General features: G+C 70.4%; 44 protein-coding genes (2 of these 44 cut by a window edge). 22 read left to right on the top strand and 22 right to left on the bottom strand.

Features of this window, described 5'->3' with window-relative positions; genetic code table 11:
• The 4 genes from ACFYOY_RS02105 to ACFYOY_RS02090 all read right to left on the bottom strand — a co-directional run.
• On the bottom strand, window positions 1-1,302 hold the 5' end (the start) of the coding sequence (locus tag ACFYOY_RS02105; protein ID WP_351880079.1) for a multifunctional oxoglutarate decarboxylase/oxoglutarate dehydrogenase thiamine pyrophosphate-binding subunit/dihydrolipoyllysine-residue succinyltransferase subunit. It extends 2,535 nt beyond the left edge of the window; only the first 1,302 of its 3,837 coding nucleotides appear in the window; it begins with the start codon at window positions 1,300-1,302; its stop codon lies beyond the left edge, outside the window.
• Between the two features lie 247 nt (window positions 1,303-1,549).
• Window positions 1,550-2,713: an ATP-binding protein gene (locus ACFYOY_RS02100; protein ID WP_351880990.1), complete on the bottom strand. Its 1,164-nt coding sequence runs from the start codon at window positions 2,711-2,713 to the stop codon at window positions 1,550-1,552.
• 140 nt (window positions 2,714-2,853) lie between these two features.
• The gene (locus tag ACFYOY_RS02095; RefSeq protein ID WP_014054863.1) at window positions 2,854-3,594 is read right to left on the bottom strand and encodes a response regulator transcription factor; all 741 of its coding nucleotides are present in this window, start codon (window positions 3,592-3,594) and stop codon (window positions 2,854-2,856) included.
• Window positions 3,595-3,698: 104 nt separating this feature from the next.
• Window positions 3,699-4,442 (bottom strand): spermidine synthase, encoded by a 744-nt coding sequence (locus ACFYOY_RS02090; protein WP_388584251.1) that lies wholly within the window; start codon window positions 4,440-4,442, stop codon window positions 3,699-3,701.
• 614 nt (window positions 4,443-5,056) lie between these two features.
• Here ACFYOY_RS02090 and ACFYOY_RS02085 point away from each other — a divergent pair.
• From ACFYOY_RS02085 to ACFYOY_RS02070, 4 genes are all read left to right on the top strand, one after another.
• Entirely contained in the window at window positions 5,057-5,719 is a 663-nt protein-coding gene (locus ACFYOY_RS02085) for a rhomboid-like protein (protein ID WP_351880085.1), read from the top strand.
• A 56-nt stretch (window positions 5,720-5,775) separates the two neighbouring features.
• Window positions 5,776-8,193: an endopeptidase La gene (lon, locus tag ACFYOY_RS02080; RefSeq protein WP_351880088.1), complete on the top strand. Its 2,418-nt coding sequence runs from the start codon at window positions 5,776-5,778 to the stop codon at window positions 8,191-8,193.
• A gap of 263 nt (window positions 8,194-8,456) precedes the next feature.
• Window positions 8,457-9,062, top strand: a complete 606-nt coding sequence (locus tag ACFYOY_RS02075; protein ID WP_351880091.1) for a short chain dehydrogenase — start codon at window positions 8,457-8,459, stop codon at window positions 9,060-9,062.
• 105 nt (window positions 9,063-9,167) lie between these two features.
• Window positions 9,168-9,722, top strand: coding sequence for an NAD(P)H-dependent oxidoreductase (locus ACFYOY_RS02070; protein ID WP_351880094.1), 555 nt, complete (start codon window positions 9,168-9,170; stop codon window positions 9,720-9,722).
• A 107-nt stretch (window positions 9,723-9,829) separates the two neighbouring features.
• Here the strand turns inward: ACFYOY_RS02070 and ACFYOY_RS02065 are convergent, their stop codons facing one another.
• Both ACFYOY_RS02065 and ACFYOY_RS02060 read right to left on the bottom strand, forming a co-directional pair.
• A complete protein-coding gene (locus ACFYOY_RS02065; RefSeq protein ID WP_351880097.1) occupies window positions 9,830-10,408 on the bottom strand; it encodes a TetR/AcrR family transcriptional regulator in 579 nt (192 codons plus the stop codon).
• Window positions 10,409-10,522: 114 nt separating this feature from the next.
• Entirely contained in the window at window positions 10,523-11,371 is an 849-nt protein-coding gene (locus ACFYOY_RS02060; protein ID WP_351880100.1) for a lysozyme, read from the bottom strand.
• Between the two features lie 207 nt (window positions 11,372-11,578).
• Between ACFYOY_RS02060 and ACFYOY_RS02055 the strand changes: the two genes are divergently transcribed.
• Entirely contained in the window at window positions 11,579-12,187 is a 609-nt protein-coding gene (locus tag ACFYOY_RS02055) for a MarR family winged helix-turn-helix transcriptional regulator (protein WP_388584245.1), read from the top strand.
• A gap of 185 nt (window positions 12,188-12,372) precedes the next feature.
• On the opposite strand, the gene ACFYOY_RS02050 is transcribed toward ACFYOY_RS02055, so the two are convergent.
• Window positions 12,373-13,143, bottom strand: coding sequence for a hypothetical protein (locus tag ACFYOY_RS02050; RefSeq protein ID WP_351880103.1), 771 nt, complete (start codon window positions 13,141-13,143; stop codon window positions 12,373-12,375).
• Between the two features lie 389 nt (window positions 13,144-13,532).
• On the opposite strand from ACFYOY_RS02050, the gene ACFYOY_RS02045 reads away from it, so the two are divergent.
• From ACFYOY_RS02045 to ACFYOY_RS02025, 5 genes are all read left to right on the top strand, one after another.
• A complete protein-coding gene (locus ACFYOY_RS02045) occupies window positions 13,533-16,739 on the top strand; it encodes a nitrate- and nitrite sensing domain-containing protein (protein ID WP_388584241.1) in 3,207 nt (1,068 codons plus the stop codon).
• Window positions 16,736-17,221, top strand: coding sequence for a roadblock/LC7 domain-containing protein (locus ACFYOY_RS02040; protein WP_351880109.1), 486 nt, complete (start codon window positions 16,736-16,738; stop codon window positions 17,219-17,221). Before ACFYOY_RS02045 ends, ACFYOY_RS02040 begins: the two co-directional genes overlap by 4 nt.
• Entirely contained in the window at window positions 17,218-17,610 is a 393-nt protein-coding gene (locus ACFYOY_RS02035) for a DUF742 domain-containing protein (RefSeq protein ID WP_093464640.1), read from the top strand. The genes ACFYOY_RS02040 and ACFYOY_RS02035 overlap by 4 nt, the downstream gene beginning before the upstream one ends.
• A 34-nt stretch (window positions 17,611-17,644) precedes the next feature.
• A complete protein-coding gene (locus ACFYOY_RS02030; protein WP_228054154.1) occupies window positions 17,645-18,256 on the top strand; it encodes an ATP/GTP-binding protein in 612 nt (203 codons plus the stop codon).
• Between the two features lie 77 nt (window positions 18,257-18,333).
• Window positions 18,334-19,722: a styrene monooxygenase/indole monooxygenase family protein gene (locus tag ACFYOY_RS02025; protein WP_351880113.1), complete on the top strand. Its 1,389-nt coding sequence runs from the start codon at window positions 18,334-18,336 to the stop codon at window positions 19,720-19,722.
• A 21-nt stretch (window positions 19,723-19,743) separates the two neighbouring features.
• On the opposite strand, the gene ACFYOY_RS02020 is transcribed toward ACFYOY_RS02025, so the two are convergent.
• From ACFYOY_RS02020 to ACFYOY_RS02005, 4 genes are all read right to left on the bottom strand, one after another.
• Window positions 19,744-20,964, bottom strand: coding sequence for an NlpC/P60 family protein (locus ACFYOY_RS02020; RefSeq protein WP_351880116.1), 1,221 nt, complete (start codon window positions 20,962-20,964; stop codon window positions 19,744-19,746).
• Window positions 20,965-21,091: 127 nt separating this feature from the next.
• Complete coding sequence (locus ACFYOY_RS02015; RefSeq protein ID WP_014054881.1) at window positions 21,092-21,358, bottom strand: hypothetical protein; 267 nt, start codon at window positions 21,356-21,358, stop codon at window positions 21,092-21,094.
• 77 nt (window positions 21,359-21,435) lie between these two features.
• The gene (locus ACFYOY_RS02010) at window positions 21,436-22,263 is read right to left on the bottom strand and encodes a TetR family transcriptional regulator (RefSeq protein ID WP_351880120.1); all 828 of its coding nucleotides are present in this window, start codon (window positions 22,261-22,263) and stop codon (window positions 21,436-21,438) included.
• A gap of 312 nt (window positions 22,264-22,575) precedes the next feature.
• Entirely contained in the window at window positions 22,576-23,505 is a 930-nt protein-coding gene (locus ACFYOY_RS02005; RefSeq protein ID WP_237510856.1) for a diiron oxygenase, read from the bottom strand.
• Between the two features lie 191 nt (window positions 23,506-23,696).
• Between ACFYOY_RS02005 and ACFYOY_RS02000 the strand changes: the two genes are divergently transcribed.
• Both ACFYOY_RS02000 and ACFYOY_RS01995 read left to right on the top strand, forming a co-directional pair.
• Entirely contained in the window at window positions 23,697-24,812 is a 1,116-nt protein-coding gene (locus ACFYOY_RS02000) for a ferritin-like domain-containing protein (RefSeq protein ID WP_351880123.1), read from the top strand.
• 267 nt (window positions 24,813-25,079) lie between these two features.
• Window positions 25,080-25,592, top strand: coding sequence for a GNAT family N-acetyltransferase (locus ACFYOY_RS01995; RefSeq protein ID WP_351880126.1), 513 nt, complete (start codon window positions 25,080-25,082; stop codon window positions 25,590-25,592).
• A 279-nt stretch (window positions 25,593-25,871) separates the two neighbouring features.
• Here the strand turns inward: ACFYOY_RS01995 and ACFYOY_RS01990 are convergent, their stop codons facing one another.
• On the bottom strand, window positions 25,872-26,762 hold the full coding sequence (locus tag ACFYOY_RS01990) for a LysR family transcriptional regulator (protein ID WP_351880129.1): 891 nt from the start codon (window positions 26,760-26,762) through the stop codon (window positions 25,872-25,874).
• Window positions 26,763-26,946: 184 nt separating this feature from the next.
• Between ACFYOY_RS01990 and ACFYOY_RS01985 the strand changes: the two genes are divergently transcribed.
• On the top strand, window positions 26,947-28,233 hold the full coding sequence (locus ACFYOY_RS01985; RefSeq protein ID WP_351880132.1) for an MFS transporter: 1,287 nt from the start codon (window positions 26,947-26,949) through the stop codon (window positions 28,231-28,233).
• Window positions 28,234-28,275: 42 nt separating this feature from the next.
• Window positions 28,276-28,512 (top strand): hypothetical protein, encoded by a 237-nt coding sequence (locus ACFYOY_RS01980; protein ID WP_014054887.1) that lies wholly within the window; start codon window positions 28,276-28,278, stop codon window positions 28,510-28,512.
• Between the two features lie 154 nt (window positions 28,513-28,666).
• On the opposite strand, the gene ACFYOY_RS01975 is transcribed toward ACFYOY_RS01980, so the two are convergent.
• Window positions 28,667-31,138, bottom strand: a complete 2,472-nt coding sequence (locus ACFYOY_RS01975) for an MFS transporter (protein ID WP_351880135.1) — start codon at window positions 31,136-31,138, stop codon at window positions 28,667-28,669.
• A 128-nt stretch (window positions 31,139-31,266) separates the two neighbouring features.
• On the opposite strand from ACFYOY_RS01975, the gene ACFYOY_RS01970 reads away from it, so the two are divergent.
• The 4 genes from ACFYOY_RS01970 to ACFYOY_RS01955 all read left to right on the top strand — a co-directional run bounded on the left by ACFYOY_RS01970 (window position 31,267) and on the right by ACFYOY_RS01955 (window position 38,210).
• The gene (locus ACFYOY_RS01970; RefSeq protein WP_351880138.1) at window positions 31,267-31,833 is read left to right on the top strand and encodes a MarR family transcriptional regulator; all 567 of its coding nucleotides are present in this window, start codon (window positions 31,267-31,269) and stop codon (window positions 31,831-31,833) included.
• Between the two features lie 265 nt (window positions 31,834-32,098).
• Window positions 32,099-32,494 carry a DUF427 domain-containing protein gene (locus tag ACFYOY_RS01965; protein ID WP_208905704.1) on the top strand — a complete coding sequence of 132 codons (396 nt, stop codon included), beginning with the start codon at window positions 32,099-32,101 and terminating at the stop codon, window positions 32,492-32,494.
• Window positions 32,495-32,614: 120 nt separating this feature from the next.
• A complete protein-coding gene (locus tag ACFYOY_RS01960; RefSeq protein WP_388584230.1) occupies window positions 32,615-33,100 on the top strand; it encodes a hypothetical protein in 486 nt (161 codons plus the stop codon).
• A gap of 184 nt (window positions 33,101-33,284) precedes the next feature.
• Window positions 33,285-38,210: a DUF3320 domain-containing protein gene (locus tag ACFYOY_RS01955; protein WP_388584227.1), complete on the top strand. Its 4,926-nt coding sequence runs from the start codon at window positions 33,285-33,287 to the stop codon at window positions 38,208-38,210.
• Between the two features lie 132 nt (window positions 38,211-38,342).
• Here the strand turns inward: ACFYOY_RS01955 and ACFYOY_RS01950 are convergent, their stop codons facing one another.
• Window positions 38,343-38,480, bottom strand: a complete 138-nt coding sequence (locus ACFYOY_RS01950; RefSeq protein ID WP_388584224.1) for a hypothetical protein — start codon at window positions 38,478-38,480, stop codon at window positions 38,343-38,345.
• A 178-nt stretch (window positions 38,481-38,658) separates the two neighbouring features.
• Here ACFYOY_RS01950 and ACFYOY_RS01945 point away from each other — a divergent pair, with 178 nt between their 5' ends.
• Window positions 38,659-39,699 carry a beta family protein gene (locus tag ACFYOY_RS01945; RefSeq protein WP_388584222.1) on the top strand — a complete coding sequence of 347 codons (1,041 nt, stop codon included), beginning with the start codon at window positions 38,659-38,661 and terminating at the stop codon, window positions 39,697-39,699.
• Window positions 39,700-39,708: 9 nt separating this feature from the next.
• Here the strand turns inward: ACFYOY_RS01945 and ACFYOY_RS01940 are convergent, their stop codons facing one another.
• The 3 genes from ACFYOY_RS01940 to brxD form a co-directional block, all read right to left on the bottom strand.
• Window positions 39,709-41,001, bottom strand: a complete 1,293-nt coding sequence (locus tag ACFYOY_RS01940; RefSeq protein ID WP_388584219.1) for a hypothetical protein — start codon at window positions 40,999-41,001, stop codon at window positions 39,709-39,711.
• A gap of 139 nt (window positions 41,002-41,140) precedes the next feature.
• Complete coding sequence (locus ACFYOY_RS01935; protein ID WP_388584216.1) at window positions 41,141-43,282, bottom strand: DEAD/DEAH box helicase; 2,142 nt, start codon at window positions 43,280-43,282, stop codon at window positions 41,141-41,143.
• Window positions 43,279-44,616 carry a BREX system ATP-binding protein BrxD gene (brxD, locus tag ACFYOY_RS01930; protein WP_388584213.1) on the bottom strand — a complete coding sequence of 446 codons (1,338 nt, stop codon included), beginning with the start codon at window positions 44,614-44,616 and terminating at the stop codon, window positions 43,279-43,281. The genes ACFYOY_RS01935 and brxD overlap by 4 nt, the downstream gene beginning before the upstream one ends.
• A 122-nt stretch (window positions 44,617-44,738) precedes the next feature.
• Between brxD and ACFYOY_RS01925 the strand changes: the two genes are divergently transcribed.
• The gene (locus tag ACFYOY_RS01925; RefSeq protein WP_388584210.1) at window positions 44,739-46,547 is read left to right on the top strand and encodes a DUF262 domain-containing protein; all 1,809 of its coding nucleotides are present in this window, start codon (window positions 44,739-44,741) and stop codon (window positions 46,545-46,547) included.
• A gap of 8 nt (window positions 46,548-46,555) precedes the next feature.
• Complete coding sequence (locus tag ACFYOY_RS01920; RefSeq protein ID WP_388584207.1) at window positions 46,556-47,590, top strand: CBS domain-containing protein; 1,035 nt, start codon at window positions 46,556-46,558, stop codon at window positions 47,588-47,590.
• Between the two features lie 59 nt (window positions 47,591-47,649).
• Here ACFYOY_RS01920 and pglZ read toward each other — a convergent pair whose 3' ends face one another.
• The 4 genes from pglZ to ACFYOY_RS01900 all read right to left on the bottom strand — a co-directional run bounded on the left by pglZ (window position 47,650) and on the right by ACFYOY_RS01900 (window position 55,947).
• A complete protein-coding gene (pglZ, locus tag ACFYOY_RS01915; RefSeq protein WP_388584205.1) occupies window positions 47,650-50,583 on the bottom strand; it encodes a BREX-2 system phosphatase PglZ in 2,934 nt (977 codons plus the stop codon).
• Between the two features lie 19 nt (window positions 50,584-50,602).
• The gene (locus ACFYOY_RS01910) at window positions 50,603-54,568 is read right to left on the bottom strand and encodes a phage resistance protein (protein ID WP_388584202.1); all 3,966 of its coding nucleotides are present in this window, start codon (window positions 54,566-54,568) and stop codon (window positions 50,603-50,605) included.
• Window positions 54,569-54,874: 306 nt separating this feature from the next.
• Window positions 54,875-55,078, bottom strand: coding sequence for a DUF397 domain-containing protein (locus ACFYOY_RS01905; protein ID WP_388584199.1), 204 nt, complete (start codon window positions 55,076-55,078; stop codon window positions 54,875-54,877).
• Window positions 55,075-55,947, bottom strand: a complete 873-nt coding sequence (locus tag ACFYOY_RS01900) for a helix-turn-helix domain-containing protein (RefSeq protein WP_388584197.1) — start codon at window positions 55,945-55,947, stop codon at window positions 55,075-55,077. The genes ACFYOY_RS01905 and ACFYOY_RS01900 overlap by 4 nt, the downstream gene beginning before the upstream one ends.
• Before the next feature lie 186 nt (window positions 55,948-56,133).
• Here ACFYOY_RS01900 and ACFYOY_RS01895 point away from each other — a divergent pair, with 186 nt between their 5' ends.
• Window positions 56,134-56,799 (top strand): ATP-binding protein, encoded by a 666-nt coding sequence (locus tag ACFYOY_RS01895; protein ID WP_388584194.1) that lies wholly within the window; start codon window positions 56,134-56,136, stop codon window positions 56,797-56,799.
• A 3-nt stretch (window positions 56,800-56,802) separates the two neighbouring features.
• Here ACFYOY_RS01895 and pglX read toward each other — a convergent pair whose 3' ends face one another.
• Window positions 56,803-57,671, bottom strand: the final stretch of a protein-coding gene (gene pglX, locus ACFYOY_RS01890) for a BREX-2 system adenine-specific DNA-methyltransferase PglX (RefSeq protein WP_388584576.1). The gene runs 2,776 nt beyond the window's last position; 869 of the gene's 3,645 nt are visible here — the last part of the coding sequence; its start codon lies beyond the right edge, outside the window; it ends in the stop codon at window positions 56,803-56,805.

Raw genomic sequence — 57,671 nt, 5'->3', positions numbered from 1 at the left:
GAAGACCCGCGCCGCCTTGGTGACGTCGTCGTCGTGGCTGACGTCGATGTCCTTGAGCCAGCGGACCGGCTCGTAGGGGATGCGCAGCGCCTTGAAGATCTCGTCGAAGAAGTCGTTCTCGCCGAGCAGCAGCTGGTTCATGATCCGCAGGAACTCGCCGGAGGCGGCGCCCTGGATCACCCGGTGGTCATAGGTGCTGGTCAGCGTCATGACCTTGGAGATGCCCAGCTTGTTCAGGGTGTCCTGGGAGGTGCCCTGGAACTCGGCCGGGTACTCCATGGCGCCGACGCCGACGATCAGGCCCTGTCCGGGCATCAGCCGCGGCACCGAGTGGACGGTGCCGATGCCGCCGGGGTTGGTCAGGGAGGCCGTGACGCCGGTGAAGTCGTCCATCGTCAGCTTGCCCGAGCGGGCGCGGCGGACGATGTCCTCGTACGCCTGCCAGAACTCGAAGAAGTTGAGCGTCTCGGCCTTCTTGATCGCGGCCACGACGAGCTGACGGTCACCGTTGGGCTTGACCAGGTCGATGGCGAGACCGAGGTTGATGTGCTCGGGCTTGACCAGGGTCGGCTTGCCGTCCTTCTCGACGAACGAGTGGTTCATCGAGGGCATCGCCTTCAGCGCCTGCACCATGGCGTAGCCGATCAGGTGCGTGAAGGACACCTTGCCGCCGCGGGCGCGCTTGAGGTGGTTGTTGATGACGATGCGGTTGTCGAACAGCAGCTTGACCGGGACCGCGCGGACCGAGGTGGCCGTCGGCAGCTCCAGCGACGCGTTCATGTTCTTCGCCACGGCGGCGGAGGGGCCGCGCAGCGTGACCAGCTCGGGGCCGACGGAGGGCGCGGCGGGCTCCTTCTTGGAGACCGTCGGCTCGGCCGGGGTCGGCTTGACCGGAGCGGGCTTGGCCGGGGCCGCCGGAGCGGCCTTCTCGGCGGGGGCCGCGGGCTGCGCCGGTGCGGGCTTCGGGGCGGCCGGGGCCGCCGCGGCGGGCTTGGCCTCGGCGGGCTTCGCGGCCGGGACGGCGGGCTTGGCCTCCGCCGGCTTGGCCGGAGCCGCCGGGGCGGCGCTCGCGGCTACTCCCTGTGGTGGCGTGGCCACCGCGGAGCCGGTGTCCTGACCCGGCTTGTAGTCGGCGAAGAAGTCCCACCAGGCTCGGTCGACCGAGTTCGGGTCCTGGAGGTACTGCTGGTAGATCTCGTCGACGAGCCACTCATTGGGGCCGAAGGCAGCGGCAGGGTTACTTCCCTGCCCGTCCTGTTCATCGGTCGAGACGCTCGAGGTGTTGGGGGACTGTGGCGACACGGCGGCAACCGCCCTCTTCCGCTTCCTAAGGTGGTGGACAGCGGAAATAAAGGCTACGCCCCTTGGACCCTTACGTGCAGGCCGCACTGGTCATCGTCGCGCAAGTCACATTGATTGGCGGGTTTCAGCGCATGACTCACCGGGAAACACCCGGGGTTTCGTGTGTTTCCTCACGCGGGGCAGCGCAAACGTGCACCCCTGCCGCTCGTATGTGCGCGACAGGAGCGACTTTACTTCAACTTTGATCTCAGGGGGTGGCCGGTTTGGGTTCCGGGGCCGGTCCGGGGAGGCTGACCTGGATCCGGCAGCCGCGCGGGGACTCCGCCACGCCTATCCGCCCGCCGTGCAGGTCCACCGCCCAGCGCGCGATCGCCAGCCCCAGACCGGTGCCGCCGTCGCTGGCCGGGCCCGGGCGGCGCCGGCCCCCGGCCACCGCACTGTCGGGGGAGAGCCCGCCCCGGTTGAACCGCTCGAAGACCCGGTGCCGCTCCGCCTCCGGGATGCCGGGGCCCTCGTCCAGCACCTCCAGCTCCAGGCTCTCCGGGCCGTCACCGCGCCGCGCGCGCACGGTCACCCGGCCGTGCGCCGGGCTGTGCTTGACCGCGTTGTCGATGAGGTTCGCCATCACCTGGTGCAGCCGCTCGGCGTCCGCGTGGGCGGTCAGCTCGGGCGGGGAGACGTCCAGGTTGAGGTGGACGTCCGTACGGGTGTGCGCGCCCGATTGGGACTCCGCGCCCTTGGCCATGCTGGCCTCCTTGAGGATTCCGGCCAGATACGGCCAGACCTCGAACCGCCGCGAGTGCAGCGGCACCACCCCGTTGTCGAGGCGGGAGAGATCGAGCAGCTGATCCACCAGGCGGCCCAGGCGCTGGGTCTGCCGCAGCGCGACCCGCATGGTCTCCGGATCGGCCTCCGAGACCCCGTCCACCACGTTCTCCAGCACGGCGCGCAGGGCCGCGATGGGGGTGCGCAGCTCATGCGAGACGTTGGCGACCAGCTCCTTGCGGTGGGTGTCCACCGCCTCCAGGTCGGCCGCCATCCGGTTGAACGCGGTCGCCAGGTCGCCGAACTCGTCCCGGCGCTCCGCCGCCTCCACCCGCCGGGTGTAGTCGCCGTTCGCCATCGCCCGGGTGACCTCGGTCATCTCGTCCAGCGGGGCGGTCAGCCCGTGTGCCACGAACTGGGTGATCAGCAGCGAGGCGATGATCGAGAAGATGGTGATCACGCGCAGTTCGGTATCGGAGTGGACCGCCGCGAAGACCAGCCACGTGGTGATGATCACCGAGCCGATGACCAGCGCCCCCAGCGCCGCCTTGACCGAGCGGTACGGGTCGAAGGGCCGCAGCGCCTCCCAGATCCGGGCCCAGGTGGCGCGGGACAACGCCCGCCGGCCCCTGGGGTCGACGTACATCCGGCAGACCTTGGGAACCCGGGCCCCGGGGATCCGCCAGACCTTGGGAACCCGGGCCCCGGGGATCCGCCAGACCTTGGGAACCCGGGCCCCGGGGATCCGCCAGACCTTGGGAATCCTGCGCGCCCAGCGGCCCTTCCTCATGCCGCCGGGGTCTCCAGGGCGTAGCCGACGCCGTGCACCGTACGAATCCGCTCCGCGCCGATCTTCCGGCGCAGCGCCTTGATGTGGCTGTCCACGGTGCGGGTGCCCGAGGCGTCCGCCCAGTCCCACACCTCGGCCAGCAGCTGCTCACGCGAGAGCACCGCACGCGGGGTGTTGGCCAGACAGACCAGCAGATCGAACTCGGTCGGGGTGAGATGCACATCCGAGCCGCGCACCCGCACCCGGCGCTGGGCGTGGTCGATCTCCAGCTCGCCCAGGCGCAGGATCCCGCTGCGCGGGGTGTGCGCGGCCAGTGCCGCCCGCTCCACCCGCCGCAGCAGCACATGCACTCGCGCGGCCAGTTCGCGCATGGAGAACGGCTTGGTCATGTAGTCGTCGGCGCCGACTCCGAGCCCCACCAGCATGTCGGTCTCGTCGTCGCGCGCGGTCAGCATCAGCACGGGCACCGGACGGCGGGCCTGCACCCGGCGGCAGACCTCCAGACCGTCGAAGCCCGGCAGCATCACGTCGAGGACCAGCAGATCGGGCTGCCATGCCTCGGCCGTGTCGACCGCCGCCGGACCGTCTCCCGCCGTCTGGACCTGGAACCCCTCGGCACGCAGCCGGGCCGCGATGGCGTCCACTATGGTCGGATCGTCCTCGACGACGAGGACCCGACGCTGTGCGCCAGGGGTGGTCGTGGCGGTCCCGTTGTGACCGTTGTGAGTCTGCTCCATACGCCCGCCCCTGCGTCTTCCGGTGAAACCCGCGGCTCGCGCCTGGTCATCGCTCAGCCGCGTTTGGTAGGCAAGCAAGCGTAAAGCCAGCGTACGCGGCTTTGCTACGCGCCCCGAACGGCGAGATGCACGACGTCGGGAACACCCCGGGCAACGGTGACCTCTTCCGTACGCACCTGCGTGAACCCGGCATTCCGGAGAGATTCCTCGAACGCGGGTGACGGCTGCGCCGACCATACGGCCAGCACTCCACCCGGCGCGAGGCGCGCCGCGCAGGCGGCGAGCCCGGCGGGGGAGTAGAGGCCGTCGTTGTCCTCGGTGACGGTCCAGTCGGGGCCGTTGTCGATGTCCAGGCACAGCGCGTCAAAGGTCTGCGGGGTCTGCGGGTGGGTCCGCAGCCAGGCGACCAGATCGGCGTGGACGACCTCGGCGCGCGGATCGGCCAGGGCCCCGGCGGTCACGGCCGCCAGGGGTCCTTCGCGGTGCCAGTCGATCACCGCCGCCTCCCGCTCGACCACTGCGATCCGCCCCCACCGAGGCTCCGCCACCGCCTCGACCAGCGAAAACCCCACGCCGAGCCCGCCGATGAGCAGCGCGGGGGAGGGCCGGTCGGCGGGCAGCGCGCCGAGGGCGGCGCGGATGAGCAGCCGCTCGGAGCGGCCGTCGGAGGTGTCCATGAGGAAGCACCCATTGGCGATGATCTCGAAGACGGCGTCGCCCGACAGCCCCCCGCCGCCGCGCCGCCGCAGCACCACTTCGCCGTACGGACCCTCCCGGCGGTCGACGGTCACCGGCCGGTCGTCGTCGGTGGGGTGGAGGTCGTACGGCGGCTGCGGTTGCGGCTGCATGGGGTGGGGTCCTCCCGGGGTGGTCCTGGTGCCGCCATCCTCGCGCCGGCCTCGCCCGCCGGTCCAACCGATTCCACCGGCGGTCCGGCGGAGCGACGTCGCCCGCGTCACAGCCGACGCCGCGGTGACATGACTCACGGCCCCCGGGTTGTTGTTCCCGTCGTCGCGGATATGCGGAGAGCAGCGGGAGTGAGGAAGGGGCGCGGGCGTTGACGACATCGATACGCGGGACGACGGACGCGGAGCCCGGAGACGCGGACGCCTCCGGGGCGGCCTCTACAGCGTCGGTGGGGGCATCGGCGGGTGCCCCGGCGCGCCGTCCAGCCGTCCCGGGCGCGCGGGCGACGGACGGCGGCGACACGGGTGGGCCGGGGCCGGCTGCCGCCGCTCGGCCGTGTGTCGGCGCGGCCGGTCGGCGGCGGGCGGCAGGGCGTACCGGGCCGGCCGCCGTCGGGGCCAGTACGCCGCAGGGGCCGGCAGCCGGGGAGGGACGCGAGCGCCTTACGGCCGCCGGGGCGGGTCACGGGCGCCTTACGGCTGCCGCGGCCGGTCACGGGCGCCTTACGGCTGCCGTAAAGGCGCGCCTCAACGAACTGCCGCGCACGCTCATCCGCGTGCCGTTCACCCTCGGCTACACGCTCGTCCTGCTCGGCACCGGGCTCTACGCCCGCCTCGGCGACCCCGGCACCGTGCACGATCTGCTCGCGGACTCCAGTACCGATGTGTCCCACCTCTCGCAGCGGCCGCTGCTGACGCTGCTGGTCAGCGCGTTGTGGGCGGTGGGCGGGGTCACCTCGCCCTATCTGGTCGCCTTCCCGCTGGTGCTCGGTGTGCTGGAGTGGCGGGTCGGCGGGGTGCGGACCGCCGCGGTGTTCCTGCTCGGCCATGTGCTGGCGACGCTGCTCACCGAGCTCCCGGTGGCCGCCTCCGTCGCCGTCGGGCATCTCCCGGACAGCTCGCTGCGCCGCCTCGACTACGGGGTCAGCTACGGCCTGATCGCCTGCGCCGCCGTGCTCGCCGGGCTACTGGTGCCCCGGCTGCGCTGGGCGCTGCTCGGCGGGATCGGCCTCGCGCTCGCCGCCGGGAGCCTCGTCGACTTCGATCCGCTCACCGAGTGGGGCCATGGGCTCGCCCTGCTGATCGGCGTCGTCTGCTGGCCGTATGTCCGACGAAACGCCAGGCGGCGGCCGTCGGCGAAGGGCGGCGACGCCGCCGAGGGCGGCTTCGCTCACAGCGAACGAGCGTCCGGGAACACCCGAGACCCCTCCGTGCATTGAGTGGACATTGATTATTTGAGTCCTGCCGACTCAAGTTGCCTGCCGAAGGGGAGATCATGGCTTCGCTGTCCACACCGCTCACCCTGCCCGTACTGCCTCTCGACGACGAGGTCGTGCTGCCCGGCATGGTGGTGCCGCTGGACCTTTCCGATACCGAGGTACGCGCCGCGGTGGAGGCCGCCCAGGCCGCCGCACGCTCCAGTGGGAGCGGAAGCGGTAAGCCGAAGGTGCTGCTGGTGCCGCGCGTCGACGGCACGTACGCGGGCATCGGCACGCTCGGCACCATCGAGCAGGTGGGCCGGCTCTCCGACGGCGACCCCGGCGCGCTGATCCGCGGTGTGCGCCGCGTCCGCATCGGGGCCGGGACCACCGGACCCGGGGCGGCGCTGTGGGTGGAGGGGACCACGGTCGAGGAGATCGTGCCCGACCCGCTGCCCGGTGCCGTCACCGAACTGATCAAGGAATACAAGGCGCTGGCCACCAGCTGGCTGCGTAAGCGCGGCGCCTGGCAGGTCGTGGACCGGGTGGAGCAGATCGACGATGTCGCGCAGCTCGCCGACAACTCCGGCTACTCGCCCTTCCTGAGCGTGGCCCAGCGCGTCGAACTGCTGGAGACCACCGATCCGGTGGCCCGGCTGAAGCTGGCCGTCACCTGGCTGAGCGACCACCTCGCCGAGCAGGACGTCGCCGAGTCGATCGCCAAGGACGTCCAGGAGGGCGTCGACAAGCAGCAGCGCGAATTCCTGCTGCGGCGCCAGCTCGAAGCCGTCCGCAAGGAGCTCGCCGAGCTGAACGGCGACCCTGAGGACGAGTCCGGCGACTACCGGGCCCGGGTCGAGTCCGCCGATCTGCCGGAGAAGGTGCGCGAGGCGGCCCTCAAGGAGGTCGACAAGCTGGAGCGGTCCAGCGACCAGAGCCCCGAGGGCAGCTGGATCCGCACCTGGCTGGACACCGTCCTGGAGCTGCCCTGGAACGAGCGCACCGAGGACGCGTACGACATCCAGGGAGCCAAGGCCGTGCTCGACGCCGACCACGCGGGCCTGGACGACGTCAAGGAGCGGATCACCGAATACCTGGCGGTGCGCAAGCGCCGCGCCGACCGGGGCCTGGGCGTCGTCGGCGGCCGCCGCGGCGGCGCGGTGCTCGCCCTGGTGGGCCCGCCCGGTGTCGGCAAGACCAGCCTGGGCGAGAGCGTCGCCCGCGCGATGGGGCGGAAGTTCGTCCGGGTCGCGCTCGGCGGCGTCCGCGACGAGGCGGAGATCCGCGGCCACCGGCGCACCTACGTGGGCGCGTTGCCCGGCCGGGTCGTCCGGGCCATCAAGGAGGCGGGCTCCATGAACCCCGTCGTCCTCCTCGACGAGATCGACAAGGTGGGCTCCGACTTCCGCGGCGACCCGGCCGCGGCCCTGCTGGAGGTCCTGGACCCGGCCCAGAACCACACCTTCCGGGACCACTACCTGGAGGTCGAACTCGACCTGAGCGACGTGGTCTTCCTCGCCACCGCCAACGTCCTGGAGGCCATCCCGGAGGCGCTCCTGGACCGTATGGAGCTGGTGCGCCTGGACGGCTACACCGAGGACGAGAAGGTCACCATCGCCCGTGACCACCTGCTGCCCCGGCAGCTGGAGCGGGCCGGCCTGGAACCGGGCGAGGTCACGGTGGCGGACGAGGCGCTGCGCAAGCTGGCGGGCGAGTACACCCGCGAGGCGGGCGTACGGACCCTGGAGCGCTCCATCGCCCGGCTGCTGCGCAAGGTGGCGGCCCAGCACGAGCTCGGCGAGCGCGAACTCCCCTTCACCGTCGACGTGGCGGAGCTGCGCCCGCTGATCGGCCGGCCGCACCACACCCCCGAGTCCGCCCAGGACCCGGCCGAGCGCCGCACCGCCGTCCCCGGTGTGGCGACCGGGCTCGCGGTCACGGGCGCGGGCGGTGACGTGCTGTTCGTGGAGGCGTCGCTGGCCGACCCGGAGACGGGCGGCGCGGGGCTGAACCTCACCGGTCAGCTCGGCGACGTCATGAAGGAGTCCGCCCAGATCGCGCTCTCCTTCCTGCGCTCCCGCGGCGCGGAACTGGAGCTGCCGGTCGGCGACCTGAAGGAGCGCGGCGTCCACCTCCACGTCCCGGCGGGCGCGGTCCCCAAGGACGGGCCGAGCGCGGGCATCACGATGACGACCGCCCTGGCCTCGCTGCTCTCCGGCCGCCAGGTGCGCCCGGACGTGGCGATGACGGGCGAGGTGTCCCTGACCGGGCGGGTGCTGCCCATCGGCGGCGTCAAGCAGAAGCTGCTGGCGGCGCACCGGGCCGGGGTGACCACCGTGATCATCCCCAAGCGCAATGAACCCGACCTGGACGACGTCCCCGCCGAGGTCCTGGACAAGCTCGACGTCCACCCGGTCTCGGATGTCCGCCGGGTCCTGGAGCTGGCCCTCGAACCCGCCCGGACGGCCGCCCCCGAGGTTCCGGCAGCGGCGTGACGGACGCTGCCGGTGGCGCCGTGGCCCGGGATCCCGTGTCGAACGGGATTCCGGGCCACGCGTGACCTGTCGGCCGTGCCTATCGAAGGACGGCGACTACCTCACGACGCTGACGGTGCCCTTCGGCGCCAACTCGACCTGACGAACACCGTCGTCGGGGTGACGCTCGAGACCGACGAGTTCCCCCGCGACTGACCCGACCCCCGCTGCCTGGTTCCCACAGGGCCAGGCGGCGTGCCCCGCGCTCCGGCACGCTGAGCCGCATGAAGGTCATCGTGATCGGAGCGACAGGAACCATCGGGCGTGCCGTGGCGGACGCCCTCGAAGGTCGGCACGAGGTCGTACGGGCCTCCCGCACCGGCGCCACCGGCGCCGTGCGCGTCGATATGGCCGACCCCGCCACCCTCGACCACCTCTTCGCGACCGTCCAGGACATCGACGCCGTCGTCTGCTGCGCCGCCTCCGGCGCGCTCACCCCGCTCGGCGGGGACGCCTCGGACGAGGAGTTCACCACCGGTCTGGACGCCAAGCTGCTGGGCCAGGTCGCCCTCGTGCGCCGGGCCCTCCACCACCTCCGCGACGGCGGGTCCATCACCCTCACCAGTGGGGTCTTCGAGAAGCCCACCCCCGGCGGGGCCTTCGGCGCGCTGGTGAACGCGGGGCTCGACGCCTTCGTCCGGGCCGCCGCGATCGAGCTGGAGCGCGGGCTGCGGGTGAACGCGATCTGCCCGGGATGGGTGCGGGAGACCCTGGAGAAGCTGGGCATGGACCCCGCCGAGGGGACCCCGGTGGAGACCGTGGCCCAGGCGTATGCGCAGGTCGTCGAGGGGATGGCGCAGGGGCAGGTGATCGTGCCCGGCCGCGGCTGACCCGGGTCCGGGCCGGATCGCTGGCAGCCAGACAGGTCTGTCTGGTAGCTTCGTCGATGAAGCAGACAGACCTGTCTGTTCGAGCTCGTCCTTCCGGAGGGATCCGTGCCCCGCACCCTGCTCGTCCTCGCCCACCCCAACCTCGCCGCGTCCCGCGTCAACGCCGCGCTCGCCGAGGCGGCCCGGCCGGTGGACGGGGTCACCTTCCATGACCTCTACGCCACCTATCCCGATCTGCGGATCGATGTCGAGCGTGAGCAGCGGCTGCTGCTGGAGCACGACCGGATCGTGCTGCAGTTCCCCTTCTACTGGTATTCGGCGCCGCCGCTGCTGAAGAAGTGGCTGGACGAGGTGTTCCTGCGCGGCTTCGCCTATGGCACCGGCGGCACCTCGCTGCACGGCAAGTCGCTGCTCCTGGCCACCTCGACGGGCTCCGCCGAGGAGCAGTACCGGCCGGACGGGTTCCACCGCTTCGCCGTCGTCGAGCTGCTCAAGCCCTTCGACGCCACCGCCCACATCACCGGGATGCGCTACGAGGAGCCGCTCATCGTGCACGGCACCCATACGCTCGACGACGCCCAGCTCGCCGCGTACCAGGACCGCTATCGCGAGCTGCTGGCCTCCGGCGTGATACGGGAGCACGAGCTGACCGCCGTCTGAGCCACGCGTCACGCCTGCCGCGCGTCACGGCGAAGGGCCCGGCCGCACCCATGAGGTGCGGCCGGGCCCTTCGCGTACGTACGAGAGCCGCACGCTGTGTACGAGGGCTACACCCGCGCCGGGCACGCCTCCGCGACCAGCGCCCGCGCCGCGTCCTGGGCCGCCTCCGCGAACTCCGGCCTCGGCTCCAGCGCGGCCGCGGCCATCGTCCCGTCCACGAGCACGGAGATCTGCAGGCCGAGCCGCTCGAAGTCGGCGGCCCCGGCCTCCTGGGCCAGCTCGGTCAGCCAGGCCCGTATGGCGCGCTTGTGCTCGGCCGTCGCGGCGTGCGGGGCGGTGCCCGGCTCGGTCTCGCCCGCGGTCCTGGTGAACGCGCAGCCGCGGAATCCGTTCCGCTCGGTCGCCGCGATCAGCGCGTCGAAGACTCCGACGAGACGGTCCCGGGGATCGGTGCCGGCCGCCTCGGCGGCCTGCCGCAGCGCCCCCCGCCAGTGCTGGTCCGACCTGTGGAGATAGGCCAGGACCAGATCGTCCTTGGTGCGGAAGTGGGAGTAGAGCGTCGCCTTCGCCACGCCCGACTCGGCGATGATCCGGTCCACGCCGACGCCGCGCACCCCATGGGCGTTGAACAGCGCGGTCGCGGTGGACAGGATCCGCTCATGGGCGGAGGGGCGGGCACTGCTCATGATCATGCTCCTTGACTTGGCCGTAGGACGACCGACGCCCTCCAGCGTACAGACAGACCTGTCCGTACACCGGAGGGCGGACGCGCCGGATGTGGGGGGTGAGGAGGCGCGGGCTCAGCCGTTGGCGAGCGCCTGCAGCCGGTCCATGGCGCCGTTGAACTTGTTGTGGTCGCCGACCGTCGGGCCGGAAGAGGTGTACTGCCAGATGGTGTGGAAGCCCCAGCCCGCCGGAAGCTCGCCGACGGACGAGCCGTAGCGCGGAATCCACAGGGGGTTGACACCGCCGAAGGCGGCGGAGTTGCCCGTGCAGCTCTTCCACCAGCTGGTGGAGGTGTAAATCACCGGGTCGCGGCCGGTGCGCGCCCTGTAGGTGCTGTTGAAGGACTTGATCCAGTCGACCATCGCGCTGGCGCTCAGCCCGTAGCAGGTCGCGCCGTAGGGGTTGTACTCCATGTCGAGCGCGCCCGGCAGCGTCTTGCCGTCCTTGGACCAGCCGCCCCCGTGGTCCACGAAGTAGTTGGCCTGTGCGGCGCCGCTCGAGTTGTTCGGCAGGGCGAAGTGGTACGCGCCACGGATCATGCCGACGTTGAACGAGCCGTTGTACTGCTGGGCGAAGTTCGGGTTGGTGTAGCTGGTGCCCTCGGTCGCCTTGACGTAGGCGAACCGGACCCCGCTGCTCCACAGCGTCGCCCAGTTGACATTGCCCTGGTGGCTGCTGACGTCCACGCCCTCGACGGTGGCGAGCAGCCCCGTGGGCGCCTCGCCGGCCGTGGATCCGCCCTCGTGCTTGAGTATCTGTGAACCCGCCCAGTCGTCCTCGGGGTGGGGGATGGCTTTATCGCCCTGACCCTGGGCGGCGAACGCCGCACCGGGCAGTGCGATGGTCATGGCGAGGAGAGCGGCGAGAATTCCGATCAGCGCGCTGAGGGCGCGTCGGACCGAACCAGGTCTGTGCACGAGCATGGCGTTGCCTCCGAAGCCTCGGTGGGGGGAGAGGGACGTCCGATTGGTATGACCATGTCAGGAGCGACGCTACGGGCGTAGATAGGCCGACGGAAGGGGGAGGGTGTGATGCCGTTGGTCTAATCCTGCGAAATACTGGTGGAGCTGCGGTAACAACCGCGCGTGGTAGAAACTTTCACGAAGTGAAAACCCGGAGAGGGCTCTGACGTGCACAACAACGGGGCATTGCCACCCGAGCAGGGTGCGGGTGGCACCGTGGACGGCATTGGTGTGGACCATGCATTCCTGGCTCTGGAGCGCGAATTGGCGGTTTTCCTCCGCAGAGCCCGTGCCGCTTCGGGGGAATTGGCCCGGGAGGTCCACCCGGAGCTCGAATCCGCCGCCTATGGGCTGCTGATGCGGCTGGAGGACGCGGGCCCGCAGCGCGCCACCGACCTCGCGGGCTTCGTCGGCGTCGGAAAGGCCACGATGAGCCGTCAGCTCCGCGCCCTGGAGGGGCTCGGCCTGGTGACGCGGACGCCCGATCCGGCGGACGGCCGGGCCTTCCTGGTGGAGTTGACCGAGGAGGGCCGCAGCCGCTTCCGTGCCGTACGGGTCGCCCGGCGGGCGCGGTACGCCCGCCGCCTCGCCGCGTGGGAGCGCAACGAGGTCGCCGAACTCGCCAGACTGCTGCACCGGTTGAACGCGGAGCAGGAGGCCGAGGACCCCGGTCAGGCGGCGCGTGCGGAGCAGGAGGCCGGGGATCCCGGTCCAGCGACGCGGGCGGCGCAGGAGGCCGGGGATCCCGGTCCAGCGACGCGGGCGGCGCAGGAGTAAGGCGCTCATACACGCCAGGATCGGCGACCCCCGCGCATCCGGCGACGCGGACGTGGCAACCGCGCTACTCCGCCCCGGAGACAGGGCAATCGCGCTGCCGCGTTCCGTAGGCAGGGCAATCGTGCTACCCGCCCCGGAGGCGGGGCAGCCGCGGTACCCCGCCCCGGAAGGGGACGCCCCGCCGGTCAGGGCTCCACGAAGACCACGGCCGCGTCGTCGTGGGTCTTGCCCCGCGGAAACGCCGTACGGTCCGGATCGGCGTGCTCGGCCGCCCGCACCCGGTCGATCAGCGCCTGCGGGCCCTCCTTGCGCAGCAGCGCGAAGCACTCGGCCCAGTCGCCCTCGCCGAACCGCTCCACCCAGCGCGTCGCCCCGTCGGTGAGCGCCGCCAGCGCCCGTACCTCGCCGCGCGGGAACTCCCCGGTGACCGCCTTGTCGGAGACCGCGGGGTCGGCGGCGGCGGTGAAGAAGCCGCCCTCCGCGTTGCGCAGCGGGGCGAGCCGCCGGCCCTCGGCCCGCAGCCGGTCGATGCGGTCGTCCAGTACCGGAGTCACTCCGCCGTGGGCCGACTCGATGAGCAACGCCGAGTCGGAGAGCACCAGATACTCGATCCGCTCGGCGTCCCAGCGCGCCGCGACCACGGTTGCCTGTGGGGTGAGAAGGTGAGAAAGGTCACACGTTGAACTATGAGACGCGGCGGTTCGGGCGATCGCCTCGGAGAGGCACTGTGTCAGGGGCATATCCCGTCGCGAACCGGACAGTTCGAGCAGCGATCCGCCGAGCCGCGCGGTGAACCAGCTCACGCTGTGTACGCATCCGTCGTCGCCCGCGGGCGGAGTCACCCCGTCCAGGACCACCAGCGCACCGCCGCTCCCCGAGGCCGGAAGGGCTACCGATGCGTAGTCCTCGTTGGGATATTGCTGATCGCCGGGGGCGGTCGCGAGTTCGATGCGCATTCCATCAGTCTGCCGGACCGCCGTTGATCAACGCCGCCGTGGTGAGCTGGGCGGGCGTTGGTCCGTACCAAATCCCTCGCCGGTTTCTCGGCTGCCTGATTGGGGAGGGATTGACACTTCTGGGAAGCTGCGGGTGGGCATCTTGTCAGGGCGGTGAGGTCTTTACCAATCCGCGTAAGGTGGCGGGAGGGTATGGCCGCGCGTCAAAGTTGGTGGTCAACTACCCAATGCGGTTCACTCGTTCGGGTGGCCGGGTGGGTGATGCATGCCCGCCCCAGACCCGTCCTGAAAGGGTCGGAATCCCTACCAGAGGTGGGGAAACACAATTGTTGATCCGTCGTCACCTCTGGTCCACAGAGCGGTCGGGCGAGAATGGATTGTGAGCACCGGTGCGGAAGAAGCGGCTTCGGGGCACCACGCGCGATGCGGTAAGCGAGCCACGCCAGGACGAGGCGACGCCGCGACGGCACACCGCACGCGTCCGTCGTCGGCTGACCACGTCGGTCGCCCTCGTCTCCGTCGCCGTCCTCGGGGCCGGGACTCCCGCCGTCCTGCTCGCCCTCGATGACACCACCGACGCCCAGCGCCTCGTCGACCTCGCGGAGACCAACCGCGGCGCGGTGACCCTCGCCCACGCCCTCGCCGACGAGCGCGACGCCATGACGCGGTACGTCGCCGACGGGCGCACCACCGCCTCCGGCCGCGGGGTCTCCGAGGAGACGCGGGCCCGGGTCGACCGCCGCGTCCGCGAGGTGCGCACACAGGTCCCGGCGTCGGTCCGGCGGCTCCTCGATGCCCTGCCCGAGGTGCGGCAGCAGGCGCTGACCGGCAAGGGCTCGGCCCTCGACGTCTTCACCTCGTACACCCGGACCGTCCAGGCGCTGAACGGAATCACCGACACCCTCGCCCGTCGGCTCCCAGCCGACGCCGAGTCCGGCGCCACCGCCGCGCTGGCCCCGCTCGGCCGCGCGGTGGAGGAGGCGTCCGCCACCCGCGGGCTGCTGCTGGCCGCGCTCGACGCGGGCGGCGGCCAGCCCACGCTGGTCTCCGCCGCCCAGCGGACCAACCTCCGCGAGCAGTCCGCGCTGGCCGACTTCGAGCAGCTCGCCCCGGCCACCATGCGCGACGCCTACGACCGCACCGTCAACGGCACCGAGGTCACCGACGCCGAGCGCTATATCGCCCGGCTCACCGACCAGAACCGCCTCGCGGGCAATGACTTCTTCCTCAGCGAGGACCGCGTCGAGGCCGGCCTGGACACCCGGATCGACCGGATGCGCGGCGCGCAGTCCTCGCTGGCCTCCTCCGAGGCCGCCCAGCTCGCGCGGTTGCGGGACGACGAGGTCACCGACCTCGAGCTGCGCATCGGCATCGTCGGCGCCGCCCTGCTGGTCGCCCTCGGCGCCGGGGTGCACAGCGCCCGCTCGATGACCCGGCCGCTGGCCGCGCTGCGGCTCGGCGCCCGGCGGGTCGCGGCCGATCCGGCGGCCGAGGAGCCGGTCGCGTTCAAGGGCCGCGACGACGAGTACGCGGACGCCGTACGGGCCGTCAACGAACTGCACGCCAAGGCCGCGCGGGCGTACGAGCGGGTCGCCGAGCTGGAGACCGAGCGCACCCGGCTCGTCGGCGAGCGGCAGCGGATGGCCGATGAGCGGGACGGGCTGCGCGCCGAGCGGGACGCGGTCGCCACCCGGCTGGAGGGGCTGCGGGCCCGGGTCCACGGCAGCTTCGTGGGCCTCGCGCTGCGCTCGCTGGGCCTGATCGAGCGCCAGCTCGCGATCATCGAGTCCCTGGAGGAGCGGGAGCAGGACCCCGACCGCCTCGAGACGCTCTTCCAGCTCGACCACCTGGCCACCGGGATACGCCGCTACGGCGAGAACCTCCTGGTCATCGCGGGCTCCGAACAGAAGGCCACTCACCCGGGGCCGGTACCGCTGCTGGATGTGCTGCGCGCCTCGATCAGCGAGGTCGAGCGGTACGACCGGGTGCAGATCCAGGCGCTGCCGCCACATGCCCAGGTCGCCGGGTTCGCCGCGGACAGCGTCAGCCACCTGATCGCCGAGCTCCTGGAGAACGCGACATCGTTTTCTCCGCCGGACGCGGCGGTCCAGATCTCCGGCTGGCTCCTGGAATCCGGCGAGGTCATGCTCTCCGTCCAGGACGAGGGCATCGGCATGACGCCCGAGCGCTTCCTGGAGCTGAACACCCGGCTCGCCGACCCGGTGCCGGAGTACTGCCAGGGCCCCCAGCCGGAGGACCCGCTGGGCCTCGGGCTGTACGTGGTGACCCGGCTCGCCGCGCGCCACGGCATCCGGGTGCAGCTGCGCGAGCAGCAGCCGGGCGGGGTGGCCGCCGTGGTCGTCCTCCCGACGAAGATCCTCCCGGCCGGTCCGCCCGGCGCCGGGCTGCCGCCCGCCCCGCCGGGGAGCCTGGGCGCGACGTTCGGCGGCACCGGACCGTCGTCCTTCCCGGGCTTCCCGGGAACCGAGGCCGAGGCGAACTCCAACACGCTTCCCGGGCAGACCCGTTCGGTCTCCCGGGACCAGGAGGGTGTGCCGAGCGCGAGCGCCGCGGCGGGGGTCGGTGCCGAGCCGTCGGCCGAGCCGGTCGCGTCGCCCGCGAAGCCGGATCCGGTGCCCCAGGCCGCCGAGCCGGAGCCCGAGCCCGCGCTCGACCCGGAGCCCACGCCCATCGAGGCGGCCTCGGACCCGGATCCGTCCGCCTCCTGGACCGTCCCCGCCGAGCAGTGGGGACAGAGCGCGGACACGGGCCGTGACTACCCCATGGAGCCCACGCCGCCGCGCGGCCATCCGAGCTCGGGGAACGGCGGTGCGCTGCCCTCCCTGCCCAAGCGCGTCCCCAAGTCGGCCCGGACCGACGGACAGGACGGCGCACGGCACGGAGCGGACGCCCCGGCCCCGGAACCCCAGGCACCCCGGACCGCCCCGGCCGCCCAGGTCGAGGAGTCGGAGGTGCCGGCCGTGGAGCGGACGATGGAGCTGACCCTCCATCGCATGAGCCGCGAGAGCCATGAGGACCACGACGACCGCGACCGCGAGGGCCTCGGCGACCGCGAGGGTCGTGACGGCCGCGAGGGCCGTGAGGACGGCGCGGACCGCGCCGACGGCGTCGACCACGAGGACGTCGACCGGCGGTTCGGCAGCCACGGCATCCGCCCGGTCGGCGCGGACGCCTGGGGCCCGGCGGTCGGCGGCCCGGCGGCGGGCGGTGAGTCGGCAGCGGTCGGCGGCCCGGCGGCGGCCGGTGAGCCGTCCCCCGTCGATCCGTACGCCATCGGCCCCGACCAGCACGCCCGCCCGGAGGACCAGGCGGCGCGCACCGACAAGGGACTTCCCAAACGCACACCGCGGAACGTGGCGCTCCGGGAGCCCGATCCACGGGAGCGGACCGGCTCGGTGAACGCGGAGGAGCTGCGGCGTCGGCTCGGTGGCTTCCAGCGCGGCGCCCGCGACGGACGCCGGGACGCCGCCGCCGAGGTCGCCGCCCGTGGCGAGCCCGCGCGGCGGCAACGGGGAACAGCAGGACAAACGGGGGCGCAGAACGAGGGTGGCACGGTTGAGGAGGCACGCGGGTGAATGCGCCCAGTAGTACGTACGGGTTGAGTCGCGAGGCCCGTAATCTGCACTGGTTGCTGTCGAACCTGGTCGAGGAGGTGCCGGGCGTCCGCTCGGTTGTGGTCGTCTCGACCGACGGGTTGATGCTGCTCTCCTCCGACACACGGCACCATGCCGCGTCGTCCGATCCGGCAGCACAGGACGGCCCCAAGGGTTCCAGTGCGGATCTCGCGACGATTGTCTCGGGGGTCGGCAGCCTCACGCTCGGCGCGGCGAAGCTGATGGACGGCGGCAGCGTCAAGCAGACGATGGTGGCGATGGACGAGGGCAGTCTGTTCGTCATGTCGATCAGCGACGGTTCGCTGCTCGGGGTGCATGCCACCCCCGACTGCGATATGACCGTCGTCGCCTATCACATGGCACTGTTCGTGGGCCGGGCCGGGCATGTGCTCACCCCCGAACTCCGCAATGAACTACGCAGGTCGCTGGAGCACACACAGTGACGGCCGCCGGGTCCAGCCGGCCCGCCCGTAAACCCGCTCGCGTACGTCCGTACTCGCTCACCGGCGGTCGCACCCGCTCCGGCCATGTGCTGCTGGTGGAGACCTTCGTGGCGTCGCTGGAGTCTCCGGACGGACGGCTCGACCTGGCCCCCAGTGGGTTGAACGCCCGGATGATGCCGGAGATCCGGGCGATCATCGAACTGTGCGACAGGATGCGCTCCGTCGCGGAGGTCTCCGCGATGCTCAAGATCCCACTCGGGGTGGTGCGCGTCCTGCTCAGCGACCTGGCCGACCAGGGAAAGATCCGCGTCTACGGCACCGGGCGGGGTCCCGGCCAGCCGGACCGCGCGTTGCTCGAAAGGGTGCTCAGTGGACTTCGCAGGCTCTGAGACGATCACGGCGACTCCGCCGGCGACGTCGGAGATACCCGGGGCCGGGATACCCGGGGCCGAGGAGGTGCTCCAGAGGTGGCAGACGGACCGCTCCCGCGCGCCGATCGCCACCAAGATCGTGATAGCGGGAGGGTTCGGGGTCGGCAAAACGACCTTCGTCGGAGCGGTTTCGGAGATCACTCCGCTGCAGACCGAAGCGCTGATGACGCAGGCCAGCGAGAGCGTGGACGACCTCGAGGCGACGCCCGAGAAGCTGACCACCACCGTCGCCATGGACTTCGGCCGGATCACGCTGGAGAACGATCTGGTCCTGTATCTCTTCGGCACCCCCGGCCAGCAGCGCTTCTGGTTCATGTGGGACGACCTGATGCGCGGGGCCATCGGCGCGGTGGTGATGGTCGACACCCGGCGCCTGGACGAGAGCTTCCCGGCGCTGGACTACTTCGAGAGCCTCGGTCTGCCGTATGTGGTGGCGGTCAACCACTTCGAGGGGACCCCGCTCTACGAGCCGGAGGACGTGCGGGACGCGCTCTCCGTGGCGTCCACGGTGCCGGTGGTGATGATGGACGCCCGGCGCCGGATCGCGGTCGTGGACGCGCTGCTGGCGCTGGTGAGACACGCCGTTGACGCCTCACCCGAGTGACGTAACCTCAGCTCCGCCCGCGGGATGGAATGCTCCATTCCCTTTACCGGCCCGAGCTTGAGGGAGAGTCGACAGCCATGCGGAAGATACTCATCGTGGGTGCCGGTCAGTCCGGCCTCCAACTCGCTCTCGGCCTGCAGTCCAAGGGCTACGAGATCACGCTGATGTCCAACCGGACGTCCGATGAGATCCGCGGCGGACGGGTGATGTCCACCCAGTGCATGTTCCACACCGCGCTGGGCCACGAGCGCGATCTGGAGCTCAACTTCTGGGAGGAGCGGGCGCCGCGGGTCGAGGGCCTCGGGATCTCCGTCGCCGGGCCGCCGGCTGCCGAGGGCCAGGCCCACCCGCGGGTCGTCGACTGGGTCGGCCGGCTGGACGGCCACGCCCAGTCCGTCGACCAGCGGATCAAGATGGCCGGCTGGATGGAGACGTTCGAGCAGCGCGGTGGCCAGGTGGTCATCCACGGCGCCGCCGTCTCCGACCTGGACGTCCTCGACAGGAAGTACGACCTGGCGCTGGTGGCCGCGGGCAAGGGCGAACTGGTCTCGCTCTTCGGCCGGGACGCCGCCCGCTCCCCGTACGACACCCCACGGCGCGCCCTCGCGGTGGCCTATGTGCACGGGCTCGGCCCGCGCCCCGAGCACCCCGGCCTCGAGGCGGTGCGGTGCAACCTCGTCCCCGGTGTCGGCGAGCTCTTCGTGATGCCCGCCCTCACCACCACCGGCCGCGCCGACATCCTCTTCTGGGAGGGCGTCCCGGGCGGTCCGGTCGACGCCTTCCAGGGCATCACCGACCCCTCGGAGCATCTGGCGCGCGTCCTGGAGCTGATGGAGCGGTTCACGCCCTGGGAGTACGCGCGCGCCACCAAGGTCGAGCTGACGGACGCGGGCGGCACGCTCTCCGGGGGGTACGCCCCGACCGTGCGCAACCCGATCGGGCGGCTGCCGGGCGGCGGGCTGGTCCTGGGCGTCGCCGATGTCGTGGTCGCCAATGACCCGATCACCGGGCAGGGCGCCAACTCCGCGGCCAAATGCGCGGCGGCCTATCTGGAGAGCATCGTCGAGCACGGCGACCGGCCGTTCGACGAGGAGTGGATGCGGACGACCTTCGACCGCTACTGGGAGACCGCGCGGCACGTCACCAAGTGGACCAACGCCATGCTGGGCCCGCCGCCGGAGCACATCGTGGACCTCCTCGGGGCGGGGGCCGCCTTCCCCGCCGTCGCCCACCGCATCGCCAACGGCTTCGACGACCCCTCCGACTTCGAGAACTTCTTCTACGAGCCGGGGAAGACGGCCGCCTATCTGGACGAGGTCAGGAAAGAGGCCGAGGCCGCGGAGGCAGAAGCCGAAGCCGAGATCCGCGAAGAAGCCGAGGTCTGCGACGAAGCCGAGGCCTGCGAGGAGGCCGGGGCCGACGACCGGGCCGGGGCCGAGGCGGGGGCCATTCGGTACGTGGGCTGACACCGGCCGTCGCCGCGCCGCTCAGCGCTTGGCCACGGTGGCCGGACCCGGGCGCACCGCGCCGTGCAGCGGATTGGAGGCGAGCGGGGAGAGCTTCACCCGCTGGCCGGTGCGTGGCGCCTGGACGACCTGGCCGTTGCCCGCGTACATCGCCACATGGCTCGCGCCCTTGTAGTAGATCACCAGATCGCCGGGGCGCAGCTTGTTGAGCGCCACCCGCGGCAGCTGGCGCCACTGCTCCTGGCTGGTGCGTGGAATGAGCCGCCCGGCATGCGCCCAGGCGGAGGAGGTCAGTCCCGAGCAGTCGAAGGAGTTCGGCCCCTCGGCGCCCCAGACGTACGGCTTGCCGATCTGATTCAGCGCGTACGAGAGCGCCCGCTTTCCGGCCTCCGCGGTCGCCATTCCGGGGCGGCCGGGGGCCGGGCGGGGGCGGGGCGCGGTGACGGTGGCGACCGGGGAGGGGGTGCCCGCCGGGGTGGCCCGTCCGCGCCCGGGAGCCGGGGTGGTGCGGGTGCCGCCGCCTGTGGTGGGGGCGGGCGGCGAGGCGCCGTTCGCGGGGCCGAGCGCCCCGGAGTCGAGCAGTTTGCGCTGCGCCTTCGCGGTCTCCTCGCGCTCGCGCTGCGCCACCTGGGCGATCTGGCGGGCGCTCAGCGCGGCGAGCAGCTTCTCGATGGAGCGCAGCTGTTTCTCCACCTTGTCCCGCTGTTTCTTCCGCTTCGCCGCCAGGGACAGCTGTTTGTCCAGCGCGGTCCGCGCCCGGGTGGCGATGGTGTCGGCGCGCCGCTCGCCCCTGGTCAGCCGCTGCATCAGGGCGGCCTCGCGGCCGGCCGCCCGCTCCAGCTCACGCGCCTCGTCGGCGGCGCTCTCCGGATGGGGGGTGAGCAGGGTCAGCAGAAAGGCGTAGGAGGAGAGCGTGCTGTGGCCCTGGTACTGCTGACGGGCCAGCCGCCCCGCGTCGTCATGGCTGTCGGCGAGCTTCGTACGGGCGTGCACGAGCTCGGCCGTGAGCTCTCTGGTTCTGGTGCGCTGCTTGCGCAGCTTCTCCTCGGTCGCGTTGTACGTCTCCGTCGCCTCCTCGGCCTTCCGGTACAGCGTCTTGAGCTGCGTCAGCAGCTCGGACACGGACCGGTCGGCGGGGCGGGAAGGGGCGGCCGACGCCGTGGCCGCCGGAACGGCCGGCACCAGCGCGGCGGTCGCCGTGATCGCCGCCGCGCAGACCGAGCCCACGATCCGTCCTGACACGTGATCACCTCCGGCTCACTGACGCCTCCGTTCGGCGTCCAGCTCAGCAGGATCGTGGCATGACGTTCGTATCTTCAGGAGAATTGTGGGCGAGTCGGGCGAATATGGTCACCCGTCCGGCGGGCCGTCAGCTCGGCTTGGACCACGGCCACTTCAGCCCGCCACCTGGCTTTCCCTCCGGGTCGTACTCATAGGCCCAGCCCCGGACCAGGCCCAGCCGCTTGGAGGTGGCGGCCGGAACCCTGCGGTAGACATGCACCGTCGGCGGTGCGCCCGCCTCGTTCTCCACCGGCACCTCGTAGGTCTTCGGCGGCTGGCCGGTGAGGCCGACCAGCACCGGCAGCACCCGGCCGTCCAGCGGCCCGCCCACAAAGGGCGTCTCCTCGCTTCTCACCGCACCAGTCTCACAGCATCGTCCGCGCCCCGGCCCTCACCGGCCGCGCCCATCAGGGCAGTCACCGATCGCACCCGTCACAGCAGATGGGACGCCTCGCCCAGTGCCGGCACAACACGGCGCGCCAGCCGCCCGACCAGGCCGTCGGCGGGCTCCATGATGAGCGCGGCCCGCATCACCCGGGCCGCCTGCGGATCGGTGGTCGCGGTGGCGGTCAGCATCGCCACGAACTGGTCCACCAGCCAGTCGCGCAGCTCCTCCACCGGCGGCTGCTTCTCCTCGTCCAGCCAGATCAACGAGGCCGCCTCGACGGCCGCGATCCAGGTGCGCACCATCATCCGCAGCCGCGCACCAGGCTCCTTGACCGCCAGATGGAGCAGAATCTCCTCGGCCGCCGCCCGCCGCACCTCGTCCACGATCGCGTTCGTCCGCGAGGTCTCGACCACGCTGCCGCTCTGCAACAGCGCGCTGAACCCCGCGTCGTGCTCGTCCACGAAGGCCAGATAGCGGTCCAGCACCCGGCTCAGCCGGCCGCTGAGCGGACCGCTTCTGGGCTCCTCGAAGCACCGTTCCAGCTCATCGGCGGCGCTGCGCAGTGCCGCCTCGTACAACTGCTGCTTACCGCCCGGGAAGTAGCGGTAGACCAGCGGACGGGAGGCACCGGCGGCCAGGGCCACATCGTCCAGCGACACGTCCTCGGGCGCGCGATGGGCGAAGAGGCCGAGCGCGGCGGTGAGGAGTTCGGCCCGCCGCGCCTCGACGCTCAGCCTGCGGTAGCTCCCCCGCCGGGCGGCCGGCGGGCGGGCGGTGGCCGGGGATTCCGCCGCCGGGCGCACGGCGGCGCTCGCCTCCGCCGGGGGTGTCGCCTCCGGGGGCGCCGAAGCGGTGCCGCTGCCTGTCGTCATGCCTGGCAGCGTAACCGGCCAGGGTGACGAAGCGGATGCCCCCTTCGGTTCCGGCCCGGATGGGTCCTCGGGTCCGGCCCTAACGCGCCCTTGGGCCCGGCGGCCCGATGCCCCTTGGCCCGGCGGCCCGATGCCCCTTGGCCTGGCGGCCCGATGCCCCTTGGCCCCCGCCCTACGGGGTGTCCCGCCGCGTGGCAGGGGTTTCGCCCCTGGACGCCGGGGTCTGGGACGAAAGCCCCCACGCGGCGGAGCCGCATATCGACGCTGCGCGGGGAAGGGGCGGGGAGGGGAACAGCACGCCGCAGGCGGCCCCTAGGCCAGCAGCCCCGAGCTCTTCCACAGTCGGCGGCCCACACCCCGCATCACCCCGACGTCGTCGAGGAATTCGGTCAGCTTGCTTGCGCCGCTGCGCATCACCTCACGGCGATGGGCGCTGGCCCGCACTTGAGCGACGGCCGCGCGCCGGTCGAGCCCCACGTCCGAATAGACCTTGGGGTTGATGAACGCCTGCGAGAAGATCCGGGAGAACTCGCCCGATCCGATCCGGGTCAGCTCCGCCTCCCAGCGCGGCGCCCGCAGCATCTGGCGGCGCAGTTCCTCGCGTGCGTACCGCACATGGCGCGCCTCCTCGACGACATGGATCCGGGTCACCCCGCGCACCAGCGGCTGCACGCGCTCGTCGGGGAAGGTCAGCCGCTGCATCCAGTCCAGGATCTCCTCGCCGAGGAGGGTCGCGGTGAACGAACCGGGCGTGGTGGAGATCGCCTTGAAGATCCGGCCCAGGTTGTGGTGGAGCCGGGTGACCGGATAGGCCGGGGTGCCGCTCTTGGTGATCAGCCGCGCGAACATCTTGGAGTGGCGGCACTCATCGGCGATCTCGGTGAGCGCGTACCGCACATGGGCGCTGGTCGCGGGCTTGTCGTAGATGTGCCGGGTCATCAGCTGGATGAGGATGATCTCGAACCATATGCCCAGGGAGGCGAGCGCCGCCGCCTCGTGCCGGGCCAGCAGTTGCCGCTGCTCCTCGGACATCCGCCGCCACATGGGCGTGTCGTAGAGCGAGACCAGCTCCGGTGGCCAGAACCACTTGCCGGGCTCGAACGGCGCGTCCCAGTCGAGTTCGGTGTCGGGGTCGAAGGAGTGCTTGGCGGAGGACTCGAGCAGTCGCTCCGCGACCCGTTCGCGGTCCTTGATCAGCCCGAGCGCGTCCCGGAGCGCGGGCGGTTCGGTCGTGGTGGTCATCGCTGAGGGCACCTCACTGGTGGCTCGGACAAACGCCGGTGGGTTGGGTTACCGGCGGATACCTCTTATGAGACTCTGTGTCAGCAAGGGCGTCAATCCCTTGGAGAGGTCTTATTGACCGGCGAGTAACGGTCATGTGAGCCTGCCGAGTACGCATCCGTTCACGGGGGAGCGAGGCGAAGGAGGCGTCGGTGTCGACGCAAGAGCTCTACGCGATGGATCCCGGGGACCCCCTGTGGCAGGTGCCCGCCGGTGGCGCCGCCCGATTCAACTGGGAGTACGACGACCACCGGGCCCGGCTGCTCGCCCTTTACCAAAAGGGCAAGGACAAGCAGTGGGACGCGGTCAAGCGCATCGACTGGGGCCTGGAGGTGGATCCGTACGACCCCCTGGGCACCCCCGATGAGTCGCTCGCCCTCTACGGCACCCGCCACTGGGACCGGATGGCCGAGCGGGACAAGGGCGAGCTGCGGCATCACGTCGCCGCCTGGCAGTTCAGCCAGTTCCTCCACGGCGAACAGGGCGCGATGGTGTGCGCGGCCCGGATCGTCGAGGCCGCGCCCGACCTCGACGCGAAGTTCTACTCCGCGACCCAGACGATGGACGAGGCGCGCCACGCCGAGCTCTACAGCCGCTTCCTGCACGACAAGCTCGGCACGTTCTACCCCATCAACACCGATCTGCGGACCCTCCTCGGCGACACCCTCCGCGACTCCCGCTGGGACATGGCCTATCTGGGCATGCAGGTGCTCATCGAGGGCCTGGCGCTCGCCGCGTTCGGCCTCATCCGCGACACCACCGACAAGCCGCTGCCCCAGCAGATCCTCGCCTACGTCATGCAGGACGAGGCCCGCCATGTCGCCTTCGGCCGGATGGCCCTGCGCGACTACTACCGGCAGCTGAGCGACGCGGAGCTGCGGGAGCGCGAGGAGTTCGTCATCGAGGGCTGCTACCTGATGCGCGACCGGCTGCGCGGGGTGGAGGTCCTGGAGAACTTCGGCATCCCGAAGGCCGAGGCCGAGGAGTACTGCGAGCAGTCGCCGTTCCTGCATATGTTCCGCAAGCTGCTGTTCAGCCGGATCGTGCCCTGTGTGAAGGACATCGGGCTGTGGGGCGAGCGGCTCCAGCGGGCGTATGTCGACATGGGCGTGCTGGAGCTGGGCGACAGCAACCTCGACCTGCTGATGAGCCAGGACGAGGAACTCGCCGAGCGGCTGGACCAACGGCGCTTCGCGGCGGAGGAGGCGGCGCGCACGGGCGAGGTCGAGGAGGCGATCGCCGAGGGCGCGGCCGAGGCCGGGGCATGAGGTTACGTGGGGCCGTGTGAGGCGGGATGCCAGGTGGGACCTCGCTGGGCCGTGTGAGACTCGTGGCCCCCTCAACCTCCCGTCGAACCAGCGTTCTTGGTAGGTTCTTGATCATCGCCAGCGGAGAAGGCCGAGGTCATTGGGGTGACCTCGGTCCGGTGGCGTTCATATGCCTTCATATGAAGGAACGAAGGAACGGCCGAAGGGTGCTCTCCACGGCGGTGGGGGGCACACCTTTGTTCCGGCGTTCCGGAGGATGATGGTGGGGTGCGGATTCGAACGAGCACCAGTGCAGAACTCCCCGTCCTCCAGGACATAGAGCGCGCCGCCGGACTCTGCTTCCGGGACATCGGGATGGACGAAGTCGCCGATGACGAGCCCCTGAGCCTGGAGGAGCTGAGCCGCTACCAGCGGGCCGGACGGGCCTGGGTCGCGGTGGACGACGCCGAGCGGGCGATGGCGTATCTGATCACCGACCCCGTCGACGGAAACGTCCATATCGAGCAGATCTCGGTCCACCCCGACAGCGCCCGCCGTGGTGTGGGACGGGCCCTGATCGACCACATCGCGGTGCGGGCCGCCGACGACGGCGTCCCCGCGCTCACCCTGACCACCTTCGTCGACGTGGCCTGGAACGCCCCGTACTACGCCGCACGGTGCGGCTTCCGGACCCTGACCGAGGCCGAGCTGACCCCTGGCCTCCGGGAGATCCGGCGCTGCGAGGCGGGCCATGGGCTGGCCCGCTGGCCACGGGTGTGCATGCGCAGGGATGTGGGGTAGCGGCCTCGCTGAAGTCCGGTGCGGTTCGGGTGCGCCCCGAAGGGGCGCGGGGCTGTGTCGATGTGCGGCTCCGCCGCGGCCGTGTCGTTATGCGGCTCCGCCGCGTGGGCGACCGGCCACGACGCAGCCGCGGATGAACGACCGCACCTCGCGGCACTTCCCGCGGGGCGCTCAGCCGATACGCGGACATGGCGCGGGCCGGGGCCCGGCACAGGGAGGACCCCGGAGGACCACGGCGCCCCGCAGGGGGGACGGCCCCAAGGTGGCTGAGGCCGCCGCCTAAGCGCACAGCTCCTCCACCGCCTGCCCGAACGCCCGTATCCGTGCCGTCTCGTCCGCCCGCCGCCACACCAGGCCGAGCATCGAGTCCGGCACCCCCTCGACCGGTACGCAGGTGATGTCCCGGCGGCGGTGATACTCCGCGGTCGGGACGCACAGCAGCATCCCGCCCCGTCCCGCCGCGACCGCCGCCAGCCCCTCCTGGAGGGTGTGCACCCGCGGCCCGCGCGGGATCGGGTGCCCGCCGGGGGTGGCGGCGGGCGCCATCGCATCGTGCCAGTAGCGCGGCGCGGGGGCGGACGGGCCGATCAGCGGGCAGTCGGCCAGTGCCTCGGCATCCACGCGGGCGCGGCCCGCGAACGGATGGCGGGCGGAGACCACCACCGTCTGCGGCTGCTTGGAGAAGACCGGGCCGAGGACCAGATCGGGCTCGGCGACCGGCAGGCAGACGATCGCGGCGTCCACCTCACCGGCCCGCACCGCCCCGAAAGGATCGGCCAGCGGGACCTCCACGGTCGTCGTCTCACAGACGGGGTGGCGGTCCCGGAAGGCCGCGATGGCCTCCGTCACCCGTTCATCGGCGGCTCCCTGGAACCCGATCCGCAGCACGCCCTGCACCCCGCGCGCCGCCCCGCGGGCGCTCTCGACGGCCCCGTACAGCGCCTCGTAGGCGGGCCGGAGATCGGCCAGGAACCGTTCGCCGAGCGGGGTCAGCCGCGCCCGGCGGCTGGTGCGCTCCAGCAGCCGGGCCCCGATCCGGCGCTCCAGAGACCGCAGTAGCTGGCTCACCCTGCTCTGCGAGATGTACAACCGCTCCGCCGCGCGCCCGAAGTGCAGTTCCTCGCTCAGTGCGAGAAAGCACTCCAGCTCGCGGATCTCCAACCCGGCCATGGCCTCCCCGTGGATCGCGCTCGCGCTGACGCGCGTTGCCTCGCCTGGACTCGTCTTGCCTCGTCTTGCCTCGCCTGGACTCGCATCGCATTGACGCGCATCGACTCGCATTGATGAGCCTCGCTCATAGAAGTCTGAGAACTTCGGCGTTGTTCCCTCAGGGGCACGGCTGTTCGCTAAAGACATGTCCACTAGCACGGAACTCACCGCTCCGGCAGGCACATCCGGGTCACCTCCGGGGGTGCGCTCGCCGCTCAGGGCCTGGCTCGCCGTCGTCGCCGTCGCGGTCGGCACCTTCTCGGTGGTCACCACCGAGATGCTGCCGGTCGGCCTGCTGACGTCGATCGGCTCCGCGCTCGGCGTCTCGGACGGTACGGCGGGCCTGGCCATGACCGTGCCCGGTCTGGTCGCCGCGTTCGCCGCCCCGCTGCTCACCGTCACCGTCGGCCGCTTCGACCGGCGGCTGGTGCTGTGCGGTCTGATGGGGCTGCTGGCCGTCGCCAATCTGCTGTCCGCGCTCGCGCCCGGCTTCGCCGTCCTGCTGTTCGCCCGGGTGCTGGTCGGGGTGAGCATCGGCGGGGTGTGGTCGATCGCCGGCGGGCTCGCGGTGCGGCTGGTGCCCGAGCGGTCCGTGGGCCACGCCACCACGCTGATCTTCAGCGGTATCGCGGTGGCCTCGGTACTGGGGGTGCCGATCGGGACGCTCATCGGCGATCTGGTCCACTGGCGGATCGCGTTCGCCGCCATCGCCGCCCTGTCGCTGGCCGTGGCCGCCGCCATGGCCGTCACCCTGCCGCCGTTGCCCACGGCCGGGACGATCCGGCTGCGCGAGGTGCCCGGGCTGTTCCGCAACGTCCGGCTGCGGACCGGCCTCATCACCACACTGCTGCTGGTCACCGGCCACTTCGGGGCGTACACCTACGTCCGCCCGGTGCTCGAGGACGTCGCCGGGGTCGGAACGGGCCTGATCAGCACGCTGCTGCTGGCGTACGGCGTGGCGGGCATCGCCGGGAACTTCCTGGCCGGCACCACCGCCCACCGCGATCCGCGCCGCACCCTCATGGGCATCTTCACCCTGCTCGCGGCGGCCGAGCTGCTGATCCCGGTCGCCGGTTCCACGACGGCCGGGGCGGCCGTACTGCTGCTGGTGTGGGGCCTGGCGTACGGCGGGGTGTCGGTGACCTGCCAGACCTGGGTGCTGGACGCGGCGCCGGACGCGAGGGAGGCGGCGTCGGCGCTGTTCGTCGGGGTCTTCAATGTGGCCATAGCGCTGGGCGCACTGCTCGGCGGCCGGGCGGCGGACGGGATCGCGGTCCCCGGCGTGATGTGGTTCGGGGGCGCGCTGGTGGCCCTCGCCCTGGCGAACATGGCGCTCTTCGGCAGCCGGGGGACCGTCGCCGCTTCCGGCCGGACGGGGGCCTCGTCAGGCCATGGGGCCACGTCAAGCCATGTAGACCAGGCGCTCAGGTGAGACCCTGAAACCAGGGGACTCGTCTGCGCGGGAGTGGGTCCGATGGCAGTGAGCATGCATGTGGTCTGGAGCAAATGCGAGCCGGGACGCGTCATCTACGAGACGCATGCGATCGAGACGGTCACCGACGGCTCGGGCGTCCACGCGACCGTCGACAGCCACACGTATGAGATCTCCGTGCGCAGCCGTGCCCAGGCGGAGTCCATCGCGGACGAGGAGGGCTACGAGCTGTACCGGAAGGGCGAGGCGTGGGAGAGCCTCCCCGAGGAGGAGGAATGAGCAGGAGCAGCGCCCGGGGGCGCTGCTCCTCACCGCTGACCCAACGGGACCGCTGACCCAACGGGCCCGCCCTCGTCGTAGAGCCTTCAGCGGCGGCCCCGGAGCTCGAGACGACGGGGCCGCCTCGAGCTCCGGGCTCGGGGACGGGCCCGTCTCACTCCTCGCCGTGACCCAGCAGGAAGTCCACATCCCGCCGCTCGGTGCCCGCCGCGCCGCCGACCGTGATCTGGCGGGTGGCCGGGGCGTAGCCGCTGGCCACCACCGTGTAGTGATCGCCGGTGAGGGCCTCGAAGCCAAAGGACCCGTCGTCACCGGTGATGACCTGGCCGACCACGTCACCGGACGCGTCCAGCAGCGAGACCCGGGTGTCCCCGAGCGGCCGGCCGCCCCGGTCCCGTACGGTGCCCCGGACCCGGGCCGCCGGCGGCAGCTCCGCGGCCACCCGCACCGGCTCACCGACGGTGAGCTCCACCTGGGTGGCGTACGGCCGGTGCCCGGCGGCGGCCACGGTCAGCGTGTACGTCCCCGGGGCCAGCTCCGGCAGCGCGAACTCGCCCTTCTCGTCGGCGGTCGCCGTCGCCGCCACCTCGCCCTCGGGCCCGGTGGCCGTGGCGGTCGCACCGGCCAGCGGCTCCCCGCCGACGGCCCGTACGGACCCGGTCAGTCCGCCCCCACCGGACAGCCGCAGATCGCAGACCACCGGCAGGTCCGTCACCAGCAGCGTGGCGGCCTGCGGCTGGTACCCGGCGGCCGAGCCGATGAGGACGACGCTCGCGGTGTCCGGGGCGGGCACGCGGTACCGGCCGTCGCGGCCGGTGACCGTACGGCCGAGCTGACGGCCGCCGGTGTCGATGAGGGTGATGGCGGCGTCGGCGAGCGGGGTGCCGCCGGGGCCGAGGACCCGGCCGTGGATGACGCCACCGGTGAGGGCGGGCACGTCCGCCGCCGCGTACTCGGCGTAGCCGACCTCCCCGGCCTCTGCCGCAGCCTCTGTCGCGGCCGGGGCAGCAGAGGCGGCCGAGGTGGCCGAGGCGGCCGAGGTGGCAGCGGCGGCCGAGGTGGCAGCGGCGGCCGGGGCGCCCACGAGCGCGGGGGCGGCCACGGGTGCGGAGTCGGCGACCGGGGCCGAGTCCGTCGCGGTCGCGGGCGCCGAGGCGGCCACGGGATCCGAGCCCGCCAGCCCGGCGCGCCGCGGCGCGGGCAGGAACAGGGCGATCAGCAGGCCGCCGACCGAGGCCGCACACGCCACCAGGAACGACGTCTGGAACCCGTCCTTGCTCGGCAGCGCCACCCCGCCGAAGTCGGTCGTCTGGTGCGCCAGGATCACGCCCACCACCGCGCTGGAGGTGGACATGCCGATCGACCGCATGAGGGTGTTGAGCCCGTTCGCCGCCCCCGTCTCGGCGGCCGGAACGGCGCTGACGATGAGCGTGGGCATCGCCGAGTACGCGATGCCGATGCCGACGCCGAGCGCGGTGGACAGCACCACGATCTGCCAGATGTAGTCCATCATCACCAGGCCCGCGCCGTACGTCGCGCCGATCACGATCAGCCCGAGGACCAGCGAGACCTTCGGCCCCTTCGCGGCGTTGATCCGCGCGGACAGCGGCGAGACCAGCATCATCGCCACGCCCATCGGGGCGAAGTAGAGCCCCGCCATGACCATCGACTGGCCCAGGCCGTAACCGGTGGCCTTCGGGAGCTGCAGCAGCTGCGGAAGGATCAGCGACATCGCGTAGAACGAGAAGCCGACCATGATCGAGGTGAGGTTGGTCAGCAGCACCTGACGCCGCGCCGTGGTCCGCAGATCGACCAGCGGCTCGGCGGTGCGCAGCTCGAAGACGCCCCACAGCAGCAGGATCACCACGGCCGCGCCGAACAGCCCGAGAGTGGTGCCGCTCGTCCAACCCCAGTCACCGCCCTTGGTGATGGGCAGCAGCAGACAGACGAGTCCGGCCGTCAGCCCGAGCGCGCCGATGACGTCGAAGCGGCTGGGGGTGCGGACGGAGGACTCCGGGATGACGGCGAGCACCAGGGCGATCGATATCACGCCCAGCCCCGCGGCCCCGTAGAACAGCACATGCCAGCTGGTGTGCTGCGCCACGAACGCGGCGGCGGGCAGCCCCAGCGCGCCGCCGATGCCCAGCGACGAGCTCATCAGAGCCATCGCCGAGCCCAGCTTCTGCGGCGGCAGCTCGTCCCGCATGATGCTGATGCCGAGCGGAATGGCCCCCATGGCCCCGCCCTGGATGGCCCGGCCGATCACCATCACCACCAGGTCGGAGGTGACGGCGCAGGTCAGCGAGCCGATGACCATCAGCGCCAACGCGACCATCAGCATCCGGCGCTTGCCGAACATGTCCCCGAGCCGGCCCATGACCGGAGTGGAGACGGCCCCGGCGAGCAGGGTGGCGGTGACCACCCAGGACGCGTTGGAGCTGGTGGTGTGCAGCAACTGGGGCAGCTCGGTGACGAGCGGAACGACCAGTGTCTGCATGACGGACACGGCGATACCGCAGAACGCGAGCACCGCCACGAAGCCACCGCCGACCTCCCGCGGGAGCGGCGTGCCGGACGGCGCGGCGCTCAGACGTTCCGCGACGCGAGGTGGGGCTGACTGGGGCATGCGAATGCCGCCTCCAAAGAGATTTCGAGAGATGTGCGATAAGTGGAACGATGAGAGATGTGCATCCTACACATGGCGTGTATCGTGCACACTTCCAATGAGGGGTGCGGGGGAGGCGAGGAGGAATCGTGCAGGATCGGCGGCTGGAGCGGCTGGAGCGCGAGCTCATGCTGGTGGCCAGGTGTTCAGTCCTGACACCCCGCGAACGGAAGGGCCAGGCGACGGAGGCCCAGGACTCCCCGGCGCAGCCGAACACCGGCCCCGCCCCCAAGTACCCCCACCCGGATCGCCGCACCGACGAGCCCTGCGCCGTCCCCACCCGCCTGGACCGCTCCGGCTATCTGCTCCTCTCCCGCCTCGACGCCGAGGGCGCGATGTCCATCGGCCAGCTGGCCGACGCCTTCCAACTGGACGTCTCGACCGTCAACCGCCAGACCGGCGCCCTGCTCCGGGCCGGCCTCGCCGAACGCATCCCGGACCCTGACGGCGGCCTGGCCCGCAAGCTCCGCATCACCCCGCAGGGCGCCGACCGCATGGCGGCGGAACGGACGTGCCGGCAGACAGACCTGTCCCGGCTGCTTGAGTCGTGGCCCTCCGAGGAGGTGGCCCGCCTCGAGGACGTCCTCACCCGCTTCAACCGCGAGGTGGAGCGCCAGGAGGGCCGGGCCTGGCCCCGCGAGTCCGGCGACGCGTAACGCCTCCGGAATGACGGCGGCGCCGAAGACGTTGCCGCAGACAGGAGACATGACGCCTGTCACACCGGGAAGCAGCCGGGAGACACCGGAGGTGCGACCCGGAAAGCACTGGGAGTCACCCGGAGGTGCGACCCGGAAAGCACTGGGAGACACCCGGAGGTGCGACCCGGAAAGCACCGGAAGGCCCACAGGGCGGACGCCCGCCAAGGTGTCCCACCCACCCGGAACGAAGCGCATACCCGCATACCGAGGAGGCCAGGAAGAGATGACCACCCCCGCTTCCCACCCGCAGACCACCGGCACCGGCGGACACCGCGTAGACGTGGAGCGCGGCTCCCAGCACGTCACGGTCACGATCGACGGCCGCGTCGTCGCGGAGTCGACCCGCCCCCTGCTCGTCCACGAGACCGGTCTCCCGGTCCGCTACTACCTCCCCCCGGAGGACGTGGACCTGACCCTCTTCCAGCCCACCGACTCCCACACCACCTGCCCCTTCAAGGGCGAGGCCGCGTACTGGACCTACCGCGGCGCGGCGGGCGACGAGGCGGAGCCCCGGCCGGACGTGGTGTGGGCGTACCCGCAGCCGATCGAGAAGGTGGCGGAGATCAAGGACCATCTGTCGTTCTACGACGCGGTCGCGAAGATCGAGATATCGGAGTAACGACCCGGAGCGGAGTAACGAACCGGAGCCGAAGGCGCCCCAGCAGGGATCACAACCACCACACCAGGCATCACTCCATCAGGGGCCTTCCGGGAACCCCCCGGAGGGAACCCCTGACGCGTGCACATCCACGCGTACTCGTGGCTGGGCGAGAAGGCGCTGTTCGACCGCGAGTCCCTCCGCCGCCCACCCGACCGCCCCCGCCCACCCGCCACGGCGGCGGACGAGGAGTACTACCGCGAGGACCAGGAGCGCTACCGCACGCTCCTGGAAACCTTCCGCCACTCGGAACTCCCCCCACTGGAAACGTCCCTCTGGCTCCTGAAGTCCCCCGCCCTCATCCGCGCCACCTTCGAAGAACCCAAGGACGCGGTGGCCTGGCTGGGCCGCGAACTGACCGAACACGCCCCCGGCTTCCTCTCCCACCAGGAGGCCGACACCGCCCGCCTGGCCCGCCTGGTCACCACGGCCGCCGACCGCCTGACCCACGGCACAGACGTCTCCTTCGGCTTCTACCTGGGCCGCACCTCATTCCTCTCCCTGGCCCTGGTGACGTGCTCCCCGAACCACTGGGTCCCGGACCTCCCGTGCCCCCTCACCTCCTGACCGCGTCGTCCGACGTGGTCAGGGGGCAGACGAAGGCGTCCGATTGCTATCGGAGCACCTGTTTGAGGTGTGTTGTGTGCACTGGGCTGGTAGATACGGTGTTTGGGGGCCTCTCGATTGCGGGTTGTCCCCATGTGTGCGTTCTCGCTCCTGTGGAGGTACTGCCCGTATGACACCCCGGCCTGTGACCGGCGCCGCACGCCCCCGCATCAGCGACCCCGGTCTGGATCGGTTGAAGGCGGTCCTCGGCGGCTGGCGCAGTTCGCTGCTCGACATGGGTGGACGAAACAGACTGCTCAATTTCCGTCATACGAGGACCGCCACCCTCGAAATCACGTCGCCCGATGCCGCTGCCCTGCTCCATGGTCTGGCGCGGGGCTGGGACTTCGCTCCCCTCGAGGAACGCGGGGAGGACGGCGAGGACAGGAGCGGGGCGACAGCTCAAGAGAGGCTGTATTTAGAGGGAAGGCGCGGAGCCATACCAAGCGGCGGACTCATCACCCAGAAGACTCGGCAGACGGCGCTGGACGGTGCTCTCCGCCTCCTTCGTAACAAGTCCGCCCAGATGTTCAATGACTACGGCCTGTGGGTGCTGTGGCTGGGCGTGGGCATGCTCGATTGGCGCGAAGCGGGTGCTCAGGAGACCAGCTCGGCCCCGCTGCTGCTGGTTCCGGTGGAGCTGCGCCACGATAGGCGGACCGGCCAGGCCCGCCTATATCCGGCGGAGGACCAGGAGCCGGTCCACAATCCTGCCCTGGAAGTGAAGTGCGACCGGCTGGGCGTCGACTGGTCATCGGTGACGGACAAGGACGTCACCGATCTCGGGCCGGTACTCACTGCGGCGCGGCACATCGCTGCAGGACAGGACGGTTGGTCGGTCGAAGAGCGGGTGGTGCTCGGCCTCTTCTCTTCGTACAAGGAGGCCATGTACCAGGACCTCCAGCAGAACGAGGGCCACATCCTGGCCCACCCTCTGGTACGTGCCGTCGCACTCGGCCCTGACGCGGAACTTCCCGCCGACGCCATCGAGTTCGAGCCGCCCGAACTCGACACTATCGACGAGGTCCAGCTCCCAGAGCGGACCCCTCTTGTCCTCAACGCCGACGCGTCCCAGCGCCAGTGCGTCGCTGCAGCCCTCGACGGGCGTTCTTTTGTGATGAACGGCCCGCCCGGAACGGGCAAGAGCCAGACCATCACCAACATGATCGCAGCGCTGATGCACGAGGGTCGTACGGTGCTCTTCGTCAGCGAGAAAGCCGCCGCGCTCGACGTCGTACGCAACCGGCTGCGCGAAGTCGGGCTTGGCGACTTCGCCCTCTCCCTGCACAGTGGTGACACTGCCAAGAAGGCCGTGGCGATGGAACTCGCCCGTGTGCTCACCACCGAGGTGCGGGTCACTGGAGCCGCCGAGCATGAACTGGAGCGGGCACGCCGGCTGCGCGAGGAGCTGTCCCGCTACGCTGCCGCGATGAACCAGGTGCGTGAGCCTCTGGGACGCACCATGCACGATGTCCTGGGGCGTGTGGTCCTCCTCGAACAGGACGACACTCCTCGGCTTCCTCTGAGCGCCGCCCACCGGGAGACTGTCGACACCCTGAGCGCCGGGGCGCTGCAGGACGTCACCGCGGCCGCCCAAGCCATCAGCCGCGCCTGGCGGCCGGCGGCCGAAGGGGAGGCGTTCGTCTGGCGCGGGCTGGTGGGCTCCTCTGCGATGATGGCGGCGTCGGAGGCTGCCGAGGCGCTGACCGCGCTGCGTATGGCCGGTGAACGCAGGCCCTTCGCGGCGGCGATCGACGAGCCTCGTACCGTGCACGACTTCGAACGGGCTGTGGAATCACTCCGCGCTGGGCTGCCGGACCGCGATCCGGCCCCGTCCACCGCGCTCCCCGAAGACGTCTCGGGCACGCTCACTCAGCTCGCCGATCGCCTCGGTGCCCGTGAGCCGGTCACGCCCGAGGATGCGTTCACGCTGTTCGCGCTGACGGATCTGGCCGCTGCGGCCGAGCGGCCACCGCGCGCGTGGTTCGGCACGGAAACGCGGCGCGAGGCCCATGCGGCCGCGGAGGAGCTGCGCCGGGCGCTCGCCGTACTCGCCGAGGCGCGCGGCGGGGCCGACGACGTCTTCGAGGAGCAGATCCTCACGGCGGCAGAGCTTCCGGAACTCGTACGCCGTTTCTCGGAGCAGCATCGCGGCATCACGGGCCGCTTCTCCGCTCAGTACAAGGCCGACCGGGCGGCTGTCGCGGCGCTCACCCGGGACGGTGTCTGGCACAAGAGGCTCATCGGGCGCCTCGACCACGCGCTGGCCTGGCAGCGGGCCGCCGCCGAGGTGGCTCACTTCGCCGACCGGCACGGCGGGCTTCTCGGCCGCTACACACCCCGTACCGAAGCGGACCTTCCCGCCCTCGACCGGGCACTGGCCACCGCGGATCGAATCGCGGGTCTCTCTCGAGGCATCGAGCACCAGGACAAGATCGCCTCGTACCTCGCCGATGGCGTCTCCGCCCCTGACCCGCTGCCGGGACTACTGGCGGGGAGCATACGGGACTCCCTGACCGAATGGTGCGACGCCGTGGGGCACCGCGTCGCTCGCTGGTCGGACGCGGTCACGACACTCGTCGGCCTCTTCGATGACGCCCGGCGAGCGAACCTTTCCCCCGCGCTGCTGGGCAGCTTCGAGCAGGCCCAGCAGGTTGTGGACGCCCTGCTGGAGGACGCACAGGGCCCGGAGGAGTGGCAGGCGTACCGCGACGGACTCGCCGTGTTGGCCCGCCACCAGGCCGATGAACTGGTGCCCCGCGCGGCTGAGCGCGGTATCCCCGCGGAACGGCTGTCCGACGTCGTGGAACATGCCCTGCTCAAGGCGTGGGTGGATCGGCTCCTCGACACCGACGAGAGGCTCCGCACGACGCGCTCCGCTGATCTGGACGCGCGGGTCGCCGACTTCCAGGAAGCCGACCGCCGCCTGGTCGAGGCGGCTGGCGGAGCCGTGATCGAGGCATGCAATCGGCGCAGACCCCGCAACTTCGGCAGCGGAGCGGGCAAGGTGATCATCCGGCAGGCGGAGCTGCGACGTCGCCATATGCCTGTCCGTGAACTGCTCGGCCGCACGAGAGAAGTGGTCCGGACGATCAAGCCGTGCTTCATGATGAGTCCCCTGACCGTAAGCCAGTTCCTGCCACCGGACTACCACTTTGATGTCGTCATCTTCGATGAGGCGTCCCAGGTGCGTCCCGCCGACGCGATCAACTGCATTTACCGGGGCGATTCCCTCGTCGTTGCCGGCGATGAGAAGCAGCTTCCCCCCACGTCGTTCTTCGACGCGGCCGTCGAGGACGATGGTGATGAGTACGACGAGGACGTGCCCGACTCCTTCGAGTCCCTGCTCGACGCCTGCAAGGCCGGAGCCTTGAACGTCCTTCCCCTGCGCTGGCACTACCGAAGCCGCCACGAGGACCTGATCACCTTCAGCAACGGGGAGTTCTACCAGAACTCGATGGTGACCTTCCCCGGTGCCCTGGAACAGGGAAACGATGTGGGTCTCGGCTTCTTCCCTGTCGGAGGTACATACGACAGGGGCGGACGACGGGACAACAGGATCGAGGCGGAGGCCGTGGCACGGCGTGTCATCCACCACTTCGACACCCGCCCGGACCGCAGCCTCGGTGTCGTCGCCCTTTCTCAAGCCCAGGCATCGGCGATCGAGCTGGCGGTACAGCAAGCCCTCCTGGCTCGCCCTGACCTCGACCACTGCTTCACCGAGGACCGTCTGCACGGCTTCTTCGTCAAGAACCTCGAATCGGTGCAGGGCGACGAACGCGACGTCATGATCATGTCGATCGGCTACGGTCCCGACGAACACGGCAAGCTCGCTCTCAACTTCGGCCCCATCAACAAGGACGGCGGCTGGCGCAGACTCAACGTGGCTGTCACTCGCGCTCGCCATCGTATGGAGGTCGTCGCGTCCTTCCACGGCGGCAGCCTCGGCGACAGTCAGAACAAGAGCGTTCAGCACCTCAAGCGCTACCTCCAGTACGCCGAGAACGGCCCCGACGTCCTCGCCCAGGACGTGGTGCAAGCAGTCGGCGCCGAGCCCGAGAGCCCCTTCGAGGAGTCGGTGCTGCGGGTGCTTCGCGGCTGGGGATACGAGGTCCAGCCGCAGGTTGGGATCGCCGGATTCCGTATCGACCTGGGCCTGCGCCACCCCGACGCGCCCGGCACATACGCCCTGGGCATCGAGTGCGACGGGGCGATGTACCACTCCTCCAAGGTGGCTCGTGACCGCGACCGGCTGCGCGAAGAGGTCCTCCGAGGACTGGGCTGGAAACTCCACCGCATCTGGGGCACGGACTGGTATCGGGGGAGGGCCGCCGCCGAGGAGCGGCTGCGGAAGGCCGTCGAGCGGGCTGTGGCGATGGACCCGCTGACCGCCTCGGCTGACGAGCCGTCGCCCCCCGCGCAGACCCACCCCGCTGTCCCGGCCCAGCAGAAGCCGAACCCGGAGCCCGGCCCCACCGCCGTGAACCACGATCGCGTCCCCGTCGACACGGAGCCCGACCGCCCCTGGAGCGCTCCGTACGCGGTGCACGAGGTGTACGTGACGCCGGCGGCTGAACTCCACACCCCAGAGGCTCGGCCCGCGCTGCGCCGGATCCTGACCCAGGTCATCGAGGCTGAAGGCCCCATCCACGAAGAACTGCTGGTACAGCGCGCCCGCGAAGCGTGGGGGGTGGCCAGGGCGGGCTCCAGGATCCGCGAGAACATCAGGCAGGTGGTGCGCGGCCTGGGCCGGGCGGGCAACGTCAGCGTGGACGGCGACTTCCTTGACACGGCGGACCGGCAGAATCTCAAGGCCCGCCACCCGGCGCACGGAACCGCCCCACGCCAGGCCGCCCACATCGCCCCGTCCGAAAGGCGGCTCGCCCTCCGGGAGCTGGCCGCTGAATGCCCTGGGATGTCACAGGAGGAACTGCTTCGTCAGGCTTGCGATTTCTTCGGCTGGCGACGCCTGGGCCAAGACATCCGAGCCGCACTGGAAGCGGACGTCGCCGAGCTGTACGCACAAGGGGTGCTCGTGGGAGCGGAGGGCCGGATCGCGGTGTCGCGGTGACCCTGGCCCTGTAGCCCGGCGGGCCCCACGAGCCGGTTCAGGGCACCGTCAGCCCACCGGTTCCGGAGTCCTGGACGAGTTCACGCAACTTGGTACGCGTTTCGGCGCCGGTGGAGTAGATCACGATGCCCTTCATGCCCCGGGGCAGCACCACCTTGTACGTGGCTTGAGCTCGACGACCACAGTGGCCACGATCTCCGTATGCGGACGGCGGCCGAGGAGGGGCGCGTCGACGCGCTGGCTGGTGCCGGGCAGCTCGTACTCCAGCAAGAGCGGCCACGATCCATACCAGCGGTCCCCGCGTGCAGCCGCGTCGGCCCGGGGCACGGCACAGTGGCTGATTCGGCCTCTACCTGAACATGCTTGGCCAGGTCACGCTGTCAGAGGCGGGTGAATTGTCGACTGGCTTGGTGCGCTGAGTGGCGCCTGGGGGTGGCCGGTGGCTTATGTGCCGATACTCAAGGGCAAAGCGGGTGAGTTCATGGCCCTTGAGCACGCCACGCCTGAGGTCCGAGCCCGCATCCGCCCGGTGATGGAAATTGTCCCCGATCCGGACCTCAGGGACATCTTGGAGACCTTCTGCGACCACGCCATGGACGCCGTGCCGCAGGACATGGTCCTCACCGTCGACTGCGGTGCCCTACCAGCGCTCCAGGTACTGCAAGGCGACATCGGCGGTCCGATGGCCCGAGTGAGCGAGTCGCTTGGCCTCAGAGGCGTGACCATGCGCCCGGTCGTTCGATGCACCGACACCGACAGTGTGATGGCCGAGGCGGCGAACGCGGTGGCTCGGCACAGGAGTGGGGCCTGTCTTCGCATCACGATGACCGCGGACTCAAGCGACCCCCTCCCGGACAAAGGGCGAATTCGTGGCCTGCTTCGGGAGCTCAAGGTGGAGCCCGAAGAGGCCGACCTTCTTATAGATGCTGGACCCTTACGGTCCATCGCCGGTCGGGACCGCGCCGTGGAGCGTGTTCTGGACGCATTGAGGGTCCTTGCCCCGTGGCGATGGCGAGAGAGGTGTGTCGCTGCGGGCGCGTTCCCCGTCAATCTCACGGGCTTCCCCCGCGGTCAGGCGACACCTGTGCCACGGTTGGATGCACAGCTGTGGCAGCGGGTGATCAACCGGTGGAATGGGCAGCCGCTGGATTTCGGGGACTTCGGCGTTACGCACCCGCACATGCCAGCGAAATCCAAGGGAACGCCAGACCCCAACATGCGCTACACGACCCGAGGTGACTGGCAGGTGTTCGTCTATCCCCGCATCCGCTCTGGCAACGATGACTTCTTCACTCTGAGTCAAGACCTCGTCGACTCTCCTCACTGGCCGTCTACCGGTGCGCAGACCTCATGGGGGGACGCGCGGCTCCTCGACTGCGCTCGCCGTAGCCGGCCGAAAGCCGGAGGCGGTACAGAGTGGCGAGCATGGGCCACCTCCCACCACCTTGCCGTGGTTTCGTCCCACTTGGAGGTCCTTGGGCACCCATGAATCGCTCCCCTATGAGAGGACGTCAGCCTCTCGACCAGGCCAAGCGAGTTCGATTCCCGCTCGGTGACATATTCCGAGCCAGCGGGGGTCGGTGGGCTCGTGCTCCACCCACAGGACCGCCCGCACATTCGCGGTTCGAGTTCGGAGCAGATCGTCGTAGTCGAGAAGCTGCCCCACACCAAGGCGTAGTTGGCGCGCCTCATTGGTTCTCGTCAGAGACTTGACCTCACATACGACGAGGTCATCGTCACCCTTGCGCCAGGCGAGGTCGAAGTCCGGATCAGCCGCGCCGGGTGAGAGGACCGTCATACCCCGCTCCCTGGCAGCCGCCGCCAGATCGTTCTGCAGTCTCCGATGTGCCCTGAGGTTCCGCGTGGCGAGGTCTGAGTTCACCGGCCCGGGGGTGGCGGCGGCCGGCTCGACCGTATCGTCCGCGACTCGGTACTCTAAGCCCACGGGCACGGTCGCCGGCTGCGAAGCGGTGCCTACGGGGACGAGATGGAATTGGGTGACCCGCCGGATTGGACCGCCGCCGGGCTCCGAGACGTCTGCGTAGGTGTACGGAGCCGAGGGCTCCACAGCGAACTCCCCGACGTAGCGAACATCATCGCCGTCCGGGTCGAAGAGACGCAGCGCCAGGCCCTCGCGCACATGGTCACGGATCGCCGCGTCGTTCGTGCTCGAGAAGCCTTGGTCACCGGTCCAGCCTTCACCGATGTAGCGGAAGGTCCCATCCTCCGCCCACCCGTTCCGACAGCCTTGTCCGTGATCCGGGTGTGGGCTCGTGAAGAGCAGAACGTTCCCGGACTCCGGGCATGTGCTGATGTCTCCGGCCCGGCTGCCTCCGTAGAGGTCGTGGAGTTCCGTGCGCCGGATCGTGTCACCGGGCCGCAGCCCCCACTCGTGCGATCCACGGTGCCGGTCGAACGCTTCGCTGAAGGCATCCCACTGGTCAACGCTCAGACGGTGGGGATTTCCGGCGAAGAGCGTCCGAAATGGCGAGGCACCCACGAACCGTGGGTCCTCGGTGAACTCACTCCGAGGGACCGGCTCGTCGAGCCATTCGTCCATGACCAGTGGGGCGTACCAGCGTTGCCCCGGGTCCTCCTGCCAGTACCGGTCCGGAGAGGATGCCTGCTGTGTCGGGGGCCCGGTGAATCGACCGCGGCCGATGAGACCTCCCTTGGGCCCCGTAATCCACATGACGAACCGGTCGTTGGCTGCTAACTCCCTTCTGTAACGCACCACGCTCCAGGACTGGAGCTCATGGCCGTCGCGGCGGAATGAGTCCAGATCGAACACGTCTCGGTTGCAGGTGAGGAGCCAAGCGTTCATACGTCACCCTCTGAGTTGGCCGATCTGAGCAGGACTTGGAGGCTACGGCACGCCGCTGACACACGGTTCCCAGCTATCAGCCGGCTCCACAGCGAGCGGCATCCCGTCACGCACTCCACGTCGTGAACCTGATCGGTTCGCGGAGCGCCGCGGACGCTCCGTCGAGATCGGCCAGGCGGGCGGCCAGCGTCGCCTCGGCGAGGCGCGGTGGAAGGGCGACGCTGAACTTCAAGCCAGTCAGGGCGCGTGGGTCCACCGCGGGCAGGCACAGGTGCTCGGCGCCCTCCGCAGCGGCCTTCTTCCATTCCAGTGGGGTGATGTCCTCGCGCAGCCGGACGTACGCGTCCGTGGGGCGCTGGAGGGGGTCGGCCACGGAGGTGAGCGTGGCGGCGAGAGTGGCATTGGCGCGGTATCCCGCCCACGTCCACCAGCGGACGTTAGTGTCCCGCCCGCCTCTCATGATCACGGTGCCGCCGGGGTGCACCAGGTTGGTGCTCGCCTCGCGGGCCTGGGCGAGGGCGCCCTCGGCGCGCCGGGTGAGTGTCACTGGCGGCGTCGCGCCGAGCAGCACTTCGCGTGCCGCCCGCGACAGCTCGTACGAAGCGGCGCGAGCGAAGCCGACCCCGCCCCAGCGGGCCCTTCCACCACCGTCTACAGGCTCGACGAAACAGCGGCGCCGCGACCAATCGATGTAGGTCACCTGCCAGTTGCGTCCGGCAAGCAACAGCCGACGCGGTCCGACGATCTCGTCGGTGAGCAGCGCGGGGTCCGTGGTGCCGATTACTGTACGGCCGGACAGCACGGTGAACTCCGGCGCGGCGGTGAACACCGCCGTGAGATCCATGAAGTGCCGGAAACCGAAGCGCTGTTCGGCTTCGGGACCGATGAACATCAGCCCATCGTCCTGGTCGAGATATCCCTCGTCGATCAGGTGGCGAACGATGGGCTCGGCCGAGGCGCCGAACGGGCCGAGTCCGCCCCACCATTCCCGCCACAACCGGTCGCCGACCCGGTGTTCTTGAAGACACAGGGCGAGGATCTGCTGGGCCGCGATGTGCCGGGGTTCCGGTGGCGCGACGACCGGTTCCACCCAGCCGCGGGACCAGAGCAGGAGAAGGGCGGCCGCCGACAGCAGCCCTGGTTCGTCCACCGCCAGGAAGAGACAGTTCCGCTTCGACCCGGGCCGGCGCCCGGTGCGGCCGAGCCGCTGCAGGAATGAGGCAACCGTTGCCGGGGCGTCGATCTGGATGACCCGGTCCAGGTCACCCACGTCGATGCCGAGTTCCAGTGTGCTCGTGGAGACGATCACGCAGTCGCGTGCCTCGGCGAAGGCTTCCTCCGCCCGGCGCCGCTCGTCCGCGGACAGCGAGGCGTGGGACAGGAAGGTGGTGACGCCTTTCGCCCGCAGCGCTTCGCCGAGCTTCTCCACGTCCCGGCGGGCCTCGCAGAACACGAGGCGCTTCTCGCCCCGGTGCAGCGCCGCGATCACGGTTGCGGCGTTGGCCAGCGAACCGACGTAGTCGAGTTCGATCTCCCCGGGTGGGGGGAGCGCCGGAGCCTTCTCCCGCAGGTGAGGAGCGACGACCCGTGCCCTGCGCTTACCGGCCCCCGATCCCTGGAGCCACGTCAGCAGCTCGTGTGGGTTGCCTACTGTCGCGGAGAGGCCGACACGCTGGACTGGTCGGTTTGCCACCCGCTCCAGCCGTTCCAGTACGGCCAGCAGATGCCAGCCCCGGTCGTCCCCCGCGAAGGCGTGCACCTCGTCGACGACGATCGTGCGCAGCCCCGAGAAGAACGCCCGGTGGTCGACGTTGGCACTGACCAGCATCGCTTCCAGTGACTCCGGGGTGGTCAGCAGCACGTCCGGCCGGTCGTGCAGGATGCGCTTGCGGCGGGTCTGAGGGATGTCGCCGTGCCAGAGGGCGGCGGTGCGGCCCAGCCAGGAGGTGTACGTATCCAGCCGGGGCAGCAGGTTGTTCAGCAGCGCTTTGAGTGGACAGACGTACAGCACCGAGGTGCCGGTCCAGCCTTCCTCCGCCATCCGCGACAGCAGAGGGAAGCATGCCGCCTCGGTTTTCCCGCCGGCGGTGGGCGCCAGCAGCACCGCGTCCGCCCCGTCCATCAGCGGGGTGATCGCCTCCTCCTGGAGCGGTCGCAGACCGGGCCAGCCCAGGGTGTTCACGATGTGGTGGACCAGACCTCGGTGCAATCGGTCCAGCGGGTCGGGGCCCGCGGGAACCTCCGTCACGGAAGGTCCAGCGCGATGTCATCGGCGCTCGTGGCCGCTGCGGCATTGGCCTCGATCTCGCTCAGCTCCGACGTGTTCACGGTCAGGGCGTAATGCTCGCGCGGATCGAACTCCTCGAACTGGTCTATACGGTCGAGGACATCGCCCACGAGCTTCTTCAGGAACAGCCGGGGCGCCACACCCACTTTGCCGCCCAATGCCCCGCCCACGGCCTTGGCGAGATCGGCGATGTAGGTCTCGTCCGCGAGGGCCTTGATGCGGTCCGGGTTCGACGAGCCACTCGCGTACAGGTCACGAATCGTCAGCCCCAGACCGATGAGCGAGTCGAGCGTGAAGCCGGACAGCCGGAGCTGCACCGCGCGGGGGTTGTCGAAGCGGGGATCAGTGCTGAAGTCGGTGGCCAACCGCTGTGCGAGCGGCGCCAGTCGCTGCACGCCCTGCTGCCCGTCGTAGAACGCCGGTGTTCCGGTGATCATCAGGTACAGCCCCGGGAAGCGCCCGGAGTGCACCTCGTCGATGAGCTGACGCAACGCGTTCAGCGCTTTGTCGCGCGCGTCGGAGCGGACACGCTGGAGCGTCTCCACCTCGTCCAGGACGACGAACAGCCCGGCATGCCCCGAGTCGCGCAGCACCGTCAACAACCCCTGCAGGAAGCCGAGGGCGCCGAAGTGGTCCAGATCGCCCCGCACCCCGGCCGCCTTGCGGGCCGCGGCGGCCACGTGCGGCTGTCCGCCCAGCCAAGCCATGACGGCGGACGCGGTGGCCTCGTTGCCCGCCGCGAGCGCGTTCCGGTATCCGCGTAGCGCGATGGCGAACGACGGAGCGTGCCGGGAGACTTCGACGAGCCGGGCCGTCATCAGCCGCTCGACCTCGTCGGGCAGCGCCTCTTCCGAGGCTCCGGCGGCGAGCGCGTCTTCTTCGAGGGTGTAGGACCACGCGTCCACCACGGGCCGCAGGGCGCTCGGGGGAAATCCGGGTGTGGCTAGCCGCTCGGTGAGCCGGCGGTAGACGGTCTCCAGCTTGTGGAGTGGCGTCTCGTTCTCGGAGACCTGGATCTCGGCGACGGCGAATTTACGGCGCTTGGCGCGTTCGCCGAGCCACCGCGTGAAGAACGTCTTGCCGGATCCGTACTCGCCACGGACGGCCTTGAAGACGGAAGCGCCCGAGGCGGCAGCGTCGAGTTCCGCGTCGAGCGCGCTCTCGAACCGTTGCAGACCTGTCGCGAGGAGATCGAGCCCGCTTTCGGGGACGGCACCACGCCGAAGCGCGTCGATGACGTCACGGCGCCGGGCCGCGCTGACGGGTCCGGTTCGGGCAGGGCTGTCTGTACTCACCCCATCAGTCTCGCACTGCGGTGGGCGGCCCTGGCGGCCCTGTCGTAGCACTTGACGCACGGTTGGTCACTTGGTGCAATCATGAGTTCACCGCTCAGCCTCAAACGGGGAGAAGACCCAGCGTGGCGCTCGACGGCCTCAATCTCGGCAACGTCCTCAAGGACGTCGCATCCGGAGCCCTTCAACTTCCTGATTTCCAACGCGAGTGGAAATGGGATGACGAACGCATCAGGGCCCTCATCGCGACCGTGACGCTCGAATATCCACTCGGTGTCGTGATGGCGCTGCAGACGGGTGGAACGGCCCAGTTCAAGCCCCGCACGCTGAGCGGTGCGGAGAGCGCCGAAGGGACGACGCCGGACTTACTGCTCCTGGACGGGCAGCAGCGCATGACCTCCTTGTACCAGTCCCTGTACCGGGATCAACCGGTGGAGACGGTCGACGCGCGGGGGAAGGATCTCAAGCGCTGGTACTACATCGACATCGCCAAGGCCATCGGAGCACCGGCGGACCGTGACGACGCGGTCGTCTCCGTACCCGAGGACCGGATTCTCCGGAGCGACTTCGCCCGCAAGGTCGTCCTCGATCTGAGCACGGCCGAGAAGGAGTGCGCGACCGGTTTCTTCCCGCTCCACATCGTGTTCGACATGCAGCGCGTGACCCAGTGGCTGCAGGAGTTCGTCAAGGCCGACGGTGCGAACTGGGAGACCTGGAGCACGTTCCAGGAGCAGGTCCTCAACCATGTGACGCAGTTCCAGGTACCGATGATCAAGCTCCCGGCCTCCACCACCACGGACGCCGTGTGCGCCGTCTTTGAACGGGTGAACACCGGCGGGGTGTCGCTCAACGTCTTCGAGCTGCTCACCGCCACCTACGCGGGCAACCAGGAGCACGTCGCGGAGCGCGGCGACTACTACCGCCTCCCGGTCGAGTGGGAGCAGATCAAAAAGGACCTGACCTCCTCCTATCCGGTGTTCGGCCGCATGGAGGCCGGCGTCGAGGACGGTCTGAGCAGCAGCGACTTCCTTCAGGCCGTCGCGCTCGTCCGCACTTGGGAGGAGAAGCAGGCCGGGCAGCGCAGCGCGGTCTCGTGTAAGCGTCGCGACCTGCTGCGGCTGCCGCTCACGGACTTCCGGCGCCTGGCCCCGTGGGTGGCGGAGGCGTTCAAATGGGTGGGGGCGTTCCTGGAGCAGCAGTGCATCGTCCGCACGGCGGACCTTCCGTACCGCACCCAGCTCGTGCCGCTGGCCGCCGTCCGCGCCATCCTCGGCGAGGAGCTGGACATGCCGGGCTCGGGCGAGCGGATCGCCCAGTGGTACTGGTGCGGTGTGCTCGGCGAGATGTACGGCGGGTCGACCGAGAGCCGGTTCACGCGCGATGTGGAGCAGCTCATCGGCTGGATTCGCGGTGAGGAAGGGGGCACTCCCGACACGATCGCCGAAGCCGCCTTCCTGGACGACCGGCTGGACAGCCTCACGACCCGCAACAGCGCCGCCTACAAGGGCATCTACGCCCTGCTGGTCAAGCAGGGCGCGGTGGACTGGTACTTCACCGACGCGCCCCTTACGGCGGGCCGGCTGATCGAGTACAACGTGGACGTCCGGCAGATCTTCCCCAAGGGATGGATCGCCAAGAACGCCTCGGCGCAATCGGCCAAGGCGAACTCCATCGTCAACAAGACGCCGCTGTCCGCTCGGGTGAGCCGCAGCCTCGTGGGGTCTCCCGCCGTATACCTCAAGTCGCTCACGCTGGAGTCCGGGATGCGCCCGGAGTGGTTCGACGACGTCCTCGCCACGCATCTCATCGATCCGGCCGCCCTGCACGAAGCGGACTTCGAGCGTTTCTACGAGAACCGTGCCCTGCAGCTGCTCGACCTGGTGAGGTCCGCCATGGGCAAGCGCACCGTCTTCCGTGACACGGCGAGCTGGTGAGTCAGGCGATGGCACAAGCACCGTCCGAGCAGCAGCTCCGCGAGCTCCGGGGGAAGCTGATCCCGGTCTCCGAGCTTCTCGCGCTCTTCGGCACGCGGGTGAGGAACGACCAGTCCGTCCTGTTCATCACGCAGACACTGAAAGATGCCGGACTCTCGACCATCCCCTATTTCGCCCACTGCAGCCTCAGGGCCGATGTGCAGGTCGTCCCCGAGGAGTCGGTCGCGCCCCCGGAGCCCGACGGTGGAGAGGACGAGGAGGCGGAGCAGGACGCGCTGTCACGAGGGACGCTGCCGCAGCATTCCTTCAGAATCGGTGACCTTCCGGCTGCCCGTAATGGGGTCGACTCCGTTCCGTCCACCGCACAGGTCAAGACGGCCACCCATCTCATGCTCGTCAAGAACTACTCCCAGGTTCCGGTCATCGACGGCATATCGACGCTGCGCGGTGTGGTCACCTGGAGTTCGGTGGCCAGGATGTACGAGAAGAACGAGGACACCGCCCTCGGGAACGCCATGGTCGAAGATCCACCGACGGCCGATGTCCACGGAGACTTCTTCTCCTTGCTGCCGATGATCAGCGAGTACGGCTACCTGCTCGTGCGGGACATGAGCGGCCGCATCACCGGAATCGTGACGGCCGCCGACGTCACGGAGCGTTTCGAGGCGACGGCATGGCCCTTCTTCGTCATCGGTGAGATCGAGTTCCGGCTCCGCAAGTGCCTGGGCGCGGCGCTCGAACCGGACGCCATCCGCGCGGTGCAGCGGAGAAACAAGCAGACGGGCCAGATCACGGACCTGATGTTCAACGGCTACGTGAAGCTTCTCGACGGCCACCAGGAGAATCCGGCGCTCTGCCAGAAGGCGGACCAGAACTGGCAAGCTCTTGGCTGGTCGCTCGCGGACCGCGTCCAGTTCGTACGGCAGCTCGATCGGGTGCGGGAGATCCGCAATATGATCGCGCACTTCGAACCCGAGCCGCTGTCGCAAAAGCTCTGCCAGGAACTACGCCAGTTCCTCGGGCTGCTCCGGCTGTACACCTGACGGCCGCTGGGTGCCGGACCGGCTGTCCGGTTGGGCACCCAGCGGCATGCCTCAATCCGTCATCGCAGCTCGAACTGGTCTCGCAGCAGGCCCGTGTGCAGCCGCACCGTCCGGCCGTCGGGCAGCGTCTCCAAGACCTGCACGCCGTCGTGGTTCAGCAGCTGCCGCAGTACGGCGGCGAAGCCGTCGGCCGCCCTGGAAGCGGGCAGGCCGATGCGCTGTGCCAGTGCCGTCACCGGAAGGGTGCCCCCTGCGTCCAGCAGCGCCCGTACGGCCTTCTCGACCCGGGCCAGCTCCGGCGGGCGGGGCCTGCGGGCGAGCAAGTCCACCTGGGCCTCGAAGATATCCGATGCCATCAGCGCCTCGACCAGCGCGTCATCCGGTGACACCGGTGAGACCGGTTTCTTGGAGAGCAGGGCGTCATCCCCTTCCGAGGGGACCTGCGCCACATCGAAGAGCGAGTCGTGGCTCCTGGCCAGCTCGGCGTCCGCCTTCGCCCGCTTGGATGGCTTCTTCGCCGGGGCGGGCGCCACGGCGGGCCGTGCCGGCGTCCGCTCGTCGGCTGCCGTGTCGAGCGGCCACCACGGCGGCTGCTGGCTGCCCAGCTCACGCCAGCCGCTCGGTGGCTCGGCACCGAAGGGCAGGAAGGCCAGGACGGGGATGGCGACTTCGGCCAGGGAGGCACCGCCGTGGTAACCGGCCTTCTGCGAGGTGTAGCGGGAGTCCGCGTCCCAGAGGGCGACGATCTCGCCGCCGGGCTCCGGCGCGACCACGCGCGGTCCCGAGAGCGCGATCTCCGTCTCGGCGAGCGGGCCCTTGCCGGAGCGGTGGCGGGCCGACTCCACACGGTCGGGGTCGGCCTCGACCCGTGCCCCGTGCCGGTCGATGACATGCCCGTGGTCGCTGGTGAGGATCACGGCCCGGCCCTGGGTGGCGGCGAAGTGCAGCAAGTCCCGCAGTCGCCCTATGTCCCCGAGCCGCCAGGCGCCGTCGCCGAGCTTCTGCTCGGTGGCGAGCCGGTCATCGATGGTGTTGAGCACCACGGCGACATGTGTCCGGTCACCGACCAGCGCCTCGTGCAGCTCGGGCCCGAGGGGCGCACCGCTGGTGTCGCCGCGCAGGTCGTCCTTGTGGAAGACGGCCACCTCCTCCTCGCCCCAGAAGCGGTGCTCCGGGAAGAGCCTCTTCTCGTCGCCTTGGGTGCCACTCATGAGACGTGCGGCGAACAGAGAGGTGCGCGACACGGCCGTGACGGTGGGCAGCGCGGCGGCCATCGCCCGGCGCACCGGGGTGCCCTTCGCCTTGGGCAGCGGGTCGTACTCCACCCAGTGCTCGCGCAGTTCCTCCCCGAGCTGGGCGGCGATGGCGGCGCTCATCCCGTCGAGGACCAGAAGCAGCACCCGGCGCTTCCCCGCCTTCACCACAGGGGCGACGACCTTGGGCAGGAAGGTCTCCACCGTCAGCATGTCCTCCGGGGGCCTGCCGCCCGCCGTCCAGGCCGCGAGGGACCGGGCGAAGTGGCGGTCGATGTCCCGTCGGCGGGCGCGTACGGAGGTGCCCAGGGCGTCGTAGGCCGACTTCAGCGTCGCATCGGGGTCCCCGCCGGACTCGATGTGGTCGAGCGCGAGGTCCACCCATCCGGTGTCGGTAACCTGCCGTCCGATCCCGGCCCGCACGCTTCCGCTCTCCGCCTCGCCGCCCGTCGCCGGTTCCGTGGCGAGCCACTGGGTGAGCCGCTGTGCCATGCGCGCCCGTTCGATACGGGGCCGGGCATCGGGTTCAGGTGCGAGCCGATGGTCGTCGAGCGCGGCCACCGCTTGTGCGACCCGCGCTTGGTCTCCGGCCGACAACGCTTCCCCGACGGCGGTGAAGCGGGCCTCGAGCCCCGCGGCCAGTAGGGGGCTCGTACGGGTGGCTCGCTCCGCGCCGAACTGCCGTGCCAGGGAGGCCGCACGGTCGCGTACGGAACCGGAGAGGCGCCGCGCGGTCGCCGCCGACTCCTCGTGGGCCGACCGTCCTGTCAGCAGCAGCCCCGAGACGTACTCCTCGCATGCGCGGCCGAAGGCCGCCACCAGGGTGTCCAGGGCCTCGCCGTGGGCGGGCGGCTCCTCGCCGAACCAGCGCTCGGCCCGCCCCCGGGCCCGGTAGTTCTCCGCGTCCGCCGCCGCGTCGGCATGCGTCCACAGCGCGGCGCAGACCAGGCCGAAGGCGACGGCGTCCGGCCCGTGCTCGGCCTCGACCAGGGCGAGCAGTGCCCGTCCGGCCTGGCCCGCCTGGTCCGACGAGCCGAGGAACTCGCGGATACCGGCCCGCTCGGGCGCACGCAGCGCCAGATAGCGGTCCGGGCCGCCGGACGCCAGCGACCACCGCAGCAGCGTGTGGATGTCGAGGTCGTCGCCGTTCGCGGACAGGCTGTGCTCCTGGTCGCGGTCCGGGTCGTACCGGCCGATGCCGAGCCTGCGGAGCGTGAGTTCGCTCAGCGCCTTGTCCCGGGACAGCACCCCGCCCGGAAGCCGCGGCCAGCCGCCCGGCGGGGTGGCGTCCAGCAGCGCCTCCGCGGCCCAGGTCTCGTCGACCAGCCAGCGGTCGGCGCTGACCGCGCCGAAGGATTCCCGGACGACGTCCCACGAGTCCACCACGTTGACGCGGTGCCGGTGCGCCTTGGCCAGCAGGTCGGGGCCGAGTTCGGCCTCCTCCCGGTCGGTGAGCACCACCAGCACGTCGGGGCCGGGCGCCGCCGGCGCCTGGTGCGCCAGTACCAGCTCGTACGCGGCGAGCGGCGAGGGCGCGGTGGCCACCGACGCGTGCCGGTGCTCGCCCCACGCCAGCTCGGCAGGGCCCTCCCAGCGCGGCGCGGCGCGCAGCAGCACGGCCCGGCGCTTGCCCGGGTCCAGGCCGCGCTGGGACGCCAGATACTGGGCGATGGTGGCGGAGTTGAGCCGTGCCGCACTGGTGGTGGGCCCCGCGCTCGTGCTCGTCGTCGTGGTCGTCACCGCACCCGCCTCGTTCCGCTCATTCCACGACCCGCCAGCTGATCTCGATCGTCGCGTCGGGATCGGTGGCCGTCAGTTCATCCAGTTCGGCCCGGAGCTGGGCGATCACCTGGGACGCCTTGGCCCGTCCGCCGCCCGACCGGCGCGCCGCACGAGGGCCGGGGAGCGGGTGGTTGGTGGACACCGGCGGCCGGGCGGTGTCGTCGTTCAGGCTCACCGCGTCGGGCGTGGTGAGCTGGGCAGGCGGGGACACGGGGACCGGCGGGACCGTGGGGGTGGGTGTGGGCTGCTGCGGGCGGGCTGCCGCCTGGCTGCGTTCGATGACGGAGACGATGGACTTCCGCGCGTCTCGCAAGGCGTCCTCGAGCCGCATCGTGCGCTGATCCGCGCGTGCCGCGCCGCGCAGCGCCTCCAGCACCGCCTCGCCCTGCGGCCCGTAGTTGGGCGCGAGCTTCAGCATGTCCCAGGCCGCGACGACCAGCGCGTCGGCGACGGTCTTGGCCTGCTTGATCGTGGCTCCGTAGCGGCCGGCGGACGCCTCGCCCAGATCGAACGTGGCGAACGTGGTGATGACCTGCTTGGCCGCCGCCGAACCCCCCGCCGTGGTCTCGGAGAGGTCGCGCAGCTCCTTGAGCAGGTCACGCGAGCGGCGGGCGAGGGCCAGCCTGCCCGTCGCGGACTCGTCGGCCCCGTCCAGGCCGAGCAGCTTCGCGTGCTTCTCCAACTCCTCGACCAGCGTGTCCACATGCGGCTTGTAGTCGCGGGCCTTGGCCGTGATCTGCCGGGCGAAGTGGCTGACCAGCCGGCCCCGGCGCAGCTTGGGGGGCTGCTCGCCGAAGATGTCCCAGAACCGGCGCCCCGCCTCCTCCCAGACCGCTTCGTCCGGGAGCGGCTGGGAGCGCAGACCGTCCTGGGGCTTGATGGCCGATAGTTCGGGCGCGGGGTCGAGCAGCGAGCCGGCACGCACCCACACCCGGTCGTCCATCTCCGCGTACGAGGCGATGACCAGGTTGACGAGGAACGCGTCGAGGCCCATCGGCTCGGGCCGGTCGATCCACTCGGCCAGCTTGACCACGCTCAGGTCGCCCGGACCGCCGTCGGTGCGAGCCTGCAGGTTGACGTGGTCCACCCAGCGGCTGGAGGGCCGGAAGTAGACCTCTCCCTGCTGGCCGAGCCCGAGGGGCGCCGCGATCCGCCGCATCAGGAGCCGGTCCTTCGAAGGTACCTCGACCTGCCGCTCGGCGGATTCCGCCGCCGCCCGGATGTGCCCGAACACGGTACGGGCCTGCGCGGGCGTGACCGCCGTGTGGGTGCCGTCGGGGTCGAGGTCGGGGTGCGCGGGGTACTGGTGCGCCAGCAGCTTCTTCGCGATGTGCCGGGCCCCGTCGGACAGCGACTGGCCGATGGAGACCTTGAGATCGGGCACGTCACGCAGCGACTCGAAGTGGTCCTCGAAGGACACGTCGACGTCGGACGCCTTCTTGTCCGCGCAGCCGTACGCCTGCTTGAAGGCCGCCGTCACGGTCTTGATCAGGGACTCCCGCTGCTCTTCGAGAAGCACCCTGGCACGGGCCCGGTTGTCGGCGTTGAGGTGCTGGGCGTAGTGGGTGTCGAAGCGCCGCTGGTCGGCCAGTGCGTAGTCGATGACGACCAGCTTCTGAAAGTCCTTGTAGCGGGGGGCCGACAGATAGGTGGGGATCCAGCCCACGGTGCGGGTCCCGGTGCCGGACTGCTCGCGCAGCGCGCGCAGCCGGTTGACCGCCTCGACGGAACCGTGCTCGCTCTCCTGGTACGGCAGGTCGACGACCAGCCGCCACAGCCCGTCCTGGCTCGGGGAGAACTCGTGGTCGGGCAGGTTCTCCTGGTCGTTGACATCGCCGATGACGACTTCCGCCGTGCGGTTCGAGCCGCGCCAGACCAGCGCCAGATCATCCGCGCTGCCCAGCCGCTCGTGCACCTCCAGGCCCAGCTCCTTGGCCAGGAGCCGCCTGGCCAGGGCCCGGCGGTTGGAGCGGTTGTTGTTCACGTTCGCGTTGGCGATGACGGAGTCGACGTCCACCCCGGCCAGTTCGAGCCGCACGCCGGGGTTGACCTTGGTGCCGGTCGCCTTGATCTCCACGAAGCGCGAGGCCCATTCGTCCACCTTCGCCCGGATGATGCCCACTTCCGCCCCGGGGATGGGGGAGAGGACCGAGCCGTGGTTGAGCGCGCCGAGCCGCCGGATGGTGAGGTCGCGGAGGGCGGGCACGCCGGGGGCGAGCGCGGACAGCAGCAGCGTGCACATCAGCCGGTTGTCGCCGACGAAGCCCCGGCAGCGTTCGAGGAGCTGCGGGTCGGTGATGGTCTCGCGGCGGTGCCGGTAGCGCTCGACGTCCTCCTCGGTGATCTCGTAATTCCCGAGGAGGTGCGGCCGCAGCTTGGTCCGGTACAGCTTGTCCGCGACCTTGAACTCCACCTTGAGGCTGTCCACGAACGGCCTGTCGCCGCCGTCCGCGATGACGGGGTAGAGGTCGCCGAGGGGGATCAGGTTCTCCAGCGTCGCGTCGTCCCGGTGGTCGGCGAGGAGCTGGCCCATGAGCTTGAGGCCCGTGCGGGAGCGCTGGAGCGCGGAGGAGATATGGACGAGCGTGTCCATGAAGGCGGGGGAGAAGGGGTACGTCAGCCGGAACGACTCCTCGTCGGCCCCGGTCGTCGCCTCGTCCGAGCCGAGCAGCACGTCCCAGATCTGCGGCCCGACGCGCTTGATCTTCGCGAAGGCGGCGTCCAGCTTGGCGGCGGCCTCGGCGTCCTTGGGCGTGAGGAGGCGGGCGTGGGCGATCTGGGGGAGGTTGCGGTCCTCCAGGGTGATCTTGTCGAAGCGGCCGGAGGCCAGGTTCAGGCTGTCCTGGATCGCGGTCTCGGCGGCGCCGGAGGTCTCCTCGCCGACGAGTTCGCGCAGGTCGCGTTGGCGGGCGATGAACGACACGATCGGGATGGCGCGGCGGGAGTCGGCGCCCTCCACGAAGTTGGTGATCTTGTCGGTCTCGCGGGAGACGAACTTCTGGTCGTGGATGCGGTTCGCGAGCCACAGGATCAGCTCGTCGAGGAAGAGGATCAGCCCGTCGTAGCCGAGCGACTTCGCGTGCTCGGCGATGACGGCGAGACCGGCGTCGAGGGAGATGAACCCGTGCTCGTCCTCGGCCGCGTGCCGGGCGAACCCGGGGAACCAGGTCATGCTCGCGTCGTGGACCAGCTTCGCGCGTAGCTCGGCCGGAGTGCTGGGGTTGACGAGGTTCAGGTTCACCTCGCCGCCGTCCAGCTCCTCGGCGGCGAGCGCGGTGTCGAGCAGTTCCGGCGTCCAGGTGAACGGATCGCCCCACTCGTCGTCGTCCTCATCGGCGGCGCCGGTGGCACCGGGGGTGGGGGCGTCGGCGAGCCCGGCGATGAAGGCTTCGTCGCCTACGCGGTGGCGGTGGGAGCGGATGTCCTCGAAGAGCGAGTCGGTCCGGTAGACCTGCGGGGTCGGGGCGTCCTTGTGCTGGGGCAGCGACTTGACGTGGCTGACGTAGCCACCGAGGACGCGCTGCTCCAGAGACTTCGCGCCGAGCATGTGATACGGGACGAGCAGGAACCGCTTGCCGTCGGCGCCCAGCCACTCGTGCTTGGTCAGCACCGGGTCGAAGTCCCCACGGCTGCGGACGGCCGCGTCGCCCCGGAGGAGGGCGTGGAGGACGGCCATGAAGTGGGACTTACCGGAGCCGAAGGAGCCGTGGAGGTAGGCGGCCTTCGAGGTGTGCCCGTCGAGGGCCGCCTTGATGAGGCTGAGGGCCTCGTCGAAGTTCTCCAGGAGGCGTTCGGTGACGACGTAGTCGCGAAGGGCGCGGGCAGCTCCTTCTTCGGTGACGGCCTCGGCGAGCTTCAGCACGAAGTCGGAGGTGGAGATCGACGTCTTGATGTCGATGACGTCGCGGAGGAGAGGTGCCGTGCCGGTGGCGTTCGGGGCCATCTGTGTCTCGCTTCTCCTGGTTCCTGCGTCCCTGGGTGCGCGTGAGCGCGTGGGCCTGGACAGCAGGGTCTCCCCCCTGGCCCGGGGCGGCGACGGTTACGGATGGTCTCCGCGCGGCCCCGGTGTGTTGTCGTCAGTCGTCGTAGTCGTCGTACGACGACTGTGGCCCGTCCACGATCGTAACGGTTTGCGTAGGGGAGGGAACCAGCATGCGGGACGGGCCGGGAGCGGGTGGAGTGACCGATGGGGGAGGGGGACTACAGGTTGTCGAAGTCTCCGGCTTCTATTCCGGCCTTGTGGTCCGGCTCAGCGCAGGTGCGTGATGAATGTGGACCAGGCCGTCCGACTGATGCGTATGACGGGACCGGCGGGGCGCTTGCTGTCGCGGAGCCAGACCCCGTGGGAGAGGCTGTCGGCGACCTCGACGCAGTTGCCCTGCCCGCCGCTGTAGCTACTCGTACGCCATGCCGCCTCCATGAGGTCTGGCGATATATCGGTTTCATTGCTCACGACTGGTACTCCTTGGCGACGCGACGGATCACAGCGAGCGATTCCGTCGGTGGCAGCGCTGCCGTGCGTGCATCGTCGAAGAGTTCGCGATAGCGAGCGACTTCGAGTTCCCGCTCCATCCAGATGTTGCCGGTCGGAGTTTCTGACAGCACAAGGTCGAGCGATGCCAACTGCGGAAAGCTGAGAAGTAGGTACGGCCCGAACATACTTGAGTGCGCACCACGTGAGAACGGTAGTACCTGCACAGTGACGTTGGACTGCTCCGCCATGGCAGCCATGTGCTCCAGTTGCGCTCGCATCACGGCTGGGCCGCCAACCTGCTGCCGCAGGACTCCTTCGGACAGTACGGCCCAGAAGTCCATGGGCGTTTCGCCGACCAGTCGTTCTTGTCTGGTGAGCCGCACCTGGACGAACTGTTCGATCTCCTCGGGCGTCTGCCAGGAGCGCGAGGCCACCGTCACTGCGCGCCCGTACTCCGCAGTCTGCAGGAGTCCGGGGACGAGTTGCACTTCGTACGTGCGGATGCTGTCGCAGATGGCCTCCATCTCGATCTGGTCGCGGTACGCATCGCCGAGTACGGACTCGTACTGACGCCACCAGCCGTCGCGACGCCGACGATTGGCCCTGCGCGCCAGTGCGGCAAGGCGCTCGCGTGCCTCGCTGTCTTCGATGTCGTACGCATGCATGAGGGCGTTCAGGTCCGGTGTGCGGACGGGAACGTGACCGTTCTCGATGCGGCTGATCTTCCCCTTGGTGCAGTCGAGGACTTCTGCTGCATCGGCAGTGGAGAGGCCCGCGCTCTCGCGGAATCTGCGGAGTTCGTCGCCGAGTTGGCGCCCCAGCACGGTGGAGGGTTTGACGGTTGGCATACGTCACTACCTATCAGTGCCTGGGGCTTGATGGCTCCCGAAGTAGCACGAACGAGTGAATCGAGAAGCGATAACTCATGCAACGTTGCGCGAGTCTGTGTGGCGGGGGCAATCTGCTCAGGACGGTTCGAACCGCCATCAGTCCACAGGGACTTGATCGACAGCTACCTACCCCCAGGGGGCGTCATGGCAGAGCACTCCACCGCTTACGAAGTGAAGTTCCGGCTGCCTCGTCGGCGGAGCAGCGTGCCCAGAGCGCGTGCGTTACTGCATTCCGCGCTCGGTGAGTGGGGTATCGGACAGGCGGCGGAGACTGCTGAGCTGGTCCTCTCGGAGCTGGTGACCAATGCGATGCGCGTGCGTGTGCCGCGTGACCGGCTGGTCGGAGTACGGATCGTGTGGCTGATGGAAGACGGCCTGCTGCGTCTGGAAGCCAGCGACGCAGGCGAAGGGAAACCCGAGGTGCGGGCGCCCGGCGAGGGCGAGACGGGCGGGCGTGGGCTACTGCTCGTGGAGGCGCTGGCTGATCGTTGGGGTTTCGAGCAACGCGCGTGCGGGATCGGAAAAACCGTCTGGGCCGAGTTGAGGGCCCCGGACCGCGTTCCTGAACGCAGCCGTGCTGAGATCGCTGCGGCAGCGGTCCGCCCGGGTCAGTGCGTACGGGTGTGGGGCGCCTGGCGGACGGTCCAAAGCGTGAGCACTGCGCCTTCTGCGTCCGCCGGCGACGGGTGCAGTGTCGTGCTTGAGCTGGACGACAGCCCGGCGCTGCGGATTGATCCCACCGCGCCATTGACCGTGCGAGACCCCGGTGTGTCCTCCCCGCACAGGAGCGGAGAGGACGCACCGGGGTAGCGATCAGCCTTTGGCCGAGCGCCGGCCACGAGTGGCCGGGGCGGGCCGCCAGGCCCGCAGATCGTCATCGGTCAGGTCGTGTTCGCCTTGCTGGGTGGCGCGGTAGCCCGCGAAGAAGGCTGCGGGAGAGCTGCCGTAGAGCGGGTCGAAGTCGTTGTGCCACTGGTCGAGCCAAGGCTGAAGTTCGAGCAGGCCCGCGAGGAGCGGCGTCATCTCCTCCGAAGACAGCCCGTCGTGGTTGGTGAAGTATGTGGCGAGCGCCTGCGCCTGCTCTCGGTGATCCCAGCCCGTCCAGCCGAACAGCTTCGGCGTCCCGGAGATCGCGCCGGTCGCATACGAGATGAACCGCTCCTTGGGTACGTCCAACTTGCCTCGGGCCCGCCAGTAGGACGGCTTGAGGAAGTCGGCCGAGGTGTACTTCGGCGGCACCGGGATGATGTCCCGGATCTTCCGCTTGGCGGGTTCGTCCGGAGCGGTGTCTTCCTTCCGCTGGAGATCCCAGACCTGCTCCCAGTCTTCACGCTTCTTCAGGCCACTGGGCTTGTAGCGGAGCGCGGGGAGGAACGGCACGTGCTCCTCGGCGAGGAGATCGGTTACGACGGTCGCTAGCTCTGTGCGGGGTGCGTACAGCTCCGCGACGGACACGAAGTCCTCATCGAGGGAGAGGGCGGAGGTGAGCTGATCGCGGGTGAGGATGGTCGGCTGCCCGTCCGGGAACCACAGCTCACGGTTCTCCATTCGGTTCAGCAACCACGACTTGAGCGCACGCTCCTGGAGTGCGTCCCACCCCTCAGTTGCCCAACGACGCTTATATTCAGGGCGCTCAACCATGCCGATGGCGCGAGAGGTCTCGATGGCGTCGATGCGCTTCT

It is taken from the genome of Streptomyces sp. NPDC007875, from assembly GCF_042868035.1.
Classification (GTDB): Bacteria; Actinomycetota; Actinomycetes; order Streptomycetales; family Streptomycetaceae; genus Streptomyces; species Streptomyces antimycoticus.
This window is presented reverse-complemented; position numbering and strand designations above follow the sequence as displayed.

Excerpts from the sequence above, each read along its gene's own strand:
- ACFYOY_RS02100 (WP_351880990.1), bottom strand. The coding sequence starts at position 2,713 with ATGTACGTCGACCCCAGGGGCCGGCGGGCGTTGTCCCGCGCCACCTGG.
- ACFYOY_RS02095 (WP_014054863.1), bottom strand. The coding sequence starts at position 3,594 with ATGGAGCAGACTCACAACGGTCACAACGGGACCGCCACGACCACCCCT.
- ACFYOY_RS02090 (WP_388584251.1), bottom strand. The coding sequence starts at position 4,442 with ATGCAGCCGCAACCGCAGCCGCCGTACGACCTCCACCCCACCGACGAC.
- lon (WP_351880088.1), top strand. The coding sequence starts at position 5,776 with ATGGCTTCGCTGTCCACACCGCTCACCCTGCCCGTACTGCCTCTCGAC.
- ACFYOY_RS02075 (WP_351880091.1), top strand. The coding sequence starts at position 8,457 with ATGAAGGTCATCGTGATCGGAGCGACAGGAACCATCGGGCGTGCCGTG.
- ACFYOY_RS02065 (WP_351880097.1), bottom strand. The coding sequence starts at position 10,408 with ATGAGCAGTGCCCGCCCCTCCGCCCATGAGCGGATCCTGTCCACCGCG.
- ACFYOY_RS02060 (WP_351880100.1), bottom strand. The coding sequence starts at position 11,371 with ATGCTCGTGCACAGACCTGGTTCGGTCCGACGCGCCCTCAGCGCGCTG.
- ACFYOY_RS02050 (WP_351880103.1), bottom strand. The coding sequence starts at position 13,143 with ATGCGCATCGAACTCGCGACCGCCCCCGGCGATCAGCAATATCCCAAC.
- ACFYOY_RS02025 (WP_351880113.1), top strand. The coding sequence starts at position 18,334 with ATGCGGAAGATACTCATCGTGGGTGCCGGTCAGTCCGGCCTCCAACTC.
- ACFYOY_RS02010 (WP_351880120.1), bottom strand. The coding sequence starts at position 22,263 with ATGACGACAGGCAGCGGCACCGCTTCGGCGCCCCCGGAGGCGACACCC.
- ACFYOY_RS02005 (WP_237510856.1), bottom strand. The coding sequence starts at position 23,505 with ATGACCACCACGACCGAACCGCCCGCGCTCCGGGACGCGCTCGGGCTG.
- ACFYOY_RS01990 (WP_351880129.1), bottom strand. The coding sequence starts at position 26,762 with ATGGCCGGGTTGGAGATCCGCGAGCTGGAGTGCTTTCTCGCACTGAGC.
- ACFYOY_RS01985 (WP_351880132.1), top strand. The coding sequence starts at position 26,947 with ATGTCCACTAGCACGGAACTCACCGCTCCGGCAGGCACATCCGGGTCA.
- ACFYOY_RS01980 (WP_014054887.1), top strand. The coding sequence starts at position 28,276 with ATGGCAGTGAGCATGCATGTGGTCTGGAGCAAATGCGAGCCGGGACGC.
- ACFYOY_RS01975 (WP_351880135.1), bottom strand. The coding sequence starts at position 31,138 with ATGCCCCAGTCAGCCCCACCTCGCGTCGCGGAACGTCTGAGCGCCGCG.
- ACFYOY_RS01965 (WP_208905704.1), top strand. The coding sequence starts at position 32,099 with ATGACCACCCCCGCTTCCCACCCGCAGACCACCGGCACCGGCGGACAC.
- ACFYOY_RS01920 (WP_388584207.1), top strand. The coding sequence starts at position 46,556 with ATGGCACAAGCACCGTCCGAGCAGCAGCTCCGCGAGCTCCGGGGGAAG.
- ACFYOY_RS01910 (WP_388584202.1), bottom strand. The coding sequence starts at position 54,568 with ATGGCCCCGAACGCCACCGGCACGGCACCTCTCCTCCGCGACGTCATC.
- ACFYOY_RS01900 (WP_388584197.1), bottom strand. The coding sequence starts at position 55,947 with ATGCCAACCGTCAAACCCTCCACCGTGCTGGGGCGCCAACTCGGCGAC.
- ACFYOY_RS01895 (WP_388584194.1), top strand. The coding sequence starts at position 56,134 with ATGGCAGAGCACTCCACCGCTTACGAAGTGAAGTTCCGGCTGCCTCGT.